Source organism: Paenisporosarcina sp. TG-14, from assembly GCF_000297555.1.
Taxonomy (GTDB): domain Bacteria; phylum Bacillota; class Bacilli; order Bacillales_A; family Planococcaceae; genus Paenisporosarcina; species Paenisporosarcina antarctica.
The window spans coordinates 1-57,671 of the sequence record NZ_AMGD01000001.1; the positions used below are offsets into that span (position 1 = coordinate 1).

General features: G+C 38.2%; 43 protein-coding genes and 2 pseudogenes (1 of these 45 running past the window's edge). 13 read left to right on the plus strand and 32 right to left on the minus strand.

All coding sequences use genetic code 11. From position 1 onward, the window contains the following. Positions 1-521: 521 nt before the first annotated feature. Together C406_RS0100005 and C406_RS0100010 are read right to left on the minus strand one after the other, a co-directional pair. Positions 522-2,036, minus strand: a complete 1,515-nt coding sequence (locus C406_RS0100005) for an acetyl-CoA hydrolase/transferase family protein (protein ID WP_017378524.1) — start codon at positions 2,034-2,036, stop codon at positions 522-524. A 129-nt stretch (positions 2,037-2,165) separates the two neighbouring features. Then, positions 2,166-2,810, minus strand: coding sequence for a LytTR family transcriptional regulator DNA-binding domain-containing protein (locus tag C406_RS0100010; RefSeq protein WP_017378525.1), 645 nt, complete (start codon positions 2,808-2,810; stop codon positions 2,166-2,168). A 235-nt stretch (positions 2,811-3,045) separates the two neighbouring features. Here C406_RS0100010 and C406_RS0100015 point away from each other — a divergent pair, with 235 nt between their 5' ends. The 4 genes from C406_RS0100015 (at position 3,046) to C406_RS0100030 (ending at position 6,870) form a co-directional block, all read left to right on the plus strand. Beyond that, on the plus strand, positions 3,046-3,810 hold the full coding sequence (locus C406_RS0100015; protein WP_081503704.1) for a nuclease-related domain-containing protein: 765 nt from the start codon (positions 3,046-3,048) through the stop codon (positions 3,808-3,810). After that, on the plus strand, positions 3,795-4,679 hold the full coding sequence (locus tag C406_RS0100020; RefSeq protein WP_017378527.1) for a hypothetical protein: 885 nt from the start codon (positions 3,795-3,797) through the stop codon (positions 4,677-4,679). Before C406_RS0100015 ends, C406_RS0100020 begins: the two co-directional genes overlap by 16 nt. Positions 4,680-4,740: 61 nt before the next feature. Further along, on the plus strand, positions 4,741-5,337 hold the full coding sequence (locus C406_RS19100) for a hypothetical protein (RefSeq protein ID WP_017378528.1): 597 nt from the start codon (positions 4,741-4,743) through the stop codon (positions 5,335-5,337). A 3-nt stretch (positions 5,338-5,340) separates the two neighbouring features. Then, positions 5,341-6,870 carry a hypothetical protein gene (locus C406_RS0100030; RefSeq protein ID WP_017378529.1) on the plus strand — a complete coding sequence of 510 codons (1,530 nt, stop codon included), beginning with the start codon at positions 5,341-5,343 and terminating at the stop codon, positions 6,868-6,870. A gap of 360 nt (positions 6,871-7,230) precedes the next feature. On the opposite strand, the gene C406_RS20905 is transcribed toward C406_RS0100030, so the two are convergent. Further along, positions 7,231-7,392: a hypothetical protein gene (locus tag C406_RS20905; protein WP_017378530.1), complete on the minus strand. Its 162-nt coding sequence runs from the start codon at positions 7,390-7,392 to the stop codon at positions 7,231-7,233. A gap of 260 nt (positions 7,393-7,652) precedes the next feature. On the opposite strand from C406_RS20905, the gene C406_RS19105 reads away from it, so the two are divergent. Beyond that, complete coding sequence (locus C406_RS19105) at positions 7,653-8,273, plus strand: hypothetical protein (RefSeq protein ID WP_017378531.1); 621 nt, start codon at positions 7,653-7,655, stop codon at positions 8,271-8,273. A 1,161-nt stretch (positions 8,274-9,434) separates the two neighbouring features. On the opposite strand, the pseudogene C406_RS19110 reads toward C406_RS19105, so the two are convergent. Beyond that, positions 9,435-9,707, minus strand: a pseudogene (locus C406_RS19110) (transposase); the annotation flags it as partial. Between the two features lie 387 nt (positions 9,708-10,094). On the opposite strand from C406_RS19110, the gene C406_RS20385 reads away from it, so the two are divergent. Then, positions 10,095-10,232 (plus strand): hypothetical protein, encoded by a 138-nt coding sequence (locus tag C406_RS20385; RefSeq protein ID WP_155966663.1) that lies wholly within the window; start codon positions 10,095-10,097, stop codon positions 10,230-10,232. Continuing rightward, positions 10,220-10,531, plus strand: coding sequence for a hypothetical protein (locus tag C406_RS0100050; protein ID WP_017378532.1), 312 nt, complete (start codon positions 10,220-10,222; stop codon positions 10,529-10,531). The genes C406_RS20385 and C406_RS0100050 overlap by 13 nt, the downstream gene beginning before the upstream one ends. A gap of 264 nt (positions 10,532-10,795) precedes the next feature. On the opposite strand, the gene C406_RS0100055 is transcribed toward C406_RS0100050, so the two are convergent. The 8 genes from C406_RS0100055 to C406_RS0100090 all read right to left on the minus strand — a co-directional run bounded on the left by C406_RS0100055 (position 10,796) and on the right by C406_RS0100090 (position 18,150). Continuing rightward, complete coding sequence (locus C406_RS0100055) at positions 10,796-11,512, minus strand: hypothetical protein (RefSeq protein ID WP_017378533.1); 717 nt, start codon at positions 11,510-11,512, stop codon at positions 10,796-10,798. A 69-nt stretch (positions 11,513-11,581) separates the two neighbouring features. Continuing rightward, positions 11,582-15,226 carry a multicopper oxidase domain-containing protein gene (locus C406_RS0100060; RefSeq protein ID WP_017378534.1) on the minus strand — a complete coding sequence of 1,215 codons (3,645 nt, stop codon included), beginning with the start codon at positions 15,224-15,226 and terminating at the stop codon, positions 11,582-11,584. Continuing rightward, complete coding sequence (locus C406_RS0100065) at positions 15,223-15,531, minus strand: hypothetical protein (protein ID WP_017378535.1); 309 nt, start codon at positions 15,529-15,531, stop codon at positions 15,223-15,225. The genes C406_RS0100060 and C406_RS0100065 overlap by 4 nt, the downstream gene beginning before the upstream one ends. Positions 15,532-15,549: 18 nt before the next feature. Continuing rightward, entirely contained in the window at positions 15,550-15,837 is a 288-nt protein-coding gene (locus C406_RS0100070; RefSeq protein ID WP_017378536.1) for a hypothetical protein, read from the minus strand. An 18-nt stretch (positions 15,838-15,855) separates the two neighbouring features. Beyond that, a complete protein-coding gene (locus C406_RS0100075; protein WP_017378537.1) occupies positions 15,856-16,548 on the minus strand; it encodes a hypothetical protein in 693 nt (230 codons plus the stop codon). 93 nt (positions 16,549-16,641) lie between these two features. After that, a complete protein-coding gene (locus tag C406_RS0100080; RefSeq protein WP_017378538.1) occupies positions 16,642-17,232 on the minus strand; it encodes an SCO family protein in 591 nt (196 codons plus the stop codon). A gap of 28 nt (positions 17,233-17,260) precedes the next feature. Next, positions 17,261-17,689, minus strand: a complete 429-nt coding sequence (locus C406_RS0100085; protein ID WP_237740483.1) for a hypothetical protein — start codon at positions 17,687-17,689, stop codon at positions 17,261-17,263. A gap of 41 nt (positions 17,690-17,730) precedes the next feature. Next, positions 17,731-18,150: a hypothetical protein gene (locus tag C406_RS0100090; RefSeq protein WP_017378540.1), complete on the minus strand. Its 420-nt coding sequence runs from the start codon at positions 18,148-18,150 to the stop codon at positions 17,731-17,733. 1,307 nt (positions 18,151-19,457) lie between these two features. Here C406_RS0100090 and C406_RS0100095 point away from each other — a divergent pair. Next, entirely contained in the window at positions 19,458-20,897 is a 1,440-nt protein-coding gene (locus C406_RS0100095) for an NAD(P)H-binding protein (RefSeq protein WP_017378541.1), read from the plus strand. A gap of 640 nt (positions 20,898-21,537) precedes the next feature. On the opposite strand, the gene C406_RS0100100 is transcribed toward C406_RS0100095, so the two are convergent. Genes C406_RS0100100 through C406_RS0100145 form a run of 10 tightly spaced genes read right to left on the minus strand, consistent with a single transcriptional unit; the run spans position 21,538 to position 32,542 of the window. Then, on the minus strand, positions 21,538-22,359 hold the full coding sequence (locus tag C406_RS0100100; RefSeq protein ID WP_017378542.1) for an ABC transporter permease: 822 nt from the start codon (positions 22,357-22,359) through the stop codon (positions 21,538-21,540). Between the two features lie 10 nt (positions 22,360-22,369). Next, positions 22,370-23,311, minus strand: coding sequence for an ABC transporter permease (locus C406_RS0100105; RefSeq protein WP_017378543.1), 942 nt, complete (start codon positions 23,309-23,311; stop codon positions 22,370-22,372). A 15-nt stretch (positions 23,312-23,326) separates the two neighbouring features. Beyond that, positions 23,327-24,880 carry an ABC transporter substrate-binding protein gene (locus C406_RS0100110; protein WP_017378544.1) on the minus strand — a complete coding sequence of 518 codons (1,554 nt, stop codon included), beginning with the start codon at positions 24,878-24,880 and terminating at the stop codon, positions 23,327-23,329. Positions 24,881-24,937: 57 nt separating this feature from the next. After that, positions 24,938-25,906, minus strand: coding sequence for a P1 family peptidase (locus C406_RS0100115; RefSeq protein WP_017378545.1), 969 nt, complete (start codon positions 25,904-25,906; stop codon positions 24,938-24,940). Positions 25,907-25,922: 16 nt separating this feature from the next. After that, on the minus strand, positions 25,923-26,960 hold the full coding sequence (locus C406_RS0100120) for an ABC transporter ATP-binding protein (RefSeq protein ID WP_017378546.1): 1,038 nt from the start codon (positions 26,958-26,960) through the stop codon (positions 25,923-25,925). 1 nt (position 26,961) lies between these two features. Next, positions 26,962-27,990, minus strand: coding sequence for an ABC transporter ATP-binding protein (locus C406_RS0100125; RefSeq protein WP_017378547.1), 1,029 nt, complete (start codon positions 27,988-27,990; stop codon positions 26,962-26,964). A gap of 18 nt (positions 27,991-28,008) precedes the next feature. Beyond that, complete coding sequence (locus C406_RS0100130) at positions 28,009-29,454, minus strand: aldehyde dehydrogenase family protein (RefSeq protein WP_017378548.1); 1,446 nt, start codon at positions 29,452-29,454, stop codon at positions 28,009-28,011. An 18-nt stretch (positions 29,455-29,472) separates the two neighbouring features. Beyond that, positions 29,473-30,219 (minus strand): SDR family NAD(P)-dependent oxidoreductase, encoded by a 747-nt coding sequence (locus tag C406_RS0100135; protein ID WP_017378549.1) that lies wholly within the window; start codon positions 30,217-30,219, stop codon positions 29,473-29,475. Further along, entirely contained in the window at positions 30,206-31,312 is a 1,107-nt protein-coding gene (locus C406_RS0100140) for a tartrate dehydrogenase (protein ID WP_017378550.1), read from the minus strand. The genes C406_RS0100135 and C406_RS0100140 overlap by 14 nt, the downstream gene beginning before the upstream one ends. Beyond that, positions 31,313-32,542, minus strand: coding sequence for a M20 family metallopeptidase (locus tag C406_RS0100145; protein ID WP_017378551.1), 1,230 nt, complete (start codon positions 32,540-32,542; stop codon positions 31,313-31,315). Between the two features lie 417 nt (positions 32,543-32,959). On the opposite strand from C406_RS0100145, the pseudogene C406_RS19995 reads away from it, so the two are divergent. Then, positions 32,960-33,187 (plus strand): annotated as a pseudogene (locus C406_RS19995) (PhnA domain-containing protein); the annotation flags it as partial. Between the two features lie 204 nt (positions 33,188-33,391). Here C406_RS19995 and C406_RS0100155 read toward each other — a convergent pair. Next, positions 33,392-36,061 carry a CDP-glycerol glycerophosphotransferase family protein gene (locus C406_RS0100155; RefSeq protein ID WP_017378553.1) on the minus strand — a complete coding sequence of 890 codons (2,670 nt, stop codon included), beginning with the start codon at positions 36,059-36,061 and terminating at the stop codon, positions 33,392-33,394. A gap of 196 nt (positions 36,062-36,257) precedes the next feature. On the opposite strand from C406_RS0100155, the gene C406_RS0100160 reads away from it, so the two are divergent. After that, on the plus strand, positions 36,258-37,325 hold the full coding sequence (locus C406_RS0100160) for an acyltransferase family protein (RefSeq protein ID WP_017378554.1): 1,068 nt from the start codon (positions 36,258-36,260) through the stop codon (positions 37,323-37,325). Positions 37,326-37,954: 629 nt separating this feature from the next. On the opposite strand, the gene C406_RS0100165 is transcribed toward C406_RS0100160, so the two are convergent. Continuing rightward, positions 37,955-39,301 carry a GntP family permease gene (locus C406_RS0100165; RefSeq protein ID WP_017378555.1) on the minus strand — a complete coding sequence of 449 codons (1,347 nt, stop codon included), beginning with the start codon at positions 39,299-39,301 and terminating at the stop codon, positions 37,955-37,957. 18 nt (positions 39,302-39,319) lie between these two features. Then, entirely contained in the window at positions 39,320-40,450 is a 1,131-nt protein-coding gene (locus tag C406_RS0100170; protein ID WP_017378556.1) for a glycerate kinase, read from the minus strand. 125 nt (positions 40,451-40,575) lie between these two features. On the opposite strand from C406_RS0100170, the gene C406_RS0100175 reads away from it, so the two are divergent. Beyond that, a complete protein-coding gene (locus C406_RS0100175; RefSeq protein WP_017378557.1) occupies positions 40,576-41,652 on the plus strand; it encodes a CdaR family transcriptional regulator in 1,077 nt (358 codons plus the stop codon). 150 nt (positions 41,653-41,802) lie between these two features. Here the strand turns inward: C406_RS0100175 and C406_RS19805 are convergent, their stop codons facing one another. The 4 genes from C406_RS19805 to C406_RS0100195 form a co-directional block, all read right to left on the minus strand. Then, on the minus strand, positions 41,803-44,313 hold the full coding sequence (locus C406_RS19805) for a cell wall-binding repeat-containing protein (protein ID WP_017378558.1): 2,511 nt from the start codon (positions 44,311-44,313) through the stop codon (positions 41,803-41,805). A gap of 478 nt (positions 44,314-44,791) precedes the next feature. Next, positions 44,792-46,597: a hypothetical protein gene (locus C406_RS0100185; RefSeq protein ID WP_017378559.1), complete on the minus strand. Its 1,806-nt coding sequence runs from the start codon at positions 46,595-46,597 to the stop codon at positions 44,792-44,794. Between the two features lie 610 nt (positions 46,598-47,207). After that, a complete protein-coding gene (locus C406_RS0100190; protein ID WP_017378560.1) occupies positions 47,208-47,648 on the minus strand; it encodes a cell wall hydrolase in 441 nt (146 codons plus the stop codon). A gap of 783 nt (positions 47,649-48,431) precedes the next feature. Next, positions 48,432-49,265: a glycerophosphodiester phosphodiesterase gene (locus C406_RS0100195; RefSeq protein ID WP_017378561.1), complete on the minus strand. Its 834-nt coding sequence runs from the start codon at positions 49,263-49,265 to the stop codon at positions 48,432-48,434. A 764-nt stretch (positions 49,266-50,029) separates the two neighbouring features. On the opposite strand from C406_RS0100195, the gene C406_RS0100210 reads away from it, so the two are divergent. After that, entirely contained in the window at positions 50,030-50,518 is a 489-nt protein-coding gene (locus tag C406_RS0100210) for a sigma-70 family RNA polymerase sigma factor (RefSeq protein ID WP_017378564.1), read from the plus strand. A 161-nt stretch (positions 50,519-50,679) separates the two neighbouring features. On the opposite strand, the gene C406_RS0100215 is transcribed toward C406_RS0100210, so the two are convergent. The 3 genes from C406_RS0100215 to C406_RS19810 form a co-directional block, all read right to left on the minus strand. Then, entirely contained in the window at positions 50,680-51,333 is a 654-nt protein-coding gene (locus C406_RS0100215; RefSeq protein WP_237740484.1) for a DUF1643 domain-containing protein, read from the minus strand. 449 nt (positions 51,334-51,782) lie between these two features. Beyond that, positions 51,783-52,280, minus strand: a complete 498-nt coding sequence (locus tag C406_RS0100220) for a competence protein ComK (RefSeq protein WP_237740485.1) — start codon at positions 52,278-52,280, stop codon at positions 51,783-51,785. Between the two features lie 305 nt (positions 52,281-52,585). Beyond that, on the minus strand, positions 52,586-54,751 hold the full coding sequence (locus tag C406_RS19810; RefSeq protein WP_017378567.1) for a cell wall-binding repeat-containing protein: 2,166 nt from the start codon (positions 54,749-54,751) through the stop codon (positions 52,586-52,588). Between the two features lie 825 nt (positions 54,752-55,576). Here C406_RS19810 and C406_RS0100230 point away from each other — a divergent pair. Then, positions 55,577-57,671 carry the 5' portion of an immune inhibitor A domain-containing protein gene (locus tag C406_RS0100230; RefSeq protein WP_017378568.1) on the plus strand. Its footprint extends 308 nt past the window's final position, so 2,095 of the gene's 2,403 nt are visible here — the first part of the coding sequence; it begins with the start codon at positions 55,577-55,579; its stop codon lies beyond the right edge, outside the window.

Genomic DNA, 57,671 nt, shown 5'->3' on the forward strand with positions numbered 1-57,671 from the left:
CGCCCATGCTGGGCACACTAAAGAATTGTGATGTGACGTTGTCACATCACAATTCTTCTTTTTTAAAGGCAATCTTGCGGCGGGGGTGCTTCCGTCGCTCGCCTTCAACCTTTACGAGCACAGTTCATTAATTTTGGATGATTTGATTGGTACCACACTCTATAATAAGTATCGCCGAAGATAAGGCCGCTCGTAGCTAACTTTCAAGAATCATTCTACGTTCTTTGAAAGAAGGGTTGTGCTCACTCTTCCTTACTGTATAAGACATCTATAGGAAGTTCTGTGATTAGTACTTCTTCTTATCCAGAACATCTATTTCTTTAATATAATAGGTACGTGATTTTATTAGATATGGATGATGTCATGCATTTTTCATGCGAGGAATTGTGTGAGTACCCCAACATTTATTATAGAAACAGTCATAGAATAAAACATAAAAAACACATACTCGAAGATACCCCCATCCAATACTAAATTGGATGGGGGTATCTTCTTGCAATTAATTCTACAACTAAATGAAATTAAACAAACTGCTCAACTTGCTGTAACATCGTCCCTTGCTGCTTAAGGTTCGTATGCCAAGAGAATGCTTTTTCAAGTACATGTGGAGTTTGACCGCCACGTGTTAAAGCTTCCCCGTAGTATTCCCACATCAGCGCTCGGTACATTGGATGGACACAGTTTTCAATAATTAACGGTACTCGTTCGCGTGGAGCCAAGCCGCGTAAATCTGCGTAGCCCTGCTCAGTGACAACGATGTCCACATCATGTTCGGTATGGTCAACATGCGATACAAACGGAACGATGCTTGAAATATTTCCACCTTTTGCAATCGATTTCGTGACAAAAATTGCGAGGCGTGCGTTTCTGGCAAAGTCGCCAGAGCCTCCTATGCCGTTCATCATTTTCGTACCTGATACATGCGTTGAGTTAACATTTCCGTAGATGTCGAACTCAAGTGCTGTGTTAATAGAAATGAGTCCAAGACGACGGATGATTTCGGGATGATTGGAAATCTCTTGAGGACGCATGACGAGTTTGTCACGATACTTCTCGAAGTTACTGAACACTTGATGCATCTTGTCCTCTGATAAAGTAATCGAACAGCAAGAAGCCGACTTCACTTTTCCAGCGTCAATCAAGTCGAAAACCGAATCCTGTAAAACTTCCGAGTAGACATCGAGATCCGTAAATTCCGAATCAATCATGCCGTGTAGTACTGCATTTGCAACTGAGCCTATGCCCGACTGGAGCGGTGCGAGCTTATCAGTCAGTCGCCCTGTACGGATTTCAGAACGAAGGAAATCTAATAGATGGTCTGCCATTTGCTTTGTTTCAGCATCTGGAGCCATGATGGTAGATGGTGAGTCCATCTGATTGGTGAACACGATGCCTTTCACTTTTGCAGGATCGATTTTAATTCCCTTTGTGCCAATTCGATCGTCCGGATTCATCAGCGGTATTGGTTTACGTTCACCTTGCTTGCCCGGGTCATAAATATCATGCAGTCCCTCAAGCATTTCTGACTGTGCCATGTTGATTTCAACAATAATGTTCTTCGCATGTTTCGCAAAAATCGATGAGTTTCCAACTGAAGTCGATGGGATAATAAAACCATCTTCAGAAATTGAGACCGCTTCCAAAATAGCGAAGTCAATTGGACCAATTACTCCCGAACGGATAAGTTCCGCTGTGTGCGACAAATGTTGGTCGACAAACAACATGTCTCCATCATTTATTTTTCCACGCATGACTGGATCTGCTTGGAATGGCAATCTTTTTCCTACGATGCCTGCTTTTGCAAAGGCCGTATCTATATCGGATCCGAGAGAGGCTCCCGTAAATATGTTTACTTTAAATGTCTCCGTTTCGGCACGCTTGACGAGCGCAAATGGAACCGCTTTCGCATCACCCGCACGCGTGAATCCGCTTAAGCCGAGTGTCATACCGTCAGTAATCCAAGACGCTGCTTCTTCTGGCGTAACAACGCGTCCTTTTAAATCTGGATGCTTGATTCGTTTCAGTTTTGTCTCCATGTTCTCAACCTCAATTCAATTTCATGACTATTTTAATAATTCTAACAAACGAAGCCATGATATAGCGTTTTAGGGAAGGAAACAGGGATTTACCCGCTGAAACAGGTAAATCCCTATCTGAAACAGACGTTAGAAATCAAGTAATTTCCGGAAATAGCTAGCGTACGATTGACTCACCGGAATTTTCGTGCCGTCATTCATCAAAAGTAGGAGCGTGGAATGCGTGTCTGGATAGACTTCGCGGATATGGTGGACATTCACAATAAACGATCGATGACAACGAACGAACAACTCTCGCGGTAATATGAATTCAAACGTCTGTAGTGAATTGCGGTGCGTACCCGAAACTCCATTAGCTTCGACATGCGTTTTCTTCCCACGCACTTCCAAATACTTCACATCTGGAAAAGGCACCGGAATCCAGCCGTCTTGCGTCTTCACCATCAGGACAGACTTACCTTCCGTGAACGAAGGATAAATGGCCGTCACACTGCCTACGACTTGTCCATCGCGGTGGAAAGGAACGGCCATGCCATGGTATGGAACCGCAAACACATCGCGGTTGATGAAGTCCGATACCTTTTGTCCAGAGGTTAGCGCCATGTGAGCAAGAGAACCAGATTTCACCAAATCACCAGCCTTTATTTTCAAATCCACTCTCACGCTAGGACGATAATACACATAGTGTTCACCGTCTGATACAGCTATCGAAATTTCATCTGAAAATAATTCCCCCATAACATCAAGCAGTTCATAATCTTGAAAATCCTTCATCTACAAAAGCACCTCTTTCTAAAGCAACCATTCTCTTCCTTCTATTATAAACATGATTGAGGATGTAAGGATAAAGCCTGCTCATGTTTACTTTTTCAGACTGCGGGTGGCACTTTCCCCCCCTTTTGGTACCTGTGCATTTCCAGGCAATTTCTATTTATTAGAAGTAAAAGAAAAATTTTAGAGATAGTTATGCTGAATTATAGTAAAATATTCCTAATATCAATTTTAGTGAATGGAGAAAAAAATGCCGAAGATTCTTAGGAAACAATTATTATTAAATCTATTAAATGGTTCTCCTATAGGTAATACGAAGAAAGGGTACGATGGTGAATTAAAAGTATTAAGCGCATTTGAAAACAATCTCCCTGCTAGCTCAACTGTCATTTGGGATCCAATTTTTATTGAATACAAACCAGATTTCCTCATAATAGATCCGGAATTAGGTTTTCTTTTTGTCGAAGTTAAAAACTGGTCACCTTCATTCATAAAGAACTTCAATAAAAACGGAACTATATTAACAAAAAGTGGACAAAAGCATCCCTTAAAGCAAACCGATAATTATATTAATGAGTTAAACTCGTTTCTACAATCATTTAATTTAAATCAAAAAGATATTTATCGAACAATCTCATCCATTGTAATATTTCCTAATCTAATTTTAGAAGAGTTTTCAAGTCGTTCAGAAGTTCTGGAATGGACATCTCAACAAAAGAATAATTTCTGTAAGAATCATTATTTCAAAGATGATTTAAACTCTAATTTGTTTCAAAAAATGTTGTCTTCAAAAAAATTTTCAAGGAATTTTAAAAAAATTTTCACTTTAGAAGAAGTAAATAACATTATCTCTTCGTTAGGTGTTGAGTCAGTTTTTTTATCTTCACCTAAAGTTTTTGAGAAGTATAATGCACATATGAAACAACCAATTATGTTTAATAATAAATATAGGATTAAGATAAAGTCTCTTTTACCTTTTTATATGTATTGGGCTTTGTTTTAATTATTTCAATAATAACTTCTATAGCTTTTAATACCTTTAATGACGAAGCAAATACTCACTATTCTGAAGTGTTACATGAAGCGATTCCTGAAAACACGATTACTCCTCCAGTGACGTCAGGAACCAAGGTAACCCAAGGAACACCATCCTTGGAAACAGTTCGTAAAAATGAAGTTAATAGCATCGATGAAATTGAAGATATTCCAGAAGAAACTCCAGAAAAATCGAGTAATAGTGATGATGATGTTTCTTCACCTTGGGTGGCACCTGAAACAAACGAATCCAAATCAGTAAAAAATAACTCGAGTTCTTCCAATGAATTCTTTACACTGGGGTCCACTAAAGAAGAAGTTGAAAATATTATGGGAACACCAACAGCAATTTCAGCTTATAGTAATCAATGGTCCTATGATTTTTCAACAATTGAATTTAATGACCAAAATTTAGTTACAGCTTGGACTGATTTTGATCAAAAGTTACATGTAAGTTTAGGTAATGTAAATGGCTCAACTTTTAATTTGGACTCAACCAAACAACAAGTCCTAAATGCAATGGGTACACCTACTTCTATATCACTTTATAGCAATCAGTGGTCTTATGACTTTTCAACCATTGATTTTAATGAAAATGATTTAGTAGTTGCATGGACAGATTTCGATAAAAAACTGAACGTAACTATAGGTAATTCTAAAGGTGATTCTTTTTCACTTGATTCGACAAAACAACAAGTAATTGATGCAATGGGTACACCGACTTCCATATCGCTTTATAGTAATCAGTGGTCTTATGACTTTTCGACAATTAACTTTAGTCAAGATAATCTAGTAATTGATTGGTCAGACTTTGATGAGATACTAAAGGTGAAATAGAAGAGAAACCTGTGTTTCCCAATAGAGACTAAGTCATTGAATTTAACAGGGGGTTAATAGAATGTTTAAAGGAGAAAAGAAAAAATTAATTATAGTATGTGATAGCCAAACGAAGGTATTTGCAAACCAGCTTTCCCAGTTAATTAGCGCCAATGACGATACCGAAAACGAGGTTATTGGAAGTAAAGATTCTTCTATTGTTGCAAGTGTTTGGGAAGAGAAATACTATCTTGATAATGAGGCGAAAATATCGTCTGATCAAGACATCATATTTATCGGTACTTCTAAGTCTTCAAAATCAGTCATTCCAAATATCACAGAGAAATTGAATCAATACGGGATACATTATGGCTGGCTTGGTCACAAGGCTGTAATTTATGTCGAAGATAAATTACTTAAAAAAGATGAGTATGATAATTTCAATGAATTTTGTAGACAACAACAAAAGGAATTTGAAGAAAAAGTCAAACTCAATAATTTAAATACGAAGCCAACAAATATAAAAGAAATAGTATTATTATTGAATTATATATATCCAATTACTATTTTCGGTATTATTTCAAATATGAAGGCTAAGAAAAAGATTATGAAACAACAATACAATATGGCAGTTTATCACTTCTATATGACTGCCTTAAATACCTTTTTGGAGGATTAATAGATGAATTCTTTTATAAAAGGATATGATTTCTACGATAAGCATACCTCTGCTTTTACAGGTGCTACTGCTGGAAATGCTGGTAATGAATACGTTTCTTCTATTAATAGAGAGATTGAAAAAATCCAGTCAGACATCAACGGCTTCCAAGGTATTCAAACGCAGTCATCGGTATTACAAGGTGATGTCGCCGAATTTTGGCATTCAGGTACGCATAATATTGATGCTGCTCTAAAAGGAGAGTCGATCCGAACATCAGTGGCTAGAAGTAATAATTTCGCTTCAGCTGATGTTATCGATAGTAACGGAATTGAATATGGTTTGAAGTCGTATAATACAGGGGTAAGTAGCGCCAAAGCACAAGCTGAAAGCATATTTGAGCGATATACTCAATATAAAGTAAAGGCAATAAATGCCGACAAATCTTTTCAGTCATTAGATGAGTTCATGAAACAACGAGGATATGATGACATACAACTTCTAAATGACCCTGTTTATGCTGGACAAGTAAGAGTCATTCCAAAGGATCAAATGCAAGATGCCATTAATTGGCTTGAAAGAAAAATTGATAAAGAGAGCATTAATAGACCTGAACAAGTTCATCGATATGAAGATACGTTAGAGCTTTTGAAAGATAAAATAGAAACATCGGAAAGAACTAAATCGGTCCCCCTTTCTAGAAAAGAATCAGAATCACTTGCAGAGTTAGCTAAAAAAGGCGAATTTGATGCTAGTAAACATAGTCTTACAACAGAAGAACTCGTAAAATTCAAATATATAATGGAAGAAGCCTTTAAAGCGGGTCTTACTGCAGCTTCAATATCACTTGTCTTAAAGACTGCCCCAGTAATATTAAAAGCTATCGATAACTTAATTAAGACTGGTGAACTTGATGAAAAACAGTTTCAAAAACTAGGATTTGCCGCTTTAGAAGGTGGTGCTGAAGGATTTATTCGTGGAACAATAGCTGCCGCAGTAACAACTACCTGTAAAGCTGGATTATGGGGCGAAGCACTAAAGACTGTAAATCCCGCAGTAATCGGAGTAGTAACAGTAATAGTATTAGATGTAATTAAGAATTCTTTTTTTGTAGCCAATGGCAGAATGACAAAAGGAGAACTTATTGATAACTTGGTAAGAAGCATGTATGTATCTGCATGTTCTTTAATCTTAGGGGGCATTACTCAGGGTCTTATTACAATCCCAGTATTCGGTTTTATGTTAGGAAGTTTTATTGGATCAACAATTGGTTCTTTCGCTTATTCCACTTCGTATAAAGCTTATATTTCATTTTGTATTGATTCTGGATTCACTATGTTTGGAATTGTGGATCAAGATTATCAGCTTTCACAAGAGTTATTAGAGGAAATCGGCTTATCCATATTTGAATATGAAAAATTTCAAATTGAATCATTTGAACCCATTACTTTTGAAGTCGACACTTTTAATTTTAATTCATTTACATATGAGTCTATTGGGATAACAGTACTAAGAAGAGGTGTTATTGGCGTGAATCAAATTGGATATATATAGAGAAGAGATTATCTCTGTGTAATTTTTTCTGAGCAAAGGGAAGGTCCAACGCTGATTTTCTTTTTGCTTTTATCATGAGATTTATTTCTTATTTAAATCCTTTATTTTCCTTACTCCCTGATCCTTATATATTAAATATACTCCTTAACCTAAGTGTCCGGCTGCTACATTCCATTTTAACGGATAGCGGTCCAATATCTCATCCCCGATTACCGACACACTGAATTATATTGTTTTTATCCCTGGGAAGCGAATTCTAAACGAACCAGAAACGCTCGAAGTGACAATGCATGCACTTCCCTCCTCTCTTTCAGCTTTTTGTCCGATCGACTTTACCTCATTCGCATCAAACGGACCTCTCTACCCTAAAGATTGTGCATGGTCCTCACTGTTCGGATCCGCTAGCTCGACTAAGTATCTGCTATATCCTGATGGTCCTCCTACATCCTCAGATGGATAGGCTTGTTTACTGGACCACCAAACGATCGATAACTGTGGTGCACTTCTATCATGTGCTGCCAATCTTCTCCCAAGTCATACTGATAGGTAAATACATCGTTTCTTTCTATTCCCATTTTCCCTATCCGTGTATCTCTAGCATCCAAATACGTGCGATCCAGAAGGAAATATTCATAATAGGTACACAATTTGATTTTAAATGCCTTCAATTAATTTACTAGTATAGGTAACAATTGATTTCAAAATAATAAGAGATAATTTCTACTTGGTGGTCACTTCTATTGCTTTTCTTATATACTAGAGTAAGATGTGAGGGATTTATTATGCAACAATTAATGAAAATAGTATATGAGGTCATAATGATTTTACTTGTTATGCTGACCCTTGTTACCCTTTGGACCGAAGACACTTATAACTCGACCATAAATTGGATAGTATGGGGCGTCTTTTTTATCGACTTTTTCATTCGTCTACTAACGTCAAAGGAAAAGTGGAACTTTGTAAAGAAAAATCCCTTTCTTGTAATTGCCATCATTCCATTTGATCAATTCTTTCAGGCAGCCAGAATTGTACGGATACTATATTTCTTTAGGATAAAAACGATAACAAAGTATTATATTTCACCATATGTAAAAAAACTTTCTTTCCAATCCGTGAGTTTAATAGTATCCATACTGCTCGTTATATTGGTTGCGGAGACCTGGGTTATTTGGTTCCTAGAAAATTCTGTCCAAACTTATTACGACGCATTGTTCGTTTTATCTGGTTATTTATTCTTTTTTGGTCATGGAGTATTTGTAATTAAAGACCCCATATCAATCTGGACTTTAACCGGCATATCCATTATCGGGATTGCGATTCAGGGTTTGGCACTTCAGTGGGCTTTTACTAAGGCAGAAACATTGTATACTGCTATTAAAGAAAAAAATAGATCTGTTTCCTAGGATAGTTAAGGAGAAAATAAGCTCTGCTTTAGGTGGAGTAACAGAAGACACCTCCAATTCTGACTCATATCAGATTGAGGCCACTGAAAAACCTACGTTTTTAAAGTTTGTAAGTGTGTTTAAATTGAAAAAGGCAACATTTCGTTCGATTTTGAACGAAATGTTGCCTTTTTCTTTCGTACTACTTACTCTGCTTCCTTCAGTAAGGTCATAATTCGTTTGAGGTTTACTGCGAATATGGCCATGAAAACGAGCGCAGTGAGAGTGACGAAGTCTAACACTGCATCGACTATGCTTTCCGGCTCGCTATAAACGGCAAACCCACTGCATCATAACCTAGAGAGTAAAAAGAATCGTGATGTGACCTTGTCACATCACGATTCTTCTTTCTGATAGGCAATCTTGCGGCGGGTGTGCGTCCGTCGCTCGCCTTCAACCTTCACGTGCACAGGTCATTGATTTTGGGTTATTAGAGAATGGACACTTACTGCCTAGAAAAAAAGCTGCCAAAGATGAAATTCCGGCCGCTCGTAGCTAACTTTAAAGAATCATTCTGCGTTCTTTGAAAGATGGGTTTCACTCACTTTCCCGAACCTATGTAAGACACCAATGCCGCTCAATTTGTGTCTTACACAGGTATGAAAAATCCTAGCTTGAAGTGAGCGCAGCATAGAATATCTCAAACAAAAATGTTTCAAATCGTCTAGCCGTTTCACCTATTTATCACTTCGGTTTTGAACTTTCTTTAACGAGGATAGCGAGTGTTGCATCATATGAAAAATTATTTGACGCTTATCTTTTAGTAGACTTAATTTAGCTGATCTTGGATTACCTATAAGTCTCGAACAGCATATATTCAGCTCAGCATCTAAAGGTGCCCACCCATTGTGAATTTAGATACTATTCATGATTGTATCTGGTGATATTTATTAAATAAAATAATACACTTCAAAATTGTTTATCAAAATTTCTCAATATATTTGTCGTGGCACCACTTAAATTATGACTATTTACAAAATTGATCATCTATTCAAAATTACTTTTAAGAAACCCATTACCTATAGATTTTATAGAATTCTTCATGCAATTGCATTCTAAATTTTTTTCACACAGGTACCCGATTTACGTTACGTATTACTTACTTTGCTTCCTTCAGTAAGGTCATAATTCTATGGCCATTGCTCCTTGCATCTGCAAACCAAATAAACCTGCATATGATACTACATCATACCTGTGTCTTTCTTTCAATTCACTATTTTTTACTTCGATTTTATAGCGGAATTTCGCTTTCCCTTTAAATTCCTCACTACTCTTCTTGATCTTTATGTTCTGTCGATTTATGGTCACAGAATAGTTCTTACTTTTCGCCCCTTCTGTATAACACCCTTTACGAAACGGACAGATTTTACATGTATCAATATCAAAATAGTAGGTTTATCTTTGGTATATATACAAGTGATTGAAGTGGAAGGCGGCGACTCCGGCGGGAAAAGCGAGACAGACGAGACCCCGCAGGTAGCGCAAGCGGACGAGGAGGCTCGACGCTCGCCCCGCGGAACGCGTCCGCCTGCAACGGAAATCACCTACCCATGCTAAGAAATTATAAATTAACTTTTTCAGTGCCGTTGCAGTTAAGATCATGTGGGGACTAAGCCATCAATATCTACACATCTTGAGTTTCTCTATTCCTACAATGGGTCTATCAATCATCCATCAAAGTTATAACCTCATATATTAGTAAAATAGAAAGGAGGATGTTTATGAAAGAAACATACAAAGCCGACTGTAATTGCCTAAAGTCTAGAGAGCGTAATTGTACATGTGGATGTTCGAGCGAATGTTGTTGTAACAGCACATCCCGATGCGATAGTCACCGTAATCGATGCCATAACCGATGTCATTCATGTTGTCGTAGAGATTTATGTAATAAAGATTTTCAAATTAACTTGGCTGGATTAACAGACGGCCTTAATTATCGCCTTCGTCAACTATTAGGGCATCAAGTAGCTATCGTTCTAGATAACGAGGTAAAGATAATCGGAACCATTGCCTTTATCGGGTCTAACTTCATTGAATTATTGATAGAACAAAACCACGCACCTACCGAAGACACGGATCAAACTGAAAGTGAAACACTCGATGAACCGGAAAAAAGAGATCATAAAAAAGGCGACTCTTGTATTATTCCAATCAATAAGATAATGACTGTAGAATTTAAATGTGGTTCTACTCCTAGTGAAAACGAAAATCTTCTATAAAAGCCAAAAACAGGGCTAAATAAGTCCTTTTTATTAGAACCTGTTTTATGTTTACAAATCGAAAATAAAGCATTAGAGGTTGTAATGAAAGTGGCAACTCCAGCGGGATAAACGTGTCCAGGTTAGACTCAGGAGGCTCATGGACCGCGGAAATCGTCCACTTGAAACGGAAATCAACAGTTGTTTTCAGAACCTTTTAAAATGAATAGAGGGCTGTTCGAAAAGTCATTTCAAACGACTTTTCGAACAACCCTGTTTTTGATTCTACTCTTTATTAAATGTAATGAGAGAAATCTTTTCCCTTTGAATACTAGTTGTTTCTCCTTGTTGGTCCAATGCAATAGAGTCTTTATATACATCTGCTAGAATTCCTTCAATTGTTGACTCATCCGTCTTGACTTGTACGTGTTTTTCTACATAAAGTAGCAAATAAACATCTAAGGAAATTCTGAAAAATAAATGAAGTAACTCTGGCGAGGAGGAAACGACATCACCGAAATGAAACGTTAAATCTCTTCGAAAGCAAGGGTCTATTAGACTTAGTTCTGGTTCATGGAAAGGTTCTGCAAACCGACCATAAGGCTTAATGGTTTCTATTTGACTATAGGGGTAAAGCCATCTAGATTCTTCTTCCTCAAGACTCACAAAATCAAATCCAGATAGAGTGACTTTTCCTTCGACAGTTTCCCCTAAACCATTTGTGATTTCAACTCGTATACCAATTAATCCATCGAAAACTTTTTGATAGGTTTCATTTATCGATCGATCACTATCTAATGCTAAATCCAATAGTAGTTCATTGGCAGCTTCAATTTCCTCAAGAACTTTTTCTAACTCATTGGGCGGAAGGCAGTCGGTCGGGGAAGGAAGTTTTGGAGAAGGAAATCGGTCAGGGCAACACGCTTTTGGAATACAAAAATCATTTATTAGCATATGGTCTCCTACTCTACTTGTATCGTTACGTCTATTTTCTATTTTCACTTTTCTCACCTCCTTTATTGATAGTATATGTAGAAAGAGAGAAGAAAACTCTCTTCTCTCCCTAATTTACTATTTTTCTAATGGGGGTAAGAGTTTATTAATCTCACTGTATACTCTCATAATCCCCCACATTCCTTGCTCGATATCCCACATGATATTGCCAGATCGATACATATAATCACCCGGGAATCCTTTATAAGCTCCCGCTCCACCGAGTAATTCTAGGTTCTGAGTAGAGCCAGCTATATTGTGTCCACTAAATGATTCTGTACGGGAATTTATATTCATTTCTTCAAAACGCCACCGATGCCCGTGAAGGTGAAACGTATGTGTCCTACGTCTTTCTGCTGGCGTAATTAATCTGATCGTTACCGGATCTCCTACATAACTTTCAAATAATGTGGTAGCAGGATCTTTAAAAACACGTGAACTGAATAAGTCGTGAAGCACTGGCTGCTCTAGAAACCGGTTTAATAACCGTTCGCTTCGATAGTTAAATCCACGGGAGCCTTGGTCATACGTGTCAACATCTTCCACATCTTCATGTGGTGGAGGAAGTAAGACACCGGCAAGGGGATCGATAATAACGTCATTGTTTTTATCCATTAATCTCACTCCGTCATGCATAATCATGACAAATTCTCTTATATCGGGTAAAAAAGGATTTCGAAGTATAACGCTTGCGCCTGTTCGTACTGGTTGTAGTGTATATGGATTCAAATATTTAGTACCACGGGGTTCAGCAATAAACGCTCCGAATGCCCCTTGGGATTTGTGGTTACGAATATCCGCCATATCCCACATTCCACAAGATCCTACTTGAGCATCTACCTCCCATCGATACGTTCTACTTTCCCCTGGTCCAACAGTTTGATCGCCATTGAATCCAACAGTTTCACCCGCTGAGGTTTTCACGTCATATTGAATTAATTGGGGGTGCAGTGAGATTCGAAGAGAAGGTGGATAACAGGCCTGCTGTTTAACAGTCGGATAGGGGTAAATGCCATCTCGAAAAGGAAACAGTTCTTTTTTTAATAGACTGGTTAAAGTCACTTCTACAGTGTCTCCAACATTCCCTCGAATAACTAGGGGTTCCGGTCTTTTCGTCCCTTCGACAATGGCTTCCATATCTTCCTTAAGGCTGAATACAATACCATTCGCATCGTAGTCTCCATAGTCGTTATACATAATGGGAACTTGAAAAGCGACAACATCAAAGTAACGGACCGGTCCATTCCCAACTGGAATTATTGTAGGGTCTGCCGCTTGCGGTGGTTTTTTTCCTGTACACTCTGGTAATGGTTTGGATCGCTTTAAAGGTGTCGGACGATCCTCTAAAGGGATTAAATCTGGCACCTTTTCGTCATAGGCTCGAATTAACCCCCAAAGACCGTTCCATAAATCTTCTTCTGTTTCAAAAGCCCACAAGTAGTCTCCAGATCTTGGAATATAGGTTTCTAGAGTAAAGGACTCAGAAATACCAACATGTTGTTGCTCTTCCATTTTAGAATTCAAACTACGCCGTGCTCTTAGCCAACGTAGTCCATGAATAATAAGACTGTGAGATTCTTCTTGAGCACCTTGAAGAAGACGAATACGAATACTATCTCCCTCATACGCTTTCAGTATTGGTGTAATAGGATCTCCACTTACATAGGAACTGAATGAATAGGCTGGATCACAATCCTCACCCAAGCGAAATTGTAGGGGTTCATTTTTATAATTTACTCCAAATAATCCGGGATCATCTTGAGAGCCTGGGAATTTTGGAGGATTAAGAGGTTGACCGTTTTTATCAAACAACAAAGCAAAGTCTTGAACAAATAAAGCCAAATCTCGGTAATTCGGAATTAGAGGATTGTGGACAGTAATTTGAGTACCGTGATCTACTTCTTCTCCTGTTGACGAGTCAAGAAAACTTGAAAAACGGGGATGAACAACCCCTGACCCAAACACACCATGCTGCTGGTGTGCTGATGCAAATAAATGATCATGAAAAAACCATGCTTTCAACTCAACATCAGCGTAATAGGCATATTGAATCGTTTCATTGGGTAATACGCCAGAGTCATAATTCCACCCAACATTTCCACCATCGTTAACCAGAACATCAAATTTCACAAAGTGGATATGAAAGCCAGTCTCGTACGTTCTAGTTACCAGTTGGAATGCATCTCCATCTAAAATGTGAGGCAATCTGTTTGTAAAGTTAATATGATAACAAGTATGTGCCGGAGCATGAATGACGAGAGGTTCTGGTTCTTTCTTACCTGAACAAACATCTTCTAAATCTTCATCTAGAACAAAAATTCGCGCTTTGGGGTCATGCCACCCTTGTTTGTTGTACTGGATGGGGAGTTGTATTGCCGAAATGTTAAAGACCTTAATCGGGGAGTCTTTAGGACAAGGGTCCGTAAATACTGCCCCAGGTCTAGGATTTTCGATAGCAGCATTACGTTCTAATTCTGTCAGTCCTCTCCCCCCCACTATTCCTAGCGGTGGACGCGGCGCCTTATAACCAACTTTACCAGGAATGAAATTCGGAAACCCTGGCTTTTCTTTCGTTGGCATAGGTGGAGCCTTCCGGTCAGGTAATGGCTTTAATGCTTTAATGGGAAAACCATTCGGATAGCATTGACTTCCATCCTGAAGTGTATTGAATACACGGTTCATCCCCCACATACCCGCTGCAAAGTGCGGATAAAGATGGCAGTGAATAATGGCATCCCCAAATGAGCCATGCAAACTTCCTAAACCATACAACGGCTCAATTGAATAGTGGGACTGAGGACTGATGGATTGCGAATCGAGTAATTCTGAGTTGAGATCTTGATTATCACTTAACCATTGATGAACATGATAATGGAAGACATGCGTTTCTTTTACCCCTCCGTGAATCACTCGGATTTTTGCTGGATCTCCAACATACCCGCGTAGAATGGGCGTAGATGGATCTCCAAACACCCATGAATCATGGTGCACTTCTTCCCCTTCACAATTAGGGCAAACTACGCCTTCATCTATAAGCTGTTCACGTCTATTCACTGGATCATACCGATAATTAATCCCGTGAAAAGATTGCTCTTCCTGGTTCGTTAAATGATTGATAGGACGATTTCCTGTTAAATCATTTACTTCCATTTCATCATGGAAGATCCATGCGTATTCCCGAAATGAAGGTAACAATGGATGGTGAACATCTGCATATACCCCACTATTCATCGTTTTTCCTGTTTCAGGATCGGTCCACCAGGAAAATCGTCTCTCCACGAATAACGAACCTAACAACCCATTTGAATTTGATCCTTTTTCACCGCTTGCGGGATTACCTAAATCGGTAAAAAGAAGCGTTCCTTCCTTGATGGCATGAATACGATACAAAATAGATTCACTCGGAGCAACTGTACTGTCTTCGTTTAATCCAACGTTTGCTCCATCAGATTGGCGTACGTCATACTCGGCATCTTGAAAATGCATACTTGTATTAAAGTCGAGTTTATTTTCAAATAGAATTTCTACTATATCGCCTTCATTTGCTCGGATGACTAGCGGACGAACAAGCTCTACAGGAGAGAAAGGGTTTTTCTTCACTAAATTTTTAACTTTTTGTTCATTTTCTTTTAATACATACATCATGCCATTCGGGTTGTAATCCCCAAAGGTATTTAATACGATTCTGATCGGAATAGCTACTACATGATACTTTCTAATCATGTAACATCATCTGCCGCAGTCTCTTTTAAATGAGGGATTTTTACCCCAATGCGGGTTTCAATATAAAATACATCTATGGAATCGAGATGTACATTCCATACTTTCCCTTCTAAAGCTGGGACGGACGTTGTTTCGACATCAAGTACGACTAAATCTCCTACCATACCTTTAATCGTTCCGATAAACATAAAGGGAAAGGCTTCAGTAAGTATAAATGCTCTTTTCCCTATATTTCGTTTAAAAAAATTTATCAGGGCTTCTTCTCTTTGATCATTAATCGTTACATGTGTATTTAGTTTCTTCATTTTCATTTGCCTCCTTCATTAAGATAATGGGAACACCTCGTCACTAGGTACCTCCATTGAGTAAGATACGATTTGCTCAAATGGAATACTAAGTGGAAAAGGCGAGATATAAAACGGGGCATTCACCATTTTAATAATGGCCGGTGACAACGTCAGATGCCCTTGATGTACTTCGGAAATGGTTCCAGCGAAAATGGGACGAAATACCTGACCCAACAAGTTTAATTGAACGGATCGTGTAATAATCAGTATCTCTTCTCCCTTTAGCTTACTTAACTCTATGAATAAGTTGTCTTCTGTTTGCATTAATCATATAACCTCCTTTTATTTACTAAATATTGATTTAACTAAATTTGTCCATAGTTGAAGAAACCCTAGTGTAGAAACTTTCCGAATTTCGTGAAGCGAAATGAGTACTTCCTTCTTTAAAGCTGTAAGAACCAGCTCATGTTTCGTCGTTTTTAACACTTTTCCGTAGACAACGTTGTCAACTGTCTTCACTTCGACCCACATACCTCCCCATGAATTGAGATTTGTTTGTAAAGTTTCTTCAAAAAATTGCTGTTTAAGTGCTTCTTTTTTTATAACTGTTTCTCCAAACTGGAGAACAAGTTTTTGTTGTAATTGGTTATCATAAATGAAATGTTGGTGGGTGTTAGAATAGGTAGGAAAACCGAAGGGGATGGTTGCAGAATTAATAGCTGTATAGGGAATCCAAGTCCTTTTTTGTAAATCCGTTATCATGACAAAATCTCTACCAATAGAAGCTACTTTCCCCTCTATGGTTATGTGTTTATCATCTTCAACAACAGAAGAAACAATCACTTGTTGATTGCGTTTCATTTTAAAAAATTGTTTTAGTATAAGTGGTTTTCGTCGAGATTCATCGTGGTTTGTAATTTGGAACAAATTTTTCTGCTTCATATATTCTGTTAAAATCCTGGTTTCTTCCGCAGAAACTGCACTCGTTGGTGATGAAAAAGACGTAGAATTATTATCCGTTGAATCACTTTGCATTTTTGAATTCCTCCAAACAGGTACTCCCCCTTAATTTATGAAAAATAGTAGATTTTGGTATAGGCTTTCATTTCATTCGTTTTTAACGTATTTTTATTCTGCGACATGTTCTATTAACTGAAGTAAATGACCAGCAATTTCTTCAATATCTACTCGATTTTCCCCTATAGCCATAGTATGGTGGGCTCTTATTTGGTCATTCTGATCCACTACATACATTGATGTAGAATGAGTAATAAAGCCATCTTGGTTCATATCATAGGCAAAGTTAAAGTAGTGAGTGAATTCTTTTGTCACTTCTTCGGATCCTCTTAAAAACAACCAATTCGTGTCCGAAATGTCAAAAGCATTTTTGTACTGTTGGATTTTATCATTGGTATCAAAGGTAGGATCTAGTGTGATAGATATAATTAGATACTGGTCTTGCGATACTCCTTTTTCTTTCATGAGTTGCTGTAAATCTTTTAAGTCTAGTGTTGTAGTAGGACAAATATCGGGGCAGTTTGTATAGAAGAAGGTAACTAGTTTTGGTTTTTCAAGATTGTCAATCACTTCTCCACTAGTGTCAGCTAGTCTCCATTCTTTCACAGAGCCCATTTTCGGCAAATCAATTGATTGCGGCCAAAAGAAGGATACTGCCATGAATCCAATACCTACTAATAGGGCACTGACAAATACTTTCATTTAAATCCCTTCCATCCATTTTTTGAATTTAAGCCCTAAACGAATAACGAATGAAATGACAGATGACTGCATGGAGGCAAGCAATAAAAGCAGTAAGGCTATATATATTCGTGGTAATCATTGCTTGTGACTCTATAGGAATGTTACATAGAGCGGGGTTTTGTAATACAGCTCCAAACATCATCCCCATAACCCCTCCCCACGTGCCATTGTACATCCCATTTAGTGTCGCAGGGGCTTTGATTATTGCTCCGAATCTATACCCAATACCTGATCCAACAAGGATAGGAAGAAGGTGGAACAGCGTTTGGTTAGGAGGAAGCACTAGTTCAAGATACAAGGCAAATGTAAATGAGGAAATCATCGCAATTGCCATGCACATAGTCTTGGTAAATCGATCATCAAATAATAATTGTTTCTTTTTAAACAGTCTGTAAATCGTTGTTACGTCAATCAAGCTCCAGAAGCATAGAAGAAGAATGAGTAGCAAGGCGTTGATCACGACCTTTTAATTGAAGTCAATATAGTGAGTAAAATGAATACAAAAAATACATGAATGAAACAATTAAAAATGAACGGCATATCAATAACCGTCCCGATCATAGGAGACATAACACCAACTAACATTCCATTGGTTAACCCCGTCACAAAAGTCTGGTAATCAAATAAAATTCCAAAGAGTGCTCCAGCCATCATCCCTGTTAACGCGGAGATAATGGTAATCCACGTGAAATGGAAGGGATATTGTTGAATAAGTAATACACCTGATAGCAGGGCACTCATTCCCCCCATCACAATGCTAATATTCATCCCTAATTGGAACCCAATTAACTTTTTCTTTTTACGTAAGTATGCATACAAGCCTAGAGCTATCACTACATCTACATAAATTAAAAGCAATATTGTCATATTAGCCATAGCGTCACCTCCACATAGATTATGTAAATAGGAAAGCCATTGAAACTTGTCCTTTTGATGTACAGCACATTGGGAGCAGAATGAATACTGTTGGTGGCACCTTTCCCGCTTTTGGTACCTCATTTTGAGTACAATAGTGCCACCCAACTCAAGATGACACGAAATATTGATAATACAAGCTGGACATATAAAGGTTTCCGGCTCGCTATGGACTGCAAATCCGCTGCATCATAACCTAGGGAGTAAAAAGAATGTTGATGTGACTTGTCACATCAACATTCTTCTTTTTTTAAGGCAATCTTGCGGCGGATGTGCGTCCTTCGCTCGCCTTCAACCTTCACGTGCACAGGTCATTGATTTTGAATTACTAGGGAATCGACACTTACTGCACAGAAAGAAATCCGCCGAAGATGCAATTTCGGTGGCTTGTAGCTAACTTTAAAAAATCGTTCTGCGTTACTTGAAAGATGGTTTTAACACACTTTACCTTACTTATTTAAGACATTAATGGCTCTAAATTTATGGATTACATAGGTATTTAAAATCCTGTATTTTCCTCAACATGTATTATAGAACCATGTTAATAGACATAGTAAAAAAACAGAGGAAAGAACAATTCCCACTGCTTTTAGAAGGGTGGCACCTTTTCCCCTTTTGGTACCTGTGCATTTTAGGGAAAATAGTGCCACCCAGCTCAGGATGACAAGAAACATTGATAAAACGTAGTTATAGCTGAACATTTAAAGGTTTCCGGATCGCTATGGACTGCAAATCCGCTGCATCATAACCTAGGGAGTAAAAAGAATGTTGATGTGACTTGTCACATCAACATTCTTCTTTTTTTAAGGCAATCTTGCGGCGGATGTGCGTCCTTCGCTCGCCTTCAACCTTCACGTGCACAGGTCATTGATTTTGAATTACTAGGGAATCGACACTTACTGCACAGAAAGAAAGCCGCCGAAGATGCAATTTCGGTGGCTTGTAGCTAACTTTAAAAAATCGTTCTGCGTTACTTGAAAGATGAGTTTCACACACTTTCCCGTACCATGTTTAGGATACCAATGTCCCACTATTGCTGGAAAACACACCCTGCTTAAAGATTTTCAAGAAGTGGTGGTATGATTAACTTTATCTTATGGTAGTTTATTGAAGAAAAAAATAACAACCCTTTTTCAATGGCGAATCATTTGGACATTATGTGGAAAATGGAGTTCCAACGCATATTGACTGGCCTATGAAATTAGTCGTTTTACTTATTAATTAAAGTCGTTTAAACGTTTATATTCTCAGACAGGAGTGAAAATTAGATGGGGGAAATTCAAAAAATGGATCATCAAGTTCAATCACCCACGATTGTCATAGCAGGAGCTAGTGGGTATATTGGAAGAAATTTAATTAAAGAGCTAGTTAACGATGCTTCTATAATAGCCCTATCTAGGAGTTCATCTAAACAGAAACCCGGTGAGAAAGTAACGTGGCGTTCATGTGATTTGTTTTCGATGGTAGAAATAGAGGAAAGTCTGCGCGGAGCTGATTATGCTGTTTATCTCGTGCATTCCATGCTGCCCTCTGCTCGATTAACACAAGGTAACTTTGAAGATATGGATTTAATATTAGCGGATAATTTTGCACAAGCTGCGAAGAAAAATGGAATCAAACAAATCGTTTATTTAAGCGGTCTTATTCCTGAAACAGAACATTTATCACGTCATTTAAGAAGTCGATTAGAAGTAGAAAAAGTACTTAGTTCTTATGGTGTCCCTGTAACTACATTACGTGCTGGATTAATTGTGGGTCCACAAGGTTCTTCATTCCCGATACTAGTTAAACTAGTCAGACGACTTCCTGTGATGGTCCTTCCGAAATGGACAAATACGTTAACGCATCCAATTGCATTAAATGATGTATTAATCGCACTGAAACAGTGCATTGGAAACCAATCTGTCTATAATAAAATCATTGATGTAGGTGGTCCTGAAGTGATGACTTACAAAGAGATGATGTTGCGAACAGCCAAGTCGTTAGGGAAAGATTTACATGTGTTGAGTATCCCTTTAATTACACCTAACTTGTCTAGACTATGGGTAAGTTTAACGACAAATACACCTAAAAATATGGTATATCCCCTTATAGAAAGTCTCATTCATCCGATGACGGCTCAGCCGGAACGGATGGTTGAAGGAATCAGTTACGGCCAAACTCCTTTTTTAGAAGCGGCAGTTTCTGCTATCGAGATTGAAGACAATCAGAAGAAGGAAAAACGAAAGAAAAAGGCAAATGCGAAGGGTTCAAGGGATTTACGTGCACCTCGTGAACACAATGTTCGCTCTGTCCAAAGATTAATTTTACCTGAAGGAAAAAATGCCATTTGGGTTGCTTTATACTACGTTGAATGGTTATCAAAATTTCTAAAGCCTATTATTAAAGCGGAGATTGATGAAGATTATAATTGTACATTGTCTACCATATTGAGTAAGGAACCTATGATGGTCCTTTCTTATTCCAAAGAAAGAAGTACACCGGATCGCGCGTTATTTTATATTAGTGGCGGCAAACTTGCCATTACAAAAGGAACTCATCGAGGCAGACTAGAGTTCAGGCATATCCCCGGAACGAATGAGTGCTTAGCGGCTATTCATGAATATGTACCTTCCTTGCCATGGTTTATTTATCAATTCACGCAGGCGAAAGTCCATCTCTTGGTGATGAATAGATTTAAGAAGAAATTAAAACATCTGTCTGAATAAGAAGAAATGTTGCGGCTCTTTGGGTGGCACCTTTCCCCCTTTTGGTACCTGTGCATTTTAGGGAAAATAGTGCCACCCAACTCAGGATGACCAGAAACATTGATAATACGTAGTTATAGCTGGACATATAAAGGTTTCCGGCTCGCTATGGACTGCACAACCGCTGCATCATAACCTTAAGAATAAGAAACTAGCAATGTGACGTTGTCACATCGCTAGTTTCATTTCTGATAGGCAATCTTGCGGCGGATGTGCGTCCGTCGCTCGTCTTCAAACTTCACATGCACAGATCTTTGATTTTGGTTTACTAGAGAATAGACACTTACTGCCTTGAAAAGAAGCCGCCGAAGATGAATTTCGGTGGCTCGTAGGTAACTTTAACGGATCACTCCATGTTCTTTGAATGAAGGGTTTTACTCACTTTCCAGTACCTATGTAAGTCACCAATGCCCCTTAATTTGTCCATTATACAAGTACGTAAAATCCTGGCTTGAAAAGAGCGCAGCGTAGTATATCTCGAACAATAAAGCTGCACATCCACTAGGGCACTCGAAGTTGCCATAAAGGCGCATCAGCCGATTCACGATAAATAAAATACCGATTTTCCACTAAAATGGAAAATCAGTATTTTAGATTAAACCTATGAACGAGGATCCATAATATCCCTTATTGCATTGCTTAACATATAAAATCCTAAAACCATAAATGTTATAGCAATCCCTGGTGCATATGTATACCAGGGTGAACTTGTTAGATAAGATTGAGAATCTTTTAACATGCGCCCCCAACTAGGACTTGGTGGTTGAACACCTAATCCTAAATAACTAAGTGCTGCCTCAGCCAACATGGCAATCGCAAAACTGATTGATCCAGCTACAATAAGAGGTGACGAAACATTAGGAAGTATATGCTTAAACATAATCATAAATGGCTTTACTCCAATTAACCTCGCTGAGAGTACGTATTCAAATTCCCTTTGTTGAATAAAACCACTTCGTGCAATCCTAGATATGCTTGGTATCGCTATTATACCTAGAGCTATCGAAGTGTTAAGCATTCCTGGGCCAAATACAGCGACTAACATTAAAGCTAATATAATACCTGGAAAAGCCATTAGTGCGTCCATTATTCTCATGAACACCTCATCAACCCATCCACCAACATACCCGGCTACTCCACCAATTAAAGTTCCAAAAGTTACTCCAATTAGTACAGTTAAAGTTCCAACAAAAAAGGCTGTTTGTGTACCTTCCATGATTCTGCTAAAGATATCTCTTCCAAATTCATCTGTTCCAAACCAGTTTACCGCATTTGGACTTTGTAATTTATTAGATATATTCATAGCGTTAACATCATGAGGCGTATAGAAAAAACTTATAACCATTAGTAGTAAGAAAGACGATAAAATTAGGAGGCCACCGACTAAGTTTATATTTTTCCCATAATTCATTAGTGTTTTCATTTGGACCTCCTTATGACAATCGTATTCGTGGATCGAGGATAGAATATAAAATGTCTACCAAGAAGTTTATAAAAACTACCACGAAAGTAATGTAAATGACGATACCTTGTACTAAGGGGAAATCGCGATAACTAATCGATGTGATTAGTAACTGACCAATTCCTGGTAAAGCAAATACTTGTTCAACAATAATCGTTCCTGCCACAACTTCAGCAGTTATCAGACCAAAAATTGTTAATATGGGAATCATTGAATTCCTTAATACATGTTTATACATAACAAACTTTTCTGTAATTCCTTTACTTCGAACAGTTCTAACATAGTCTAATTGTAGCTGTTCCAAAATAGCGTTCCTTACATAACGAAATTTAACAGCTATTTGAGGTATTGCTATCGTCATTGCGGGTAGTAATAATGTCCCTAAAGCCCCTGTTATACTTGTTGTCCATGGTACATAGCCGCTAACAGAGAAGAAACTGAAATTCATGCCAAGATATAAGATTAATAACATACCTAACCAAAAGGAAGGGATGGCCATCCCTAGTTGGGTAACTGAAGAAAAAACAACATCACTTAATTTGTTTTTTCTTTTAGCTACAAAAATCCCCAGTGGAATAGCCACTAACACGACCAAAGTAAGCGTTATTAAAGTTAAGGAAATAGTAACTGGCAATCGATCGATAACCAGTTCGGACACGGGTTTTGAAAATCGAATGGATTGACCTAAATCACCTGTTAATAATCCCCCCACCCAATCAAAGTATTGAGTATGAAGAGGTTGATCTAGACCAAGTTTCTTGGTTAATGTCTCTATTTGTACTTCATCAGCATCTGGACCTAACATTATGCGGATAGGATCGCCTGGCATTACTTGAAAGACAGCAAAAGTTATAAGAGATACTAACGCCATAGTAACAATTAATAAAATGATTCTGCGAATAATATAGGCCATACCTCTCATTCCTTTCTATTCAGTGAATCTCAATTCAGACATGTCTAGGAAAAAGAATGGATACATATTAAAGCCTTCTAACGCTGAATCCATAGCCCATACCACTTGATAATCTGCAATATAAACAGCTGCTGCCTCTTCAGCTAATATTTCTTGTGCACGTTGATACAGTTCAACTTGTTTATCAACATCTGCCTCTAATAAAACATCTGACATAATTTTATCAAATTCTTCATTTTTAAATTTAAAGAAGTTTTCAGCATCATTAGTCGAAATATAATCGTTTAGGATATCATATGCTGATGGTCTACCCGTTAAATCTATTGCAGTCATCTCATAGTCTCTCCCTTTGTATACACGGTCCAACCAAATGCCCCATTCGACTACTTCGATTTCAACGTCAATACCAATTTGTTTTAAGTTTTCTACTGCAACTTGAGCAACGTTAGTATACATAACATTATGTGAAGAGACTGTTATTTTTGTTTTAAAGCCGTCCGGATAACCTGCTTCAGCTAGCAATTCTTTTCCTTTTTCAATATCGTTGGCATAGGTAGTCTGTAACCCATCTAGATAAAATTTGTCCATTGCGGGGCTCATATTTGAACCTAATTCTGTAGCATAACCCGAGTACACAGAATCGATAATATCACTTTTGCTAAGAGCATGGTTTACCGCTTGTCGTACTTTCACATCATCAAAAGGCTTATTTTCTTCATTAAAGGTAATAATTAAAGAAGAATTATTTTGTTGATACTCTAATTTAAAATCATTTTCCACTTCTGAAATTCGATGAGCTGGAACACTCGTTAAGTCATATTCATCCGCCTGCAAGGCCATTAATGCTGACTGATCATCAGATTGAAATGCGAAAGTAACCTTGTTTAAATGTGGTAATTCTTCATTCCAATATTCTTCATTTTTCTCTAAAACAAGATCTACACCTGGACTATAACTAACAAACTTAAATGGTCCAGTTCCAATTGGATTTTCATTGTGTTTATCATCATTACTCTCTGGTACAATTGCAGCTTCTAAAGCTGTTAAAGAATATAAAAAGTTTGAATTAGGCTCTGTGAGTGTAATCACAAAAGTATCGTCATCCGGAGCTCCTAATGATGCAACTTTATCAAAATTTGATGAGAGAGGCTCACCAGAGGTAGTTCCCATTAACCGATCAAATGTATACTGAATGTCTTCAACTGTGACTGGCTCTCCATTATGAAAGGTAACATTGTCGCGTATATTAAACGTATATGTTAGTCCATCATCGGATAGTTCAAAACTTTCAGCTATGGCTGGTTTGAGTGAACCGTCTGTGTTAGGAGATAGTAATCCCTCAAACATGTTTAATATCATTTGGAAAGAAATAGATGCAGTTGCTAAATGTGGATCAAGAAAATCAGGATCGCTATTAATCCTTACTTTTATTTCTTTCCTTTCATCTTTCACATCTTCTCCAGATGCATCATCAGTATTCCCTCCATTATCACTAGAACATGCACTGATTATTAGAACACATACAACCATCATTGAAAAAAACATCAACCATCTTCTGTTCTTTTTCATAAAATTGCCCCCAATTTATTATTTACACTATTTTAATACAGGTTGTCAGTGCTTCTGTTATCTCTCATTCCTGCTCTTATAACTTGGAGCTCCAGCCACCTCATCTGCTTCTTTGATAGCAACTATTATGGCTTCTTCCATAGCTTTAGCGGCCATATTTCCAATAAAATCAACTGGGTACGTATCTCCACCAGTAGCAACAGCAAAAATTGTGTCACCATCATTCATGGTATGCACTGGGAAAATGGTTCTGGCTAGAGCATTTTGAGTGATTTGTGCAACTTTTTTTAATTCTGCTTTAGTCATTTTGGCGTTAACTGCAACAATACCGATTGTAGTATTTGTGCCAGGTAAAACATTACTTGTAACATTTTCTTGTAAAAATACAAGACTATCTACTAGTTCTCCTGTTTCAGGATCAATAGGTCCAGCTAATATTTCTCGCGTTAATGGATCCCTTACATCACCAACAGCATTAACTGCAACTAATGCTCCAATTACTAGGCCATCACCAAATTCAATTGATACGCTACCTAAACCACCTTTCATACAATTTTCGGGTCCAGTCATTTTACCGACCGTTGCCCCACAACCAGCACCTACATTACCGGAATGGAAAGGACCCTTTTTGGCTTGTTGAGCAGCCAAATAGCCCATCTGTTTATCGGGTCGAATCATTGGACTTCCAATAGTAAGGTCAAATAGTACTGCAGCAGGAACAATTGGTACTTTTGCTACACCTACGTCATAACCTTTTCCTTGTTCCTCAAGATATTGCATAACGCCAGAAGCAGAATCTAAACCATATGCACTCCCTCCCGACAAGCATATTGCATGTACTTTATCAATCAGGTTAATAGGGTCTAGTAATTCAGTTTCACGAGTACCTGGAGCTGACCCACGAACATCAACACCACAAGTTGCACCTTCTTCTGTGAGAATAATCGTGCAACCCGTTAACGCCTCAAGGTTTTCAATATTGCCAACCTTTATACCAGGGACGTCTGTAATATTGCCGAAATTCATAAATAATTCTCCTTTTTCATGATTGCACTACAAGAATTTTATTCTTATCATTTTTTGAAGTCTCATTGTTTATTGTCACGGCATTATATAGATGACAAGCAACATACTGCCCATTTGATTGTTCCACAAGTTCTGGTCGTTCGATTTTACAACGGTCAAATGCATGTGGACATCGTGTATGGAAAGTACAACCAGGAGGTGGATTTGAAGGGCTAGGTGGTTCACCTTCTAATTGAATTTTCTCTTTTTTGACGTCGAAATTAGCTATGGGAATTGATGATAAAAGCGCTTGTGTATATGGATGCAGAGGATTGACATAAATATTACTTTTTGGGCCAATTTCTACAATTCTGCCTAAGTACATAACACCTACACGATCACTAATGTGTTTTACGACACTCAAATCATGAGAAATAAATAAATACGTCAGTTTAAACTCATCCTGGAGATCCATCATTAGGTTCAATACCTGTGATTGAACAGAAACATCCAGTGCTGACACTGGTTCGTCAGCAATTATAAGCTTGGGATTCATCGATAAGACTCTTGCTATTCCTATTCGTTGTCTTTGACCTCCTGAAAATTCGTGTGGAAATTTACTTAAAGATGATTTAGTTAAACCCACTTTTTCAACAATGTCTAAAACTTGTCTAGCTTGTTCTGCTTTAGATAAAGTCTTTTGTAAAGCTAAAGGTTCACCTACCAGATCCTTTACACGCATCCTTGGGTTTAGTGAAGCAAAAGGGTCCTGGAAAACCATTTGCATATGTTTGCGGTAACCATTCAATTGACGATTATTTAATTTTTCAAGGTTATTCCCTTCAAAAATGATTTCTCCATCAGTAGGTTCTAATAAACGAAGAATTGTTCGTCCCAAGGTTGATTTCCCAGAACCAGATTCGCCTACAATACCTAATGTTTCACCTTTGAAAACATCAAAACTAACGCCATCAACTGCTTTAACCTGACTGGCTTTACTTTTAAATGGAATAGCTTTAATTGGAAAGTATTTCTTCAAATTCTTAATTTCTAGAAGCTTATCCCGTTCATTCACTTTAAAGACCTCCTTGGTGCTCATAAAGATGACACCTAACTTTATGATTTGGATTGATCTCTACTAGATTAGGATTTTCTTCAAGACACTTTTCCATAACATGTTTACATCTTGAAGCAAACCTACAGCCTTTTGGAAAATCGTGAGCAGGTGGAGCAGTACCGAGTATCGAATCTAGTCTTTTTAAATCAACATCAATACTTGGGATAGATTTTAATAAAGCAGTAGTGTATGGATGCATTGTGTCGATGAATAAATCTCTAACAGGTGCTTCTTCAACGATTTGTCCTCCATACATAACTAGAACACGATCGGCTACTTCCGCTACAACACCCATATCATGTGTGATGAGTAAAATTGAAGACTGGAACTTATCTTTCATTTCAACCATCAAATTAAGTATTTGAGCTTGAACTGTTACATCAAGCGCTGTAGTTGGCTCGTCTGCAATAAGGAGTTTAGGATTACAAGACATCGCAATCGCAATCATTACTCTTTGTCTCATACCCCCGGACAATTGATGAGGATATTCATTTATTACTTCCTCAGCTCTAGCAAAACCTACTATTTTTAATAATTCAATGGCTTCTTTATAAGCTTCTCTTTTTTTTAGTTTTTTATGTTTCATTAAAGATTCAGCTATTTGATTTCCAATAGTAAATACTGGATCCAATGAAGTCATAGGTTCTTGAAAAATCATCCCAATATCATTTCCACGTACTTTACACATTTCGTCCTCTGAGAGAGTTAGCAATTCTTTTCCTTCAAGGCGAATTGAACCCTCTACAATTTTCCCTGGAGGACTTGGGATTAGCCTAATAATTGATAACGATGTTATGCTCTTTCCACTCCCAGATTCTCCAACTAAAGCAACAGTTTCACCTTTTTGAATAGAAAAACTTACATCATCAACTGCTTGGACAACTTTTCCTTTTCCTATATAAAAATTTGTTTTTAAACCATTAACCTCTAATAATTGGTTTTCAAGAGCTTTGGTAGAAGGTTCTTTATTTACTTGTGGACTTTGCATAAGTTCACCTCTTTTACTTTAAATACTAAATTTAACTGCTATATTCTTAATTTGAGTATAGTTATTTAAAGCAACAAAGCCTTTTTCTCTTCCAATACCACTTTTTTTATAACCGCCAAATGGCATTTGAATTCCGCCTGCTGCACCGTAGTTATTAATAAATACTTGTCCCGATTTCACTTTAGATGCGACATAATGTGCAACATTAATATTTTCAGTCCAAATTCCTGTAACAAGTCCATAATCCGTACCATTCGCTAGTTGGATTGCTTCTTCAACATCTTTAAAGGTAAAAACAGTTAATACTGGACCAAAGATTTCTTCTTGAGCTAATGAATGATTATGATCTAATCCATCTATAATAGTAGGTTTAATATAGTACCCACCTTCAGAACCTTCGATAGTAACTGCTTCCCCCCCGCATATAATCTTTCCTACTGATTTTGCTTCTTCAATTTTGTTCATAATTTGATTGAACTGTTTTTCATTTAATATTGGTCCGATATCTGGGTCACTTGAACCCGGACCAATTGTTAAGGCATTAAATTTAGCGGTAAGTTTGCTTAAGAATTCATCTTTATATTTTGCCTCTATTAGTAACCTTGAACCAGCCGAACAAGTTTGCCCTGCATTTTGAATAATTGCTCTAACTACTGCTTCTGTTGATTTTTCCACTGATGCATCAGCAAATACTATATTTGGAGATTTTCCACCTAGTTCTAAGGTTACAGTTACAACGTTAGCCGCTGCTGCTTTCATAACCGCAATTCCTGTAGGAACAGAACCAGTAAAGGTTACGTGTTCAATGTCAGGGTGTCCTGCTAAAGGAGCACCAACATCTGCACCTAACCCTGTAACGTGCTGGAATATGCCTTTAGGGAAATCACTTGTAGAAAACCATTTCGCAATTGCATGTGCGGTCATTGGTGTATCTTCTGCACTTTTTACGATAACTGCATTACCGGTAGCAATTGCGGCAGCAACACTTCTTGAAATGATTTGGAGTGGATAATTCCATGGAACTATATGAGCTGTCACTCCAAGTGGTTCAAGGACAGTTACATTTAATATCCCTTCTTCAATAGGGATAGTACTTCCCATGACCTTATCTGCAGCTCCTCCATAAAATTCGAAATATCTTGCTGCGGCTTCCACATCTGCACGAGCTTGAGAAATTGGTTTCCCTACATCTTCACATTCCCATTTACTCCACTCTTCTGCGTTTTCCCGAATAAAATTAGCAAAACTGATAAGTAGTTGTCCGCGTTCAAAAGGCTTTACTTTTTTCCATTCATCACTTTCGAAGGCGATATTTGCAGCAGTTACAGCTTCATCTACATGATTTTTAGTCCCTTTTACTATTTCTGCGAGTTGCTCGCCATTTGATGGATTGAAAACAGGCAACCATTCGTGATTATCGTCGCCAACCCATTCCCCATTTATTAGCATCGGTATTCGTATCATATAATCATTCCTTTCATACTAAAGACCTCTTCCACCATCAACATGTAACGTTGCACCAGTGACTACTTTTGCACGGTCTGAAACCAAGTAAACAACAGCGTTTGAAACATCTTCAGGTTTAATTAACTCACCTAGAGGGACGCTTTTTTTGAATACCTCGTCTTTCATTGTTGTGAAGTCTGTATCGCCTCCAACAAATTGACCAAGCATTTGCGTATCAGCTGGACCAGGATGAATCGTATTTACCCTTATCAAATGGGGTGCTAATTCAATAGCCATAGCTCTTGAAAAGCTTTCTGCTGCACCTTTTGAAGCGATATACGATTGTAGACCTGGTCTCGGTCTAACAACTGCAATTGATGCAATAGTGACAATGGATCCGTGGCGGTTTGGTTTCATATACTTTGCTGCTTCTTTAACAGTAATGAATAAACTAGTGGCATTAATATTCATAAGCCTTGTCCATTGTTCCAATGAAACGTCTTCTATTGAAGATTGCTTTTGCGCAATACCAACTGCATTCACTAAACCGTCAATTTTACCTTGTTCATTATTCGTATCCAAGAAAATTTTAGCAATTTCCTGTTCATCTAAAATATTGGCTTTCTTTGCAACAAATCTTTCATGATTAATGGTTTCTAATGAACTAACAGATAAATCTATTCCAACAACAAAAGCACCTTCTTCTAACAGTTGAGAAACGATTGCTTTACCCATTCCACCACCTGCACCTGTTACTATAATTACTTTATTATTTAATTCCATGAATTTCAGTCCCAACTTTCTCAGTAGCATATTGTTCCTTTAATTTTTCTACAATTGCTGATCCCATTTGTTCAGTCGTTGCACTTCCACCAATATCGGCTGTTCTTACTTTCCCTTGGAAAAGCACTTCCTCAATTGCTTTTACTATTTTCTTTGAAAGATCTTCTCTTCCTAAGTGGTCCAACATTAATGCTGCTGACCAAATTTGAGCAATTGGGTTTGCTATACTTCTCCCGGCAATATCTGGAGCTGACCCGTGTACTGGTTCAAACATGGAAGGAAAGTCCTTTTCAGGGTTAATGTTGGCCGAAGGAGAGAGCCCAAGTCCTCCAACTATTCCAGAGCCAAGATCAGATAAGATATCTCCGAACAAGTTGGACGCAACAACAACCTCGAATGTCTGAGGTCTTTGAACGAAATAAGCGACTAGAGCATCTATATAATAAGATTCGAGCTGTAGGTCAGGATACTCTAATAGAGTCCGCTTTACATGCTCATCCCATAGCTTCATAGAAAAGATTATGGCGTTTGATTTCGTTGCACTTGTTATTTTCTTTCTGTCATTTTTCACTGCATATTCACATGCAGCTTTTGTGATTCTTTCAATTCCAGCACGGGTCATAATCGTATTTTGGAGTGATAGTTCTGTTAGTTGAGAATCAAACATTCGGCCCCCACTGTTGGAATATTCACCTTCTGAGTTTTCACGGAATATTACAAAATCTATATCTTCACCTTTGCTTAAAGGCGATTCAATACCAGGCAAAGATTTTACTGGACGGAAATTAACATATTGTTGAAATTGTTTTCGAATTGGCATAATTAATTCCCAAACCGTTACATCATCTGGTACCCGTGCATCTCCAATAGCTCCGAATAATATTGCCTGGAATTTTTGTAAAACTTCCAGCCCATCCTCAGGCATCATTCTACCGTGTTCTAAATAATAATCTGAACTCCATGGGAAGTTTTCTACACGAAGAACAAAGTCTTGTTCTTTTGCTTCAAGAACGGACAACACCTTCAAAGCTTCTTTCATTACTTCAATACCGATTCCATCTCCTGGAATAACTGCAATGTTATACTCTGTCATCTACTTACTCCCCTTACTATTTAAAAATCGTAAAGCGGCATCTCTAAATATTGCTGTTGTTACCGCTAATTCTTCTATGTCAACATACTCATTAATTTGATGAGGTATCTCCCGATCTCCCGCTCCAATAGTGACTATAGGGATACCATGCAGGTGAAGATAGGTACCATCAGTCGCTCCTGGCACCCCATTATAAATAGCTGGCTTCCCAGTAACGAATTCAACTGATTCATATATCGCTTGTACAACGGGATCTTCCTTGGGTGTAAATGTTGAAGGTCTGTTTTCTATTACCGTCAACACAGCTTTAAAGTTTGGGTCTTGTTCCTTTAAACGCTCAATAATTTCGTATATCTTTTCTAATAGTTCATCATGATCCTGCTTAGGAACGGTCCTAACATCGAGAGTCATCATGCACTGATCTGGGATGACATTTATTTGTGCATCTCCCTTAACGGGTGATTTTAAAATGGTTGGTGAAATAGATGGCCACTTTAAGAAAGGATCTTTACCCAATCTACCTTGCTCTTCCTTCTCAAGTTTTTCAAGCTCTACTATAAGCCTTGCTATTTGATAGTTGGGATTTATGCCACTCCAAGAGATTGCACCGTGTGCCATCTTTCCATAAACATCAACTTTTATTCGCATAGCTCCTCGTTGTGCAATACAGACATTATTCTCTTCCGGTTCACAAATAATTGCTCCGTCAACTCCATCGGCCCAACCTTGCTTAATGAAATGTTTTATCCCAAGCATCAATCCTTCTTCATCTACGGGAATACAAAGAATAATTTTCCCTTTAAACTCTTCTTTATCTCGTAGAAGTGAATGAACTGCTGTAATCATGCAAGCCAAATTGCCTTTTGTGTCATTTGTGCCTCTGCCATACATCCGTCCATCTTCTATATGAGCACTGAAAGGATCGAATTTCCAAGCATAGCTGTCGCCTTCAGTCACTACATCTGTATGACCTTCAAAAAGAAGTGTTTTTCCTGGTTTTTTCGAATCTATCACGCCAATGACGTTTGGTCTTCCAGGTACTACTTCCTCAACATATGTGTCAATTCCGATATCTCTTAAATATTGTGCAACGAAAAGAGCTACTTTAGTTTCATTTCCATTGGGATCATCTTCTCTATAAACACTAGGAATCTGGACAAGCTCTCTTGTTAAATTAATTACAGCTTCCCGGTCACGTAAATAAGTCTCATTTCCTGTTTTCACATTCATATAATCTTCCTTTCTATTCCAATAAAACCATCTATCTTTCAATCAAATAAAAAAGTTAGTTTATAAACTATACCAAAAATTCTATTAAATTACTTTATTTAAGAGAATCTTCAGAATAATCTATAAAAATTGTACTTTGAAAACGCTTTAATTTTCTTAGACAAAGTGTGATCATTTTTTAGTATTGTTTAGACATGTTGTCTTACTTCAAGAAAACAAGGAATAAGAATAGTATTATTCTGGTATAGAATATTTTATTTCCCATTTAGGGCGTATATTTAATCATTGTTTCATCCATCCGGATAGTGTTATTTGGTTATTGGAGCTGGAAATGTTTGAATATTTCTTATACTGAATAAGGCAAGGTGGAGGTTTAGTATTGATGGCTGTTTTCAAATGAGGAGGAAAATATAGAAGATTGATTTGTCAAATTGTCCAAAATCTAATTCTGAATACACATACGAAGATGGTAGTCTTTTTGTTTGGTCAGAATGTACTCACGAATGGACTTCAGAAATATAAGCCGATAAGAGTGAAGATAATAAAATTATCAAAGATTCTAATGAAAATATTTATACCGATTATGATTCTATAACTTTCATTAAAGACCTTACAGTAAAAGGGCCATCATCAAATATTAACCTTCCCTATATACATACGAAAGCCGCTGCCAAGAATCTTTGTGATTCCTAGTAACGGCTTTTTTCATACTCAATAGTCGTGTATAAACTGAACTGTTTCCGACACATTCCGACACAGTAGATCTACACCCTTAAAACGGACAAAAACCCAAAGGGAAGGCACATTTTAAAATATGTACCATTTTGGGTTCAGTTCAAACTTTTTATTTTAAGACATTGGATACTCTGTAGATGGTTTTAACAGTTTTTTAACTTCGTTAAACGTTCGGTGGCAATTATTTTGATCAGTATGTTTAATGATACCGGTGATGTCATAATCGAAATTCGCAAAATCATTCTTAATTCGCTCTTCGATAATTGTTACGAGTTCTTCTTCATGAGTTCCGATTCCGCCAATGAATGTTTCTTCAACTGGCCGCAAAATTCCTTTGCGGAAAAAACGGTCAACGTCAAAATGGTAATACACTACCGGCTTGCTTAATAAAGTAAAATCGAAGCTGACACTGCTGTAATCGGTGATCAATAATGCATGGTCAATCAATAATTGTTGAACCGTCTGTGAGCCTAGAGGGATGAACTTGATTTTTTCGTGAAGCTGATCAACCTCGTTTTGGAAATAATTCTGTGCCCGGTAATGGGGATAGAAGTTCAAGTTTACATTATATTCTTCCAACAGACCGAGAAGCTTAGTGTTCTGGATCAGATTAGTGTAAGAAAGGAAATATTCGCTGTTCAGGAATTGCTCATCTGTATTGATCCAATCGCGCCATGTGGGCATTAAAAGGATGTTTTTCGGCTTATTTTGCTGTACTAAATTGTCAAAACGAGCTAAGCCGGTTACTGCGACTTCTGAATCATCATAGCCCATTTCATCCATTACAATAACCTGTTTTTCAGGTTCACTGCTGACAATGAATAAATCAAAAGGCATATCGTAATTCTTTTTATGATATTCCACATTTTTACGTCCAAGTACTCCGTGCTGAAGGAAGACTTTAACTGTATTCTCATAGCCCAAAAATCCTTTTGCAGGTTTATAGGGAAGAATGTTTTCAAAATCATGTGTACACAGCAGCACTTTTGCTTTAAAGGCGATTTCAAAATGCTTATCCGATCCGAAAGCCACAACGTTTGGATTGTGTTTGATTCCCTCATAATCTGAGCTGTCTTCCTCGATGACATAATAAGCTTCTATATCTGTATTTTTTTGCAGCCATTGGAAGAATACGATGCCATTGTCTTGGGCGGTATTTGTTCTTTCGCCTACAAGCCAGACATTTTCATCTTTAGCATCCAAGTTTGCTGGCAGCTGGATATGGTTCTTGATGGTAAAAGTCTCGATTTTCACATTATTGTACGGCGTTGTAGTAATCATGAAATGATGTTCATTATTTTCAGCGTCGTAGAATTTCTTATGGCTGTAGAAATTATCTTTTTTGTAATGCGCATGCACATAACGGATTTTTTCTTTCCGAATGACAATGCCATCAACATTTTCAATTATAACGAAAACGTCCAACACTGTCTTATCCTTACTCTTGATGCCGAGTAAATCTAAATTACTTAGATTCACATTAAATTCACCAGCAATCTGGACTTGAACGGATTCCAGAGAAAAGCGGTCTTCAAATAGTAAATAGGCAGTTGACTCAATAAATTCCTCGATTGATGCAATTTTACCATCAATTTGGAAGTCTCCGATTGAATGGATAGACTTTTTTAATTTCGATGAGGTCAAAGAAACCCCAAGTGACAAATCCTTGCGTTGGTAAAATTTTATTTTAATAAATTGGGAATTAAAAACGACCTTATAGAAAGTATCAGAAGAAGCTAGCAGTTCTCTTTCAAAACTGAACCGGAAAACTTTTGGCTCATCGCTTTGCTCAACGATGAAGAACCGTTTAACAAAAAGATTTTCTAGCAATTCGTCGGCAGGCAGATCAGCTGTAAACGAGTTTGCCTGCTTTTCTAAATCATATAGTTTCACAAGACCGCTTTTTGGTTCGTCAACTAATAAAGAATAAGAAGTGCCAGGTTTCGCCTCTACTACAGTGAATGACAGGCGGAAAATACGGTCCTCGGTTTTCGAGATGGAAATTGCATTCAGCTTCAGAGTATGCGGCTCCATCTCCAGGCAGAAACTAGAATAGCGATTAAGCGCAACCACTTTATGATGATAGGATTCAAAGCTTTGTTTTGCATCAAAAGAAGAGCTTAAAGGATACAGTTTCTTATCAATATTGATAAATAAGCGCCATAAACCAGCACTCATCCCTTGGAAATTCTGGATGACTGCGGTTTGTCTGCTGCTATCTAAGACACCTGAAAGAATACGGAACTGCCGGTTATTAAAAGCGTACAATTCAACTTCTTCTTCCTTTAAAGGAACTGGTTTATCAAACTTCAGCGTCAGCGTATCATATTGAGCAGAAGAAACGGAAGCACCTATCGTTTTTTCCATGAAGAAAAAGTCAGCAAACCGGTTGGTCACTTTAATATTCTTTTTGACTTGCGTTGTTAAATATTTATTGCCAAACAATATGCTATCTTGGAAATCCCCGTCCTCGTAGTCAGGATGTTTTGTGATCCAGGATGTTTTGCCATTAATTTTAATCGTAACAGTACTTGTAGTATCAACAATCGACAGTGAATTTTGAGGAATACGAACTGTGAGTTGATTATTCTGGGTCACTTTGGAAGGCAGCGTATGAACTTCCTCGCCGACTAGAAATTCAGCCTTGATTTGTTTCTTCAAGACGAAGAAATTTGACAACTGAAAATAGAAGACCAGTTCTTGCCCATCAAATTCGTGCTTCTTTAATTCTACTCGTTTAACGAGCATTTTTTTTAGTCTGTTTAAAACTCGTTTTATTTTCATTGATATTCAATCTCCCGAACAATTTTATCATTGCAATACCTTATACTATCATTTCTGAAAACCCTGTCAATATAGGAAACAGTGGACAACAGGAAACAGAAACCTTATACTGTAATAATGTTAAAAGCTTTAAGCTTTTATTAACACCATAAAATAAGAGTCTCGAATAACCGACTTTTCAAAATGGAGAATCAGTATGAAAAATTTAATTGAAATTAATCTCATCAGAGCGCTGATGTGCATAGCCATAGTTGTTACACATTCTATCTCAAACTATTTACGCAATGTAGAAGTGGATATTATTGCATACGAGCAGTACATTATTTATATTCGATTTGCTTTGCTTTGTTCTACTCCAATTTTCATCTTGTTATCTGAGACCCTTCTTTCAAGGAATTATCCAGGTTCATTAAAAAAAGGGTTTTTTGAGAAACGCATTAAGCTCATCCTACTACCATATATTTTAATCGGACTGATTGTAAGCTATCGAGGCTCAAATAGAGTAGACTTGTCCTCTTTCCTCGAAGTTGCATTTAAAAAGGTAATCTTAGGAGAATGGTATGGATTTTTCGTTCTCGTTATTTTCCAATTTTACATCTTGCACTGGCTCATTGGGAAATATTTAGCGCGTATAAACCCGATCGGACCAATTATTTTATCATTTATTATTTCTTTCAGCCATGTTTATGGCTCTGTCCATATTGAATCCTATAATAATTTGATCTTAGAATACTACCCATTGTGGTACAAAACACATATTTTCGTTTGGTTGTTCTATTTCGTCACAGCATTTTACATCGGCCAATATTATGATAAGCTTGTTGAATTCCTGACAGCGAAAATATGGTTGCCGGCTTTAGCCACCGGGTTATCATTTGCAATGATCATGTACAATTACAAAGTGTTGGACTATACAAGAATTTCCAGTGAACGCTACGATATGCTGCTTTATGCCGTCAGCTTTTTCTTTTTGATGGTGGCGGTCATTCGCAAATTCAAGCTCAGCAGTCAGACGTTGATCATGATCAGCAATTTTTCATTTTTCATCTATCTGACTCATATGATTTTCTTGCCTTACTTAGTGAAATTAGCCCTGACGTTCGGAGAAAATTTCTTTACCTATGTAGGAACCATGGCATTCTTGACAATTTCTGCGTGTATCGGAGTAGCTTTAATGTTATATCAGAGCCGACTGACTCGATTGGCCACCGGTCGTATCAATTATTTGGAACAGGCAAAAAAAATACAGGATGTTAAAGTGTAGCATTTTAGTGAGACAGGAACTTTAAGCATGAATAAGTTAATGATAAAAAAGATAGTAGGGTATTCCCTTGTCTTCAGATTATAGACTTAAGAGGTTTTAGAATAGGCATATGAACTGACCCCCGAATGATGGACACTTAAAAAAAGTGACCTCATTGGGGGTTTTTTCTGGTTTCATATCCCCGGTGTACTAAAAGATATCAAATCAGACGGGAGACTTTCTAATGAATAAAATCTATTTTAATATACACCAACGGAACGCACTTTGGGTAAACTGAAAGAGATGATGACGAAGTAATAACTGCACGAGATAAATGCCAACCTATCAATTAGGAGGGCATTATTTGACTCTTACTAAATCGAAGAATTAGTTTAGGTTGCTTCTTTAATCACCTATACAGTTTCGAACGGCATATATTTAACTCAGCTTATAAAGGTGCCACCCATGCTGAATTTAAAAGCTATGTAACCCTGAAGAACTTTGAACAATCCACTACTTTGGCAAAATGCTCCCATTTTAATCGCTGTATTCATCATTGCTGAGGCGCGAATTTAAAATGGCCTTTCCGCCACCGAGGTAACCGATGATCAGAAAGACCGTTATAATACCTTCATACTCTTAAATCAATATTAAACTAAAATTATCCATAAAATCATTGTCACACTAATAGTCGTAACACCTTGTAAAAGAGTGGCCATTGTTTGAGCTTTGTAAGCATCTTTTATCTTCATACCACTGAATTCTTTTACTACCCAGAAAAAACTATCATTCACATGGCTTACTGTCATAGCTCCAGCGCCAATTGCCATGACGACAAGTGCAAGTGGAACTGCGCCTTCAATACCAAGCGATGGCAATAGTGGAGCAACTAGTGTAGATGTAATGACCAATGCCGCAGTCGATGATCCCTGAGCAGTTTTCAAGGCCGCAGCTATGCCGAATGGTACCAATAAGAATAAAGCTCCTCCAGCTAAAGCATCCATGTTCATGCTTGAGATGAGATCGGCAACACCAGAATTAGCTATCACTTTTCCAAATGCACCACCTGCACCGGTAATAAGCAAGATTGGTGCCGCAGCTACCAAACCTTCACCGATCCAGCCAGTCATGGTTTCTTCATTAAATTTAGGTAGTAATAAGAATGCTGCAAAAACACCGAATAATAATGCAACTGCTGGAGCACCTAAGAACGTCAATAGATTAACAATGCCATTCTCAAAACCTGAAAGCTTGGCAATTGACCCTGCTGCAATCAATACAATTGGAAGGACAATCGGCAAAAATGCTTTAAACGTCGAAGGCATTTTACCAAACGATTTTACAATATCATCGTAATCAAGTCCGCCTTCTTCCAAATCCTCCGGTACTTCAATTTTAGAAGCCACTTTAACAGCCCATAAATAACCCACAATAACTGCTGGAATTGCTACAACCAAACCGATTAAGATAATAGTTCCTAAGAAGTTTTCCGCTCCGATATTTCCTGCCGCTGCGATTGGGCCAGGAGTTGGAGGAACTAAGGTATGCGTTGCATATAAACCAGTAGCAAGAGCCACGGACATCGAGGCAATTGCAACTTTTGCTCGTTTTGCTAACGCCTTTTTTAAACTAGATAAAATAATGAATCCTGAATCACAAAATACAGGGATTGAAACGATAAACCCGATGATGGACATTGCCAATTGAGGACGTTTTTCCCCAATGATACGCAAGACGACTTCGGCCATTCGGTATGCCGCTCCAGATTTTTCTAAGATAACTCCGATGATCGTACCGGCAACAATTACGATCCCGATGCCTGACATCAAACCGCCAAATCCATCGTTTACGCTTTGGACCACTTCGGCTAAAGGCATTCCAGCTGTAATCCCGATAAAGAAAGCACCTATCAATAATGATAAAAACGGGTGAACCTTTAATACTGCTGTCAAAAGGACAACCAACACAACACTTAGAACAATAATTGCAAATAACATCCCTACACCCCTTTGTGTTTAATTTTTTATGTACTCTTCTATAACTTTTTTTGTTTTCATCTTCAAATGATGAAAAGCCTCTTCCATTGACTCTTCTGCCGATACTGTTTCGTCCACGACCGAATGCACTTCTGTAAAATAAGGCAGTAACATTTCCACGCTCGTTTCATCGACCATACCTGATATCAAAATTACTGGTTTTCCTATTTTCATTGCTGCTTCAGCAATACCGAACGGTGTTTTGCCGGATAAAGTTTGAGCATCCGTTTTTCCTTCACCCGTAACAATCAAATCAGCATCCACCAGCTGACCCTCAAATCCAATGGCTTCCAAAACGACATCGATGCCTCGCTTCATTTCCCCCGTAAAGAACACTTGGAAAGCACCGCCTGCTCCACCAGCAGCCCCTGCACCTTTCTTCTCATGAAGAGAAATACCGGTCATTCTCTCAACTACATCTGCATAATTCAATAAATTCCCATCGAGTTGGTGGACCATATCAGGCGTAGCTCCTTTTTGTGGACCAAATATGGCAGATGCACCTTCTAGTCCGACTAACGGGTTTTCCACATCACATGCAATAAGAAAGCTACTTTCCGAAACACGCTTATCAAAATGGGCTTGATCAATCTTGTGAAGATGCCTTAAAGCACCTCCACCTTGTGCCAACACCTCCCCGTTTTGATTGAGGAACTTCATGCCGAGTGCTTGAAGCATTCCAACTCCTCCGTCATTCGTTGCACTTCCTCCAAGACCGATGATAAATTTTCGAAAACCGGAATTCAATGCATGTAAAATTAATTCACCAGTTCCGTATGTAGAGGCTAATACCGGATTTCTTTCCTGATCCATTAGAAGCGTAAGACCAGAAGCTTCAGCTATTTCAACCACACAAGTTTCTTTGTCTCCGAGCACACCATAGCGTGCTACAACTTTTCTTCCTAGTGGGTCTTGTACAGCGACCCCGAATACTTCTCCATCAGTTGCTGCGACTAGATTGCTCATCGTTCCTTCACCACCATCAGCTGCCGGTAATATCACGAGCTCAAAAGCAGGCTGAATTTCCTGAATCCCTTGTGCCATTGCGTTTGCTGCTTCCAACGCTGAGATACTCCCTTTAAATGAATCAGGTGCCAATATGATTTTCAATACACATACCTCCAAATAAAAGCGCTTACATAAAATTATAGTGCTTTAAAAAAATATTTACATTATACTAAATGTACATATTTCATGTGTTAATATTCAGAATAATTATACATTAAGGAGTCATCATGTTAACTAAGCAACTAGCTGAAGAAATTGTTGAACAAACAATGATTCGTTTAAATCGAAATTTGAATGTTATGGATACGAACGGGATGATCTTAGCTTCAGGAGTTGTAAAGCGGATTGAGTCGATACACGAAGGTGCGGCACACGTAGCAAAAACGGGGAAAGTCTTATGGATCACGAATGAAAACTTAGCGGACTGGCGGGGTTCAAAACCTGGCGTGAATCTACCAATCTTCTTTAAGGAAAAGCTGGTCGGCGTTATCGGTATTACAGGTAACCCTGAGGATCTAAAAGAAATTTCAACGCTCGTACAACTTACAACTGAAATGATGGTGCATCAATCGTTTATTACCTCCCAAACCGAATGGGGCCGAAAGCTAAACGATTTAATCTTTGAAGAATTAATCAGCGGCAAACCCTTATCTCCGATAATCAATGAAAGGTTAGCCATGCTTAAACTTGATCAAAAGAGTACATACGTGACGCTCTTAATTGAATTTGAACGTATACCGTCTTCATCACGAAGAATTCTCGAACAATTGGAAGATCATTTCGATCAATACTCGTTCTTAACTGGCCACTCACAGATAAATGAGTTCTTTGTCTTGCTAGCTGGAGTAGACGATTTCCAATTAGAAGTGACTTTAACAAAGCTGCTTCATTTTTTGCAAAAAATAGGTATCGTACGCATTGGCGTTGGAATCTCAGCATCTGCAATTGACGAGATTCATTACTCCTACACAACGGCAAAAAATGCCCTGCAGTTTGGAAAAACAGGACAACAATTAATTTATTTTGAAGATGTTGAATTGATGGCCTTATTAAAAAGAAATCCGCAGCCTGCCGTAGATCAATTCACCAATCGGACTTTAGATGGCTTGAATAAGCAACTACGTCTCACCCTAACTGCTTACTTCGATTGCAATACAATCGCCTCTGAAACGACATCTTTTTTAAGTATCCATCGTCATACGTTAAGCTATCGCTTGAAAAAGATTGAAGAAATTACAGGGCTTAATCCCACCTTGTTTGCGGATGCGGTCAAGTTGCATATTGCCCTTTTACTTAGTGATTAGCCAATTGTCATGGGTGGCACATATTCCCCTTTTGGTACCTGTGCATTTTGGATAATATTACTACAGAAAAAGACCAGAGATTCCATTACGGATTCTCCGGTCCTAATTTTTCAGAAAGAAATTTCAACATAGAACATAGTACTGTTTAATTTACTTGTTACTTAGAACTCTGTCCAATTCCAACTTAACTTCGTCTCCAACAGCCCCAAGGCTTCCTAAGATGGTGAAATCATCATATTTAGAAATAAGATCATTCGTTTCTGTAGGAATTGCTTTTCCTTTTACAAGAAGGATAGGAGCATCATTAAATGCTGCAAGGACAGATCCCGCAAGTGCATCTGGGAAGTTTTGGCCCGTGGCTACATACGCTTTCCCAGTTCCCATTGGAAGTTTTGAAACAATGATTTTTCCGGTTTCAAAACGGTTCTTTCCACCATAACGTACTGGTTTAGGGAATTGCTTCATTACATTATCATTAATTGCACCTGTGCTACCCACGATAATTGTATTCGTTTTACCTGACATTGCGTTCATTGTTTCAGCTGGTACTTTGTCAGTTCTCGTTAATAATATCGGCACACCATTTTTCGCGGCATATGGTGAAATTGAAAGAACATCTGGGAAATTGAAGCCGTATGCGACTACCGCTTGATTTGACGGAAGACGTTTTGCGATCAATGCAGCTGTATCAAATCGGTTCTTACCACCAATTCTCTCAGTAGTTATCCCCATTTGTTTCAACTTCGCTTCCACTTCGAGCGATATCGCTCCTGTGCTTCCAAGAATAATCACTTTCTTCGCTTTTAATCTAATAATCTCTTCTTCTGTTTCAGCTAGCAAGCTTGCTGATTTAGTTAATAAGATAGGCGCATTCTCTTTATATGCTAATGGTCCACCAGCTAGAGCATCTGGAAAGTCAGCTCCAGTTGCAATGATTACCGTATCAGATGTTGCCCAACCTTCTTTAGAAATGGCAATTGCAGTAGAGTATCGGCTTTGACCAGCTAAACGGTCAGTCTTTTCTGCTGGAGCCTTGGTTATGGTTACATTGGATACGGCACTAACGTTTCCTGAATTGTCTGTAGATGTAACTGATAGGACTGTACCTACTGATTGGCTCAAAATAGTAACACTGAACTTACCTTCAGTAGAAGCTTTTCCGCTTCCCAAAGTAATACTACCTGCTTTAACAACTACAGTTGAACCTACTTCTGCAGTACCTGTAATACTTGTAGATTTATTTGTTACTTCACTTACTATTGGTGCAACAGGTGCTGTTTTATCTATTACTGTAACTTCTTTAGAAAGACTTACATTTCCTGCAGTATCAGTCGCTGTTACTGCTAATTTGGTTCCTGCTTTTTGTTTTGGTATGGAAACTGTATAAGACTCATCGCTAGATGTGATAGCTGAACCAATTTGAGTCGTACCTGTTGTAACAGTAATCAATGAATTTATCTCTGCTGTTCCGGTAACGCTGATTGATTGGTCTGTTACTTCGTTAATAGATGTTAGACTAGGTGGTATTGAATCTTTAACTACTAATATCGTTGGAATACTTTTATTGAACCATTCATCCGTAGCTGTAATTAATAATCGAGTTTGTTCATTAAGTAACTCTATATTAATTTTAAAGTCTCCATTATTGTCTGTGGTCGTTCTTCCCACTAAATAATTTTGTTCAGTGAATATCTCAATAGTAGAATCTTTTTCAGCTTTACCTTTAATTTCTGTACTTTGATTTGTGACTATTTCCACAATGGGTTGATCAGGTGCTATTGTCTCAATAATTGGGGTGTTAGAGTGAGGCATTTGTAAATATGGCTTAAAGTTTATATAGGAAGCTGAGCTAAGATCATCATTCTTATCAAAAATCATTTCCTCAATAATAGTTTCATCTGTTGTTCCCCAATAGTTATTAGTAGCTATCATTTTACTATCACCATAACCAGCTGGTAAAACTAATGTTTCTTTACTATTTATCTGATTTCCTAATCCATCCTCTTTCGAATACAAAAAAGAATTATTAGAAACTATTGTTTCGGAAGTCTGGTAACTCGCCCAATTTGAAACCGCATAATTTTTATAATTATAAAAAACATTATTTAGTATATTTACTTTTACATCATCACTAGTTCCTACACTGATTCCATCAGTATTTATAAATACATTTCTTTCAATTGTTACATCACTAGTCGGATACCAAATATAAAATGATCGATCTGACAACTCAAATAACCTGGAATCTTTTAGTATCAAACTCCCATATACACCATAGCCTGTAGCTCTATATAAACTACCATGAATTAGATTAGCATTTTCAATTTGAATAAGATATTCTTCATTAGAATTTCCTGCACCTGGTTCTATGTTCACTTCTCGCAAAATAATCTTGGAATCAGCGTTACCAATTGCACTAAATTCTCCAAAAACCCTAATTCGGTTATTATTTCCTTCAATAATAACTCCGGGTTCTATTGATAATTTAACACCATGAGCAATTTGAATATCTTCAGTTAAAAAATAAGGAGAATTTGCTAAAGTCCAAGTAGTATCCTGATTTATTATTCCACTCACATTTGTACTAGCACTTGCAGTTATATTCGTTTGAAAACCTATTAATAACATAAAAACTAATAAAAACTTCAAAAACTTATGCACTAATTTTCCCCCATTCTAATTTTGAAAACCACTAACGATTTTAATGTTGAATGCATGACCTTAATTTTTGCGGTTTCAGTCTTAAAGAAAGTGCAGTTCGAGTACAATTTCTGTTTATCTACTAAATTATCTCATATACTGTGCAAGTAAAATAGTAAATTTCAGGAATATTAGTATACATTCAATCCAAGACTATTTAAGTAAATTTAATTGCAGTACCAATCCGGAGAATAAAAAAGAGAACACGCTATTTTAGCCGAGTTCTCCTATTCTTCATTAGAATCTTCAGTTATTATTTAAAGCCTGGTCCAAAGCCTTCTGAACTTCCCCAGCAACAGCCCCCAGGCTACCTAAGATGGTGAATCATCATATTTAGTACCATATACAAAATCAATCATTTATTCGGAATTAGGATTTTCGCATGCAATTGTAGTGTATATTCTAATTAGTTTTTTACTCATACCCCATTCTCTTAACCTCACAAGTCAACTTCCCTCATATGGAAAAAGCGATAAGTGGTAACCAGCCCAATAATAAATAGACTTAAAGCAAAATAGGCCGGTAGTAAATGGATAAACGTGGTATAGCCAATTAAAAGATGAATCGATATGGCAGCTGCGAAAGCTGGGAGGCCACCGATAAGTAGCGTCCACCATACCCATTTATTCCCTTGTTGGAATCCCCACAAAGACAAAGTAAGCACTAAAAACCCAACACTCAGTAAAGCACTCCCAAAACCAGCTCGATCATGTGCAATGACAGACAATAGCCGTTCATTAAAGGAAAGAAGCATCTCCGGGGACATACAAATATACAATAAATCGGTTGGAACAAAGATCTTCGTAACGCCTACAAATGAAATAATAATACCCCCAAGAATAAACGAGAACCCCAGGCTTACAAATGCCAGTTGACCAACTAAACTGCGTCTCCAACTGGCGTGATTTCTTGTATTAAAGGAAGAAGGTGTTCCATGCAAATGTCTTGTCTTTACAAAACCAATGATATAAAAAGGTAAAAGTATTAGCCAGAAGATGAGGTGGAGCCAATCAAAATAGCCATACCCAATGAATAGAAAGATTCCCAAAAAGCCAATGATGGCAGCCAAATCTATCGCTTGTTTTGCCCAAAGCAAGCCATTGCGTACCCCATATCTAGCTAAGGACATATAAACAATCCCACCAGAAATCATGGTGCCCGCGAGTGTCATTCGGTCATGGGCCATAAAGAATAAAATACGCTCATTAAATAACAGTATTTCATCCCTTTCCATTCTAAGAAACTGCTCATCATATGGCAGAATGATAGAGGTTAAGCTGAAAAGAAGCGCTAAAAAACCACCAGTTAAAATCATCAACCCAAATAACCAATACCAAATCCAAGTTGTATTTGTTGCGTATTCAGGTTGTATTTCCGAAAGCAATGCTTCGTTAATTCGTTTAGTTAGCCCTGGCCCTGACAAAACATAGCCACCTGATAACAAAACAAGGGACGCACCGGCACCCAGTAACGCCAATGCATCAGCCGGTTCATTAATCCCACCGACAGTAAGAATAGGAAGTTGAAAGTGATGAGCTCTTAAAAACTGAATACCGTCTAGTAATTCTGGCAGATTTTCTTCAGATGAATTGACTAATTGTTCATCCAAGACAACACCAGAAAAATTAATTTGAATTTTATTAATAGGTAGTTCTTCTACTTGATTGACAGGTACAGCCAAATAAATTGGTTTATTTGATATGTGGTGAAATCTCTCGAAACTAGTCGATTGTACAACAAAAGCATCTGCGTACAGTTCTAACTTCTCCAACATTTCTACTTGCTCATCAACCGTTCCCGCTAACCTGATCAAAAGCGGTTGCTTTGGTTTCCATTTTTTAAGCTGTTGAAGTGTTTGTTCAATTCCAATGGATTCATAGTGGGGTGAGAACTCAATCATTTGCTTGGTATAGTTAATGGAAGGAACGCAAGCATCAGTGACACTATTTTTCGTTACTGGACCGACTTCTATAAAACCAAATCCTAGATTAGAAAATGCCTTAGATCCTGTTAATAAAGGATCTATTTTACCAGATAGTCCAACTGGATTTGGAAACGTGATGTCTTGAATCTCTCTTTGCAATAAAACAGATGATTCCTCTCGACCTAAAAAGTTAATGAAGCGTTCGCCACCGGGAAGAGATGCGATTCTAGACATCCCACTGTGGATAAACTCTCTTGAAACAGGAGGAGGAAGCTTTTTTGAAATTGGTTTAAATAAAACATGGTATGACCAATCAGGCATTTTTGATGCTCCTCCAGTACGTCTAATTGTATGTATTGTACCATTTTCCACCTAATTGAAACGACAAAATCCCACAAATTCTGGTATGTACAGGCACTTTGGTTTACTAGAGAATAGTCACTTACTACTCAGAAAAAAAGCTGCTGAAGATGCGGGCAGCTCGTAGCTAATTATAAAGTATCCATCTACGTTCTTTAAAATAAGGGTTTCACACACTTTCAGTACCTGTGTAAGACACCAATGTCCCTCAATTTATGGCCTACACAAATACGCAAGACCCTGCTTGAAGCGAGCTCAGCAAGAGTGTTATCTCTAACATTGCATCGACTAGGTTTCCGCCTCGCTTTGGACGGCACACCTGCTGCATCATAACCTTGAATAATAAACTAGCGATGTGACGTTGTCACATCGCTAGTTTCATTTATGCTAGGAATCTTTCGGAGGGTCTGCGTCCGTCACTCGCCTTCAACCTTCACGTGCAAAGTTCTATGATTTTGGTTTACTAGATTGGTACCATACACTCTATAATTAGTATCGCCGAAGATAAGGGCAACTCGTAGCTAACTTTAAAGAATCACTCTATGTTCCTTAAATGAAGGGTTAACCTGTTTCAATATCTATAAACGCTATCACATGTTCCGCCAATTGGTTCATAAAAACAATGTTGTTTAAATTGACCTGCAAAAGGTTGATTGTACCATGTTGGAGGGCAAGGGGCATATGGATTAAAGTACCAAAGAGCGTATTTCCCCGGATGTTTTCCCCAAAAATCCAAAGTCTGTTTTGCTAATCTCTTTTCAACTTCTCTCGCTCTCTGATAAAATAGATTACCTTTTTGAACAGCTTCAAAAGAATAATTTCCTCCTTGAATATGAAAAATGACATCTCTAATTGTTCTTACATCCCTAAAGTCTAAACAATCAGATCTAGCACGATTAACAATTACATTTCCAACATATAACATTCCTTGCTGACCTTCACCTTCGGCTTCTGCTCGCATCATCCTTGCCATTAACTCAACGTCTGAATCTACGTACTTTATTCTCGGCATTTATTCACCCCTATATATAGTATGAAAAAAGCCAATAATTAGAATCTAATTATTATTTTCGCGCTTTTCATTGCAAGGTGATGGGTGGCACCTTCCCCCCTTTTGGTACCTGTGCATTTTGGGCATAATAGTGCCACCCGACTCAAGAGGGCAAGTAACAAGCGTTGTTAAAGTCACGCACATGAAGGTTCCGACTCGCTTTGGACGGTACACCTGCTGCATCATAACCTGGGGAATAAAAAACATTTTGATGTGACGCTGTCACATCAAAATGTTTCTTTTTTAGAGGCAATCTTGCGGCGGATGTCCGTCCTTCGCTCGCCTTCAACCTTCACATGCACAGGTCAACGCTTTTGATTTACTAGGGAATGGACACTTACTGCCTAGTAAAGAAGCCTCCGAAGATGCAATTTCGGCTGCTTGTTACTAACTTTAAAGGATCTGTCTGCGTTATTTGAAAGAAGTGTTTGGCAGACTTTCCCGTACTGTGTAAGGACACCAATGTCCTTCCAGTTTGTGGCTTACATAGGTACGCAGAAGTGAGCCTGCAAGAACATCTCGAACAAGAAAGTGGCATATCGTCTAGCCGTGCCACCCTACTTATCACTTGTGTTTAGAACTTGCTTTCTTTAATGAGTCATAGCTATGGTCTCTGATTCTATGTATTGAAAAATGCCGAACTTTGAAATAGCTTCGGCATCTTTGAGAATATTATATATTTGCGCCCTTTTCAACTTCTGTTCTAGGAATCTCTAACTTGGTTAAAAGGATTCATCAAGTTGATTACTTTTCTTTTCTTGGGTCAACATAGTCAGGATAGTCCGTAATAATACCGTCCACTTTCATCTCCAGAAGAAAGTCAGCAGATGCCTGACTACGTACTGTCCATGATTGTATTTTCATTCCTAGTGAGTGTACTAGATTGACTAGCTCTTCGTTGATTAATCCGTAACTTGGATTAAAATAATCAGCGTACGCACTAAACTCTTTTAAAGCTTGTGGTGTTGTATGTGCTTTTGACCATGTCAGCACTCCAATTGGAACATTCGGTAGAAGAGTGTTCATTTTTTTCATAGATTCAAAGTTAAACGATTGAAGAATCATTTTTTGATTTTGCGGTTTATCAAGATTGCGATCTTTTAATTCCTGAGTAATGCTTTCTTCAATGCCAGGGTAGAGTTCTGGAGCCTTTAATTCAAGTAAAATACCAATCTTCCCATGATATTTGTCGAGAACTTCGTCAAACGTAGGGATTTTTTCTCCAGCAAATTCAGTGCCTTTCCAGCTTCCTGCATCCAAATCTCTCAGTTCGTTATAATTTAAGTCTCTGATATACCCGGTGCCATCTGTTGTTCGGTCCACTGAAGTATCGTGAATTATGACTAATTCACCATCTTTAGTTCTTTGAATATCCATCTCGATATAGTCAGCTTTCATTTCTATTGCTTTGTCAAAAGCAGCAATCGTATTTTCAGGTGCATAGCCTGCCGCACCACGATGGGCTATATTATCCACTTTCTTTACTTCTCCAGTTGATTCTTCAGCAAAAGCCTGTGTGAACGGACTAAATATAAATAGTAATGATAATCCTGTAACCAATAATGTTTTTTTATTCACTCTTATCATCTCCTATTCTATTACGTTTGTATTGCTACTACTGGTTAATTTAACATAGCTTTTCCTAAGTTATTTTCACCGTGTTTATGTAGAGGGTAATTGAGAAAACCTACCTTTACCTTTCCTTTATAGGAATTCCTTGTCTTTCTGTAATGGAAATTTTGCAATGGTTCCAGCAACTCTACCGATTGCTAAAAATGAAAGGATGTCGATAGGAAGAGCTTTCTTTTTCAAATGTGTTTGATCCGTTAAGGGCCTCCTCATATTTGACTTGCTCTGTTAGTGTAGTTGTTGAATATGAAGAGGGTGTGAATACTGTGTTAAGACATTATTAGAATAATTACCCATATTACAATTCGTTTTTTGTAATGGACCGTTCTATTGGAGAGAGGCCACTGAATACAACCAAAGTCCCTCCATATAAAAAGAAATGTTTCCACAACATACTTGATCTCTCCAAAATCCGGCATAACTGTCCCCATCTGAGACAAATCCAAAGATGGGTTATTTTTTTTGACTTATCGAACATCCCTACCACCATCTATTTCCCTTCAAAACCCCCATTTTAAAAATTCTCGTCACTTTCCTAATCTGTGTTCCTTTTTGACGTTTTCCCCAAAGAAACGACATGTTTTCCCTAGGGATACGACACGTTTCTCTGGGGGAAACGTGTTTTTTCACCATTGGACTGAATTATTTGAATCTCCTACACTGTTGTTACCTGGGAATAACTCTGATGTGCACATTGGCAAGGCAGTAGGAAAATGACGAATTTTGAAGAAGTGTTGGAGCAGTACGAACCGATGATTCATGCGTGTTTACGGAAGTTACATGTTTACAAAAATCATGACTCGTTTATTCAAGTTGGGCGAATTGGTTTGTGGAAAGCTTGGCTGCGATTTGATGAAACAAAAGGGGACTTTACGCCTTTTGCTTTCCGTAGTATTTATGGGAGTTTGCTAGATGAGTTGAAAAAAGGAACGCAAGATGATCGCTTGGTTCCCGCTGAAGACCAAATTCTTGGCCTGATGGTGAATAAGTATAATGGCAAGATGGATTGTGGCGAATGGTCGGAGAAGGTTGAACAAGCTTTGTCGCAGTTAAAGCTACATGAACAGCAACTGATTCACTTGTTGTTTGTCGAAGGGTATTCGCTGGATGAGGTAGTCGTTCACTTAGGAGTTTCGAAGTCGTGCGTCAAGAAAAGAAGAGAGCGTACTTTGGATAAACTGAAAGAAATGATGACAAAGTAAAATCTGCACAGGAAAAATGCCCGCCTATCAATTAGGTGGGCATTATTTGACTCTTACTACAGTCGAGGAATTAGGCTGCAAATTAAGCTCCTATACAGTTTCGAACGGCCTATATTCAGCTCAGCATCTAAAGGTGCCACCGATATAGTGTATATTCTGCTTTACACAGGTATCCCTTTTTCACTATTTTGGACATATGCTTGATCATTTAACAGCTCCACCATTTCATCCAACCAGGCCTCGCACTTCTTAGGAGTAAACGGAAAAGGATGTTTCGGATACCCCTTCACAGTGTCCCATACCGCAATTGGCTTTTTGCCATGGGTGGCTAACATGTCATCCACATCCAATAAGCCATATCCATCCGCAAGTTCTTTGGCTTCACTCTTTTTTCCCCAACCGTAGATTAGTCGGTCAGCCCCGGAGATTACGTTAGACCATTCAGACTCTGGATTACTGACAAATCGGGAATGCACGATTCCTGCATATTCACATCTTTTTAATAGTCCTAAAAATTCGTTACCTTCACAAAGATCCGACAAATTTACAATCTTCATTTCATTCCATGCCATATGCTCCATCAATCGCATCAGCTGAAACTGCGTTTTATCCGGCTTCGATTCTGTCCATTGTCCTGAATGGACATCTAAAGTAGGCTTACAACTGCCTGGTTTAAATATCACGATGACTGCATCTGCACGGGGGTGTTTCTCAAAATTAAATGCACTTGTGCCTTCTCTAAACGTAATCCTCGCCTCTGGTCGTATTAATATACGGTCACCAGCGACGGTCTCTTCAAAAAATTGACTCCACACAATAAACCTTTCTCCTAATAGCTTTTCCGACAACATCTCCATCCCATCACCCCATACAAATTAATCTAACCATTTCCTAATTTGGCTAAAACTTTCTCAAACGAGCACTTTTATATGAGTACATCACGTCCTAAAATGCATGAAAATTCTGTAAATTAATATGGAATTTGTACTTACGTTCTACCTTATAGAAGGTATATCCATTCTTTTGTCAACAAACATTACCCTGTCGAACATGTGTATGATCAGCATTTCTATGGCACACCGAACTAGGTAATTACGACCATTGTGGGAAACGATAAAGAACTACCTCCGTATTCAAAATATTAGCGGCTGAAGATGCAATTTCAGCCGCTTTTGTATTTTCTATATAGGTAATAAATGTAGGAGACCTCTATATTTTTATTTAATTCATTTTCACTTCAGGAATTAAGCAAATATCCTCAATGTTATTTTTGTAAAGTACGAGGCCTTTCTACGTAGATCATCATGTTACGGCGCTTCGACCGATACACTTCCATCATCGAATACATTCTTTGTTGTTGATTGTTTAAAACATGCTTAGAGACTTTTACTTGAAGAGACATGCCATTGTCAAACACTACTTCCGACGTGTTACCACTCAACACATTCACATGAAAATGGTGATTGAATATCCAAACACATTCCGGATGTATATGCGAAAGTGTCGGGCATGCAGCCACTTCTTCTTCCGTATCAATAAGCAAGGGAGTCTTTTGCGGATATTCCATTAACTTACGAATAGCCTTTATTCGACCATCAAAAGTAGAAGCATTACGGATACACGACTCTTCCAATAAGGATAAAATTGACATTCTTGAAAGATACTCACCATGCTTCGTTATAATCCGGGTCCGGTATCCATCAACAAAAACCGGGTCCAAAGCCAATGTATCTCGATTTATTAAGTACGAATCACACTGCAACAATTAAATTCTCCCTTTCGATCTCCTATGACTATTCTACCAAGTAATCCAGTTATTGCATACTAAATATTTGGAATAATAGATTTTTTATGGTAAATAGGTAGGACACCCACTAAAGGGTAATTTGTCCCACCCATCGGCTCCTTCTAATCAATTGCTCAAAATAATATTATGGCCTTCTTTTTAAGGTCCATTTCCTCTCAACAGATGTCCCTGGGACGCGAATTTCAGGGGCGGATTTTAAGAAATAGTATATTTAAAAACAGCGGACAATCTACATGATTGTCCGCTGTTTCCTGTTTCTCTTACTTATACAATTGCTGGATCAATAGTTTCCGGACAGGCTCCCCAACTGCTCCCGTTCCACCAAAGATGGCATAGGATTCATAGTCAGCGAGTTGCTTCGCAGTCGCTCCCGGAATGGTGTCTCCCTTCACCAACAGGATTGGGGCGTTGTTCTTCGCCGCAAGGACTGATCCCGCCAGTGCGTCCGGGAAGTTCGTGCCTGTTGCGATGAATGCCTTACCATTGCCCATCTTCAACTTACTGTTCACTTCAAAGCCGGTATCGTAACGGGACTTGCCGCCGTAGCGCACCGGGTTCGGCAGTAATTTAAACACTGCTTCCCCTACCGCTCCTGTACTTCCGATTACATGGGTCTTCGACTTCGATTTGAGCGCCGCTGCAGTTTCAGCCGGCAACTTGTCGGTCCGTGTCAATAATATCGGAATGCCGTTTTTGGAGGCGTATGCCGAAACAGACAAGACATCTGGGAAGTTGAAGCCGTATGCCACAACCGCCTCATTGGAAGTTAGACGTTGCGCGATTAAAGCCGCTGTATCAAAACGGTTCTTGCCGCCAATCCGCTCGATAGTCAGCCCCATTTGCTTCAATTCTTTCTCTACTTCCAACGACACGGCTCCCTGGCTGCCGAGAATGATCACTTTTTTAGCACCGAGCCGCTCGATCTCGGCTTTGGTTTCTTTCGTTAAATAAGCTGTCCGCGTCAACAGAATCGGCGCATTCTTCTGGAATGCCAGCGGTCCACCCGCTAGTGCATCCGGGAAATCCCCTGCAGTGGCAAGCACGACCGTATCAGCTGTTTTCCAGCCTTCTTTGGAAATGGCGACAGCCGTATCATAACGGCTGGTTCCGGAGATCCGTGGTACGACTTTCGGTTCGCTTTCTTTAAAGATGTAAAGCGTATTGCCGCCATAGCCATATAAACTAGAGCCGTCTGATTGTAAATGTTTTATATACTCTGTTTTGATTGTATCTAATAAAGCCCCACTTGAATCGTAGACGTTCAGTTCATTCGTTTCGCCGGAATAGCCAAGTCCTTTTCCGTTTGCCACAAATAATTTGTTTGAATACGTCGTTGCGATACTAAATACATGTTCATCCAATACTTTTTCAAACTTTACAGCTCCTGTTTCATCCAGACTTTTAAGGGATGAAAATACATACTCATCATATACCCCGTAGTAACGTTTAAAGTAATAAATTCCGTCCTTTGAATCGACAAAGTTCTGAGCTGAATTATAATAGTTACCAGAAATATTATTTTTTTGCTTTAGTTGCTTGATCGCTGGAGATTCCATGTTAAGACTCATTTTCAAAGTGCCATCAGCATTATAAATATTATGAATATCTTCTACATCGTGGCTTGTGAGCAGTCCGAATTCTTTAACTTGAACCCATGTTTCTTCATACTTGCCGAAGTCTTTTTTATAGAGAACTCTGCCTGTGCTAGCGTTTATTGCAAGCAGCACATCTTTTACAGGTACAGAATCCGTTGTAGATAAACGTTCAACACCTTGGGCATAGATCACGCTTTCATTGGGCACGAGAGTGTGTGCAGTACTAAAACGAGATTCTAACGGCACACCCCACATCTTTTGACGGGTAGAGAGATTGTACAATTTGATGCCTTTCGAATCTTGAAACACCAGCGTGTTCTTGCTGAGAGCTGCCCCGGTATAAACATCAGCCTTGTCTTGCATGATAAACTTCCCGTTCGTATCATAAACGACAAATGACCATTTGCTGGCAAGAACAATATAATTCTCATTCATGTAAATCCGTGAAACTGTACCAAAATTAACTATCTTGTTTGTGGTTAAAACTTCTCCGGTAGCCGTGGAACGAATGTACAGTACGCCATAATTCCCGTCTACCGTGGCAAATTTATTTTCAGTTATTGCATGAGGCCCTATCGCGGATATTTCCCAATTCAACAAACCATCCTTGCTGTAAGAAGAGATAAGGGCGGGTTGGTTAGCGTAATCACGATACGTAGTAATGAGCTGATCATCATAAACATTCAGAGTAGAAACATCTACATTTGTAATTTTTTTAATGTCCATAAATGTAGTACCCGCTGCCTCAGAGTTGTGAAGAACAGGCAACAGCAGAAAAGTAACAGGCATCAGTAAAACAGTACTCATAAGTACTCGTAATAATATTTTCATGTTGAATCTCCTTTTCAAATTTCAATTAAGCATTCCTTCATCAGTTTCTTTCCTATTAGAACTTATTACGTGATTCCGATACCTATCAATTTCTTACCTTTCCATATTTTTGAAAGTTCTTACATAAGAATAATTGATTTAACCCAGTAAATAAATATTTATTTTTAAAAAATATTACTATTTTATCAGGTAAGCTGTTGTGGGAGTTTTTTGCCGTCTATCTATTTAACAAGAGGACAAGAAACAACTAACGATGAGTGGGTAAAGTTTGGCACATGAGGATTTCCGGCTCGCTTTGGACAGCACACTTACTGCATCATAACCTTGAGAACAAGAAACTAGCGATGTGACGTTGTCACATCGCTAGTTTCATTTCTGATAGGCAATCTTGTGGCAGTTACGCTTCCATCGCTCGCCTTCAACCTTTCATGCACAGATCTTTAATTTTGGTTTACTAGAGAATGGACACTTACTGCCTAGAAAAAAAGACGCTGTAGATCTGTTATAGAATTTGACTGCTTCGTCGAATTTTTTTAATAGTTGTTGATTTCCCCTTCTTAGAAACTCTCAAATAAAAATAATAGAAACTTTTTCATAGTGGTAAAAACCGTCACGAGGGATAAGAAAAAAATAGTATCTACTCGAAACATGTAGGTTATTGATAGTTTCAAAGAAAATGGTATGTAAAAAGTAGGAACATACCCTAAATATGCCGTTACATTAGTCTATTAATAACCCCCTTAAAATAGGAGTTCAAGCACGTTGTAATGTCCCATTTTTTAGAATATTCTATTAACTATAAAGAAAATTTTAGGAGGTTACGAGTTGAACAAGTTTTGGAAATCTAGTATTACATCTGCTTTGTTTGCAGGAACTTTAATTACTGGTATGTCTGGAGGTCTTGCAAGTCCTATTTCTGAAGTTCCTCTTCACCAAAAAGTCTCTCACAGTTCACATTTTGCAGGAACGATTGACCTCTCTATTGTGAACGACGAAAAATTAATCCAAGCATTAATTAAGCGTGGTGTCATTCCTGCAAATGCATCCGAAGCACAAAAGCAAAAAGGCTTACAAAGCTATTTAGCTCTCAAAGGGAAAGAAGATTCAAATACAAAAGCTAACAATGACCCTATTGCTAAGCAAGTAAAACAAGCAGAAGCGAAGAAACAAAAACAAGCGAAAGAATATAATGATGGACTTTTGAAAGGTGATGGCAATAAAAATGGGCATTTAAAAATACAACCGGATCCTGTTGAAGAAGGAGCTTCACCAGGTGTCGTCAAACAAGGAAAACTATTAACTTTGATGGTAGAATACTCGGACTACAAACATAATAATATTCAACCCGATGAAACAGACAATTACTATGAAGACTACGATACCAAACATTTCGAAGATATGATTTTCGGTGATGATGGAGTAGAAGGTCCCAATGGGGAAAACTTTGTTTCTCAGAAACAATTCTACGAAGAACAATCTGGTGGTACTTATACGATTGAAGGACAAGCATATGGGTGGTTAAAACTTCCTCAAACTGCAGCTTACTATGGTGCTGACCGTGCATCTGGTGGTCATGATAATGTTGCTCCAGGAGGATCGAAAAAATTAGTAAAAGATACGTATGATGCGGCACTCGCAGCTGGTATCCCATTAGAAGACTACGATTTGGAAGATCCACATGATTTAGATGGCGACGGTAACTTCTGGGAACCAGATGGCTTAGTCGACCATTTACAAATCATTCACTCTGGAATGGGACAAGAAGCTGGCGGCGGCTCATTAGCAGATAATGCTGTTTGGTCTCATCGTTCAGCAGCATTTGTAGACTATGATGGTTTAGGAACTGGTCTTCCTGGATTTTATGATTATACAGTTATGCCAGAAGATGGAGCAACTGGTGTATTCGCGCACGAGTATGGTCATGATTTAGGGTTACCGGATGAATATGACACAGTTTACTCTGGTGCAGGGGAAGCAGTTGCGTATTGGTCAGTTATGGCGAGTGGTTCTTGGGCTGGTAAAGTTCCAGGTACAGAACCGACTGGATTCTCTCCTTGGGCTAAACAATACTTCCAAGCAACTTTAGGTGGCGAATGGTTTGAGCCAGCCGTTGTAAACTGGGAAGATGTTTCTAAGAAAGGTACACATTTATTATTAGATCAAGCGAATTCTCCACTTGGTAAAAATAATCAAGCTGTGCGAATAAACTTACCGGAAAAAGAAACGTTCGTGAATACACCTAAAACAGGAAGCTACGAATTTTGGGGTGGTCAACAAGATGAAATTGATACAAACATGGTAACAAATGTTGATTTGACTGGAAAATCTTCTGCTGAATTAACTTTCGATTCATGGTATCAAATTGAATACCAATGGGATTATGCGTTCGTTCAAGTTTCCACAGATGATGGTTCAACTTGGACTTCACTTGGCAATGAAAACACAACAAGTGACGCAGTGCCTGAAGCTTATCCAACTATATTAAATTCAATGCCTGGTCTAACAGGTGATTCTAGTGGTTGGACTGAACAATCATTCGATTTGAGTGAGTATGCAGGACAAAACATTAAACTTCGTTTACGTTACGCAACGGATTGGGGTACTTCTGAACTTGGATTCTTTGCTGATAATGTGACAGTAGTAGCTGATGGACAAACTATTGTAGAAGATGGTGCTGAAACAGAACCTACTTCTTTCACTTTGAATGGTTTTGAGCGTTTTAATGGAAATAAATTAATGAATCACTACTATTTACTAGAGTGGAGAAATCATAAAGGTGTAGATGCAGGTTTAGGTCATATCGCTCGTGGTGAATCGTTGATGAGCTATGATGGTGGTTTAGTTGTGTGGTATGCGGATGATAGCTATACCGATAACTGGACAGGTGTTCATCCAGGTGATGGTTTCTTAGGAGTTGTTG

Coding starts and splice junctions, on each gene's coding strand:
- C406_RS0100005 (WP_017378524.1), bottom strand. CDS start 2,036: ATGGAGACAAAACTGAAACGAATCAAGCATCCAGATTTAAAAGGACGC.
- C406_RS0100010 (WP_017378525.1), bottom strand. CDS start 2,810: ATGAAGGATTTTCAAGATTATGAACTGCTTGATGTTATGGGGGAATTA.
- C406_RS0100015 (WP_081503704.1), top strand. CDS start 3,046: ATGGAGAAAAAAATGCCGAAGATTCTTAGGAAACAATTATTATTAAAT.
- C406_RS19100 (WP_017378528.1), top strand. CDS start 4,741: ATGTTTAAAGGAGAAAAGAAAAAATTAATTATAGTATGTGATAGCCAA.
- C406_RS0100030 (WP_017378529.1), top strand. CDS start 5,341: ATGAATTCTTTTATAAAAGGATATGATTTCTACGATAAGCATACCTCT.
- C406_RS19105 (WP_017378531.1), top strand. CDS start 7,653: ATGCAACAATTAATGAAAATAGTATATGAGGTCATAATGATTTTACTT.
- C406_RS0100060 (WP_017378534.1), bottom strand. CDS start 15,226: ATGATTAGAAAGTATCATGTAGTAGCTATTCCGATCAGAATCGTATTA.
- C406_RS0100065 (WP_017378535.1), bottom strand. CDS start 15,531: ATGAAGAAACTAAATACACATGTAACGATTAATGATCAAAGAGAAGAA.
- C406_RS0100070 (WP_017378536.1), bottom strand. CDS start 15,837: ATGCAAACAGAAGACAACTTATTCATAGAGTTAAGTAAGCTAAAGGGA.
- C406_RS0100075 (WP_017378537.1), bottom strand. CDS start 16,548: ATGCAAAGTGATTCAACGGATAATAATTCTACGTCTTTTTCATCACCA.
- C406_RS0100080 (WP_017378538.1), bottom strand. CDS start 17,232: ATGAAAGTATTTGTCAGTGCCCTATTAGTAGGTATTGGATTCATGGCA.
- C406_RS0100090 (WP_017378540.1), bottom strand. CDS start 18,150: ATGGCTAATATGACAATATTGCTTTTAATTTATGTAGATGTAGTGATA.
- C406_RS0100095 (WP_017378541.1), top strand. CDS start 19,458: ATGGGGGAAATTCAAAAAATGGATCATCAAGTTCAATCACCCACGATT.
- C406_RS0100100 (WP_017378542.1), bottom strand. CDS start 22,359: ATGAAAACACTAATGAATTATGGGAAAAATATAAACTTAGTCGGTGGC.
- C406_RS0100105 (WP_017378543.1), bottom strand. CDS start 23,311: ATGGCCTATATTATTCGCAGAATCATTTTATTAATTGTTACTATGGCG.
- C406_RS0100110 (WP_017378544.1), bottom strand. CDS start 24,880: ATGAAAAAGAACAGAAGATGGTTGATGTTTTTTTCAATGATGGTTGTA.
- C406_RS0100115 (WP_017378545.1), bottom strand. CDS start 25,906: ATGAATTTCGGCAATATTACAGACGTCCCTGGTATAAAGGTTGGCAAT.
- C406_RS0100125 (WP_017378547.1), bottom strand. CDS start 27,990: ATGCAAAGTCCACAAGTAAATAAAGAACCTTCTACCAAAGCTCTTGAA.
- C406_RS0100130 (WP_017378548.1), bottom strand. CDS start 29,454: ATGATACGAATACCGATGCTAATAAATGGGGAATGGGTTGGCGACGAT.
- C406_RS0100135 (WP_017378549.1), bottom strand. CDS start 30,219: ATGGAATTAAATAATAAAGTAATTATAGTAACAGGTGCAGGTGGTGGA.
- C406_RS0100140 (WP_017378550.1), bottom strand. CDS start 31,312: ATGACAGAGTATAACATTGCAGTTATTCCAGGAGATGGAATCGGTATT.
- C406_RS0100145 (WP_017378551.1), bottom strand. CDS start 32,542: ATGAATGTGAAAACAGGAAATGAGACTTATTTACGTGACCGGGAAGCT.
- C406_RS0100155 (WP_017378553.1), bottom strand. CDS start 36,061: ATGAAAATAAAACGAGTTTTAAACAGACTAAAAAAAATGCTCGTTAAA.
- C406_RS0100160 (WP_017378554.1), top strand. CDS start 36,258: ATGAAAAATTTAATTGAAATTAATCTCATCAGAGCGCTGATGTGCATA.
- C406_RS0100165 (WP_017378555.1), bottom strand. CDS start 39,301: ATGTTATTTGCAATTATTGTTCTAAGTGTTGTGTTGGTTGTCCTTTTG.
- C406_RS0100175 (WP_017378557.1), top strand. CDS start 40,576: ATGTTAACTAAGCAACTAGCTGAAGAAATTGTTGAACAAACAATGATT.
- C406_RS0100185 (WP_017378559.1), bottom strand. CDS start 46,597: ATGCCTGATTGGTCATACCATGTTTTATTTAAACCAATTTCAAAAAAG.
- C406_RS0100190 (WP_017378560.1), bottom strand. CDS start 47,648: ATGCCGAGAATAAAGTACGTAGATTCAGACGTTGAGTTAATGGCAAGG.
- C406_RS0100210 (WP_017378564.1), top strand. CDS start 50,030: ATGACGAATTTTGAAGAAGTGTTGGAGCAGTACGAACCGATGATTCAT.
- C406_RS19810 (WP_017378567.1), bottom strand. CDS start 54,751: ATGAAAATATTATTACGAGTACTTATGAGTACTGTTTTACTGATGCCT.